Source organism: Pseudomonas sp. P1_C12 (assembly GCF_056406435.1).
Map to the genome: position 1 here is coordinate 56,062 of NZ_JBFUAE010000013.1, position 57,040 is coordinate 113,101.

55 protein-coding genes (2 of these 55 running past the window's edge) are annotated in these 57,040 nt (G+C 60.2%); 35 read left to right on the forward strand and 20 right to left on the reverse strand.

Features of this window, described 5'->3' with window-relative positions; all coding sequences use genetic code 11:
• The 9 genes from ribBA to AC1D19_RS21225 all read left to right on the forward strand — a co-directional run.
• A protein-coding gene (gene ribBA / locus AC1D19_RS21185; protein ID WP_007984459.1) for a bifunctional 3,4-dihydroxy-2-butanone-4-phosphate synthase/GTP cyclohydrolase II crosses the window boundary here: on the forward strand, positions 1-208 show its 3' end. The gene continues 884 nt to the left of window position 1, outside the view; only the last 208 of its 1,092 coding nucleotides appear in the window; the start codon falls outside the window, past its left edge; it ends in the stop codon at positions 206-208.
• Between the two features lie 91 nt (positions 209-299).
• Positions 300-776 carry a 6,7-dimethyl-8-ribityllumazine synthase gene (gene ribH / locus AC1D19_RS21190; RefSeq protein WP_003228649.1) on the forward strand — a complete coding sequence of 159 codons (477 nt, stop codon included), beginning with the start codon at positions 300-302 and terminating at the stop codon, positions 774-776.
• The gene (gene nusB / locus AC1D19_RS21195) at positions 773-1,273 is read left to right on the forward strand and encodes a transcription antitermination factor NusB (protein WP_008053839.1); all 501 of its coding nucleotides are present in this window, start codon (positions 773-775) and stop codon (positions 1,271-1,273) included. Before ribH ends, nusB begins: the two co-directional genes overlap by 4 nt.
• A 17-nt stretch (positions 1,274-1,290) precedes the next feature.
• Positions 1,291-2,256, forward strand: coding sequence for a thiamine-phosphate kinase (gene thiL, locus AC1D19_RS21200; protein WP_477764458.1), 966 nt, complete (start codon positions 1,291-1,293; stop codon positions 2,254-2,256).
• Complete coding sequence (locus AC1D19_RS21205; protein WP_477752871.1) at positions 2,253-2,756, forward strand: phosphatidylglycerophosphatase A family protein; 504 nt, start codon at positions 2,253-2,255, stop codon at positions 2,754-2,756. The genes thiL and AC1D19_RS21205 overlap by 4 nt, the downstream gene beginning before the upstream one ends.
• 53 nt (positions 2,757-2,809) lie before the next feature.
• The gene (locus AC1D19_RS21210; RefSeq protein ID WP_477764520.1) at positions 2,810-3,565 is read left to right on the forward strand and encodes a substrate-binding periplasmic protein; all 756 of its coding nucleotides are present in this window, start codon (positions 2,810-2,812) and stop codon (positions 3,563-3,565) included.
• 235 nt (positions 3,566-3,800) lie between these two features.
• Positions 3,801-4,418 (forward strand): GTP cyclohydrolase II, encoded by a 618-nt coding sequence (ribA, locus tag AC1D19_RS21215; RefSeq protein ID WP_150726901.1) that lies wholly within the window; start codon positions 3,801-3,803, stop codon positions 4,416-4,418.
• Positions 4,415-4,834 (forward strand): MFS transporter, encoded by a 420-nt coding sequence (locus AC1D19_RS21220; protein ID WP_477764459.1) that lies wholly within the window; start codon positions 4,415-4,417, stop codon positions 4,832-4,834. The genes ribA and AC1D19_RS21220 overlap by 4 nt, the downstream gene beginning before the upstream one ends.
• Complete coding sequence (locus AC1D19_RS21225; protein ID WP_477764460.1) at positions 4,834-5,634, forward strand: cobalamin-binding protein; 801 nt, start codon at positions 4,834-4,836, stop codon at positions 5,632-5,634. The genes AC1D19_RS21220 and AC1D19_RS21225 overlap by 1 nt, the downstream gene beginning before the upstream one ends.
• A gap of 137 nt (positions 5,635-5,771) precedes the next feature.
• On the opposite strand, the gene AC1D19_RS21230 is transcribed toward AC1D19_RS21225, so the two are convergent.
• The 4 genes from AC1D19_RS21230 to AC1D19_RS21245 all read right to left on the reverse strand — a co-directional run bounded on the left by AC1D19_RS21230 (position 5,772) and on the right by AC1D19_RS21245 (position 10,926).
• On the reverse strand, positions 5,772-7,658 hold the full coding sequence (locus tag AC1D19_RS21230) for a TonB-dependent receptor domain-containing protein (protein WP_477764461.1): 1,887 nt from the start codon (positions 7,656-7,658) through the stop codon (positions 5,772-5,774).
• A gap of 151 nt (positions 7,659-7,809) precedes the next feature.
• Entirely contained in the window at positions 7,810-9,708 is a 1,899-nt protein-coding gene (dxs, locus tag AC1D19_RS21235) for a 1-deoxy-D-xylulose-5-phosphate synthase (protein WP_477764462.1), read from the reverse strand.
• A 91-nt stretch (positions 9,709-9,799) separates the two neighbouring features.
• Positions 9,800-10,687, reverse strand: a complete 888-nt coding sequence (ispA, locus tag AC1D19_RS21240) for a (2E,6E)-farnesyl diphosphate synthase (RefSeq protein ID WP_218429751.1) — start codon at positions 10,685-10,687, stop codon at positions 9,800-9,802.
• Complete coding sequence (locus AC1D19_RS21245; protein WP_007970180.1) at positions 10,684-10,926, reverse strand: exodeoxyribonuclease VII small subunit; 243 nt, start codon at positions 10,924-10,926, stop codon at positions 10,684-10,686. Before AC1D19_RS21245 ends, ispA begins: the two co-directional genes overlap by 4 nt.
• A gap of 368 nt (positions 10,927-11,294) precedes the next feature.
• Between AC1D19_RS21245 and AC1D19_RS21250 the strand changes: the two genes are divergently transcribed.
• Genes AC1D19_RS21250 through AC1D19_RS21275 form a run of 6 tightly spaced genes read left to right on the forward strand, consistent with a single transcriptional unit; the run spans position 11,295 to position 21,466 of the window.
• The gene (locus AC1D19_RS21250) at positions 11,295-12,086 is read left to right on the forward strand and encodes a YfaP family protein (protein ID WP_477764463.1); all 792 of its coding nucleotides are present in this window, start codon (positions 11,295-11,297) and stop codon (positions 12,084-12,086) included.
• Positions 12,087-12,125: 39 nt separating this feature from the next.
• A complete protein-coding gene (locus AC1D19_RS21255) occupies positions 12,126-13,838 on the forward strand; it encodes a DUF2138 domain-containing protein (RefSeq protein ID WP_477764464.1) in 1,713 nt (570 codons plus the stop codon).
• The gene (locus AC1D19_RS21260) at positions 13,835-14,473 is read left to right on the forward strand and encodes a DUF1175 domain-containing protein (RefSeq protein ID WP_477764465.1); all 639 of its coding nucleotides are present in this window, start codon (positions 13,835-13,837) and stop codon (positions 14,471-14,473) included. Before AC1D19_RS21255 ends, AC1D19_RS21260 begins: the two co-directional genes overlap by 4 nt.
• A complete protein-coding gene (locus AC1D19_RS21265; RefSeq protein WP_477764466.1) occupies positions 14,470-19,029 on the forward strand; it encodes an alpha-2-macroglobulin family protein in 4,560 nt (1,519 codons plus the stop codon). Before AC1D19_RS21260 ends, AC1D19_RS21265 begins: the two co-directional genes overlap by 4 nt.
• Positions 19,007-20,650, forward strand: a complete 1,644-nt coding sequence (locus AC1D19_RS21270) for a DUF2300 domain-containing protein (protein ID WP_477764467.1) — start codon at positions 19,007-19,009, stop codon at positions 20,648-20,650. Before AC1D19_RS21265 ends, AC1D19_RS21270 begins: the two co-directional genes overlap by 23 nt.
• A gap of 3 nt (positions 20,651-20,653) precedes the next feature.
• Positions 20,654-21,466: a YfaP family protein gene (locus tag AC1D19_RS21275; protein ID WP_477764468.1), complete on the forward strand. Its 813-nt coding sequence runs from the start codon at positions 20,654-20,656 to the stop codon at positions 21,464-21,466.
• A 68-nt stretch (positions 21,467-21,534) separates the two neighbouring features.
• Here the strand turns inward: AC1D19_RS21275 and AC1D19_RS21280 are convergent, their stop codons facing one another.
• Positions 21,535-21,777, reverse strand: a complete 243-nt coding sequence (locus AC1D19_RS21280; protein WP_477764469.1) for a hypothetical protein — start codon at positions 21,775-21,777, stop codon at positions 21,535-21,537.
• Positions 21,778-21,967: 190 nt separating this feature from the next.
• Between AC1D19_RS21280 and AC1D19_RS21285 the strand changes: the two genes are divergently transcribed.
• On the forward strand, positions 21,968-22,981 hold the full coding sequence (locus AC1D19_RS21285) for a PDDEXK nuclease domain-containing protein (protein WP_477764470.1): 1,014 nt from the start codon (positions 21,968-21,970) through the stop codon (positions 22,979-22,981).
• Between the two features lie 305 nt (positions 22,982-23,286).
• On the opposite strand, the gene AC1D19_RS21290 is transcribed toward AC1D19_RS21285, so the two are convergent.
• The 9 genes from AC1D19_RS21290 to exaC all read right to left on the reverse strand — a co-directional run bounded on the left by AC1D19_RS21290 (position 23,287) and on the right by exaC (position 32,694).
• Complete coding sequence (locus AC1D19_RS21290) at positions 23,287-24,033, reverse strand: LexA family transcriptional regulator (protein ID WP_477752883.1); 747 nt, start codon at positions 24,031-24,033, stop codon at positions 23,287-23,289.
• Between the two features lie 229 nt (positions 24,034-24,262).
• Positions 24,263-24,790, reverse strand: coding sequence for an inorganic diphosphatase (gene ppa / locus AC1D19_RS21295; RefSeq protein ID WP_007894323.1), 528 nt, complete (start codon positions 24,788-24,790; stop codon positions 24,263-24,265).
• A gap of 113 nt (positions 24,791-24,903) precedes the next feature.
• Complete coding sequence (locus tag AC1D19_RS21300; RefSeq protein ID WP_477764471.1) at positions 24,904-25,716, reverse strand: M90 family metallopeptidase; 813 nt, start codon at positions 25,714-25,716, stop codon at positions 24,904-24,906.
• Positions 25,717-25,720: 4 nt separating this feature from the next.
• Complete coding sequence (locus tag AC1D19_RS21305; protein WP_477752885.1) at positions 25,721-26,377, reverse strand: DedA family protein; 657 nt, start codon at positions 26,375-26,377, stop codon at positions 25,721-25,723.
• Between the two features lie 225 nt (positions 26,378-26,602).
• Positions 26,603-27,064, reverse strand: coding sequence for a GNAT family N-acetyltransferase (locus AC1D19_RS21310; RefSeq protein WP_007990572.1), 462 nt, complete (start codon positions 27,062-27,064; stop codon positions 26,603-26,605).
• 114 nt (positions 27,065-27,178) lie between these two features.
• A complete protein-coding gene (gene eutC, locus AC1D19_RS21315; RefSeq protein WP_477764472.1) occupies positions 27,179-28,003 on the reverse strand; it encodes an ethanolamine ammonia-lyase subunit EutC in 825 nt (274 codons plus the stop codon).
• 8 nt (positions 28,004-28,011) lie between these two features.
• Positions 28,012-29,406 carry an ethanolamine ammonia-lyase subunit EutB gene (locus AC1D19_RS21320; protein WP_477764473.1) on the reverse strand — a complete coding sequence of 465 codons (1,395 nt, stop codon included), beginning with the start codon at positions 29,404-29,406 and terminating at the stop codon, positions 28,012-28,014.
• Between the two features lie 148 nt (positions 29,407-29,554).
• Positions 29,555-30,925 (reverse strand): ethanolamine permease, encoded by a 1,371-nt coding sequence (gene eat / locus AC1D19_RS21325; RefSeq protein ID WP_477764474.1) that lies wholly within the window; start codon positions 30,923-30,925, stop codon positions 29,555-29,557.
• A gap of 248 nt (positions 30,926-31,173) precedes the next feature.
• Positions 31,174-32,694, reverse strand: coding sequence for an acetaldehyde dehydrogenase ExaC (gene exaC, locus AC1D19_RS21330; protein ID WP_477756304.1), 1,521 nt, complete (start codon positions 32,692-32,694; stop codon positions 31,174-31,176).
• A 299-nt stretch (positions 32,695-32,993) separates the two neighbouring features.
• Here exaC and AC1D19_RS21335 point away from each other — a divergent pair, with 299 nt between their 5' ends.
• From AC1D19_RS21335 to AC1D19_RS21350, 4 genes are all read left to right on the forward strand, one after another.
• Positions 32,994-34,910, forward strand: a complete 1,917-nt coding sequence (locus tag AC1D19_RS21335; protein ID WP_477764475.1) for a sigma-54-dependent Fis family transcriptional regulator — start codon at positions 32,994-32,996, stop codon at positions 34,908-34,910.
• A 165-nt stretch (positions 34,911-35,075) separates the two neighbouring features.
• Complete coding sequence (gene mpl, locus AC1D19_RS21340) at positions 35,076-36,425, forward strand: UDP-N-acetylmuramate:L-alanyl-gamma-D-glutamyl-meso-diaminopimelate ligase (protein WP_477764476.1); 1,350 nt, start codon at positions 35,076-35,078, stop codon at positions 36,423-36,425.
• Positions 36,422-37,054 carry a flavin prenyltransferase UbiX gene (gene ubiX / locus AC1D19_RS21345; RefSeq protein WP_477754617.1) on the forward strand — a complete coding sequence of 211 codons (633 nt, stop codon included), beginning with the start codon at positions 36,422-36,424 and terminating at the stop codon, positions 37,052-37,054. The genes mpl and ubiX overlap by 4 nt, the downstream gene beginning before the upstream one ends.
• A complete protein-coding gene (locus tag AC1D19_RS21350) occupies positions 37,047-37,331 on the forward strand; it encodes a YceK/YidQ family lipoprotein (RefSeq protein WP_108216327.1) in 285 nt (94 codons plus the stop codon). The genes ubiX and AC1D19_RS21350 overlap by 8 nt, the downstream gene beginning before the upstream one ends.
• Before the next feature lie 116 nt (positions 37,332-37,447).
• Here AC1D19_RS21350 and AC1D19_RS21355 read toward each other — a convergent pair whose 3' ends face one another.
• From AC1D19_RS21355 to AC1D19_RS21365, 3 genes are all read right to left on the reverse strand, one after another.
• Entirely contained in the window at positions 37,448-38,089 is a 642-nt protein-coding gene (locus AC1D19_RS21355) for an oxidoreductase (protein WP_477754618.1), read from the reverse strand.
• Between the two features lie 27 nt (positions 38,090-38,116).
• Positions 38,117-39,835, reverse strand: coding sequence for a C13 family peptidase (locus AC1D19_RS21360; protein ID WP_477764477.1), 1,719 nt, complete (start codon positions 39,833-39,835; stop codon positions 38,117-38,119).
• A gap of 114 nt (positions 39,836-39,949) precedes the next feature.
• Complete coding sequence (locus tag AC1D19_RS21365; protein ID WP_477754620.1) at positions 39,950-40,405, reverse strand: MaoC family dehydratase; 456 nt, start codon at positions 40,403-40,405, stop codon at positions 39,950-39,952.
• Positions 40,406-40,599: 194 nt separating this feature from the next.
• Between AC1D19_RS21365 and AC1D19_RS21370 the strand changes: the two genes are divergently transcribed.
• From AC1D19_RS21370 to AC1D19_RS21380, 3 genes are read left to right on the forward strand one after another with little or no spacing between them, the layout of a single operon-like run.
• Positions 40,600-40,962, forward strand: a complete 363-nt coding sequence (locus AC1D19_RS21370; RefSeq protein ID WP_223453604.1) for a CidA/LrgA family protein — start codon at positions 40,600-40,602, stop codon at positions 40,960-40,962.
• Entirely contained in the window at positions 40,959-41,675 is a 717-nt protein-coding gene (locus AC1D19_RS21375) for an LrgB family protein (RefSeq protein ID WP_477764478.1), read from the forward strand. Before AC1D19_RS21370 ends, AC1D19_RS21375 begins: the two co-directional genes overlap by 4 nt.
• An 11-nt stretch (positions 41,676-41,686) precedes the next feature.
• Complete coding sequence (locus AC1D19_RS21380) at positions 41,687-42,277, forward strand: LON peptidase substrate-binding domain-containing protein (protein ID WP_223460883.1); 591 nt, start codon at positions 41,687-41,689, stop codon at positions 42,275-42,277.
• Between the two features lie 587 nt (positions 42,278-42,864).
• On the opposite strand, the gene AC1D19_RS21385 is transcribed toward AC1D19_RS21380, so the two are convergent.
• The 3 genes from AC1D19_RS21385 to AC1D19_RS21395 form a co-directional block, all read right to left on the reverse strand.
• Positions 42,865-43,068 (reverse strand): cold-shock protein, encoded by a 204-nt coding sequence (locus AC1D19_RS21385; RefSeq protein ID WP_477754623.1) that lies wholly within the window; start codon positions 43,066-43,068, stop codon positions 42,865-42,867.
• Positions 43,069-43,806: 738 nt separating this feature from the next.
• The gene (locus tag AC1D19_RS21390) at positions 43,807-45,123 is read right to left on the reverse strand and encodes a bifunctional DedA family/phosphatase PAP2 family protein (RefSeq protein WP_477764479.1); all 1,317 of its coding nucleotides are present in this window, start codon (positions 45,121-45,123) and stop codon (positions 43,807-43,809) included.
• Between the two features lie 119 nt (positions 45,124-45,242).
• Entirely contained in the window at positions 45,243-45,938 is a 696-nt protein-coding gene (locus AC1D19_RS21395; RefSeq protein ID WP_477764480.1) for a DNA-3-methyladenine glycosylase, read from the reverse strand.
• 189 nt (positions 45,939-46,127) lie between these two features.
• Between AC1D19_RS21395 and AC1D19_RS21400 the strand changes: the two genes are divergently transcribed.
• The 12 genes from AC1D19_RS21400 to lipA all read left to right on the forward strand — a co-directional run.
• Positions 46,128-47,399: a glutamate-5-semialdehyde dehydrogenase gene (locus tag AC1D19_RS21400; RefSeq protein WP_477754626.1), complete on the forward strand. Its 1,272-nt coding sequence runs from the start codon at positions 46,128-46,130 to the stop codon at positions 47,397-47,399.
• Position 47,400: 1 nt separating this feature from the next.
• Positions 47,401-48,090, forward strand: coding sequence for a nicotinate-nucleotide adenylyltransferase (nadD, locus tag AC1D19_RS21405; RefSeq protein WP_477754627.1), 690 nt, complete (start codon positions 47,401-47,403; stop codon positions 48,088-48,090).
• A gap of 73 nt (positions 48,091-48,163) precedes the next feature.
• Positions 48,164-48,658 (forward strand): ribosome silencing factor, encoded by a 495-nt coding sequence (gene rsfS / locus AC1D19_RS21410; protein ID WP_008022922.1) that lies wholly within the window; start codon positions 48,164-48,166, stop codon positions 48,656-48,658.
• Positions 48,659-48,667: 9 nt separating this feature from the next.
• Entirely contained in the window at positions 48,668-49,135 is a 468-nt protein-coding gene (rlmH, locus tag AC1D19_RS21415; protein ID WP_003185785.1) for a 23S rRNA (pseudouridine(1915)-N(3))-methyltransferase RlmH, read from the forward strand.
• A 10-nt stretch (positions 49,136-49,145) separates the two neighbouring features.
• Positions 49,146-51,041 carry a penicillin-binding protein 2 gene (gene mrdA, locus AC1D19_RS21420; RefSeq protein WP_477764481.1) on the forward strand — a complete coding sequence of 632 codons (1,896 nt, stop codon included), beginning with the start codon at positions 49,146-49,148 and terminating at the stop codon, positions 51,039-51,041.
• Between the two features lie 31 nt (positions 51,042-51,072).
• Entirely contained in the window at positions 51,073-52,176 is a 1,104-nt protein-coding gene (gene rodA, locus AC1D19_RS21425; protein WP_477759730.1) for a rod shape-determining protein RodA, read from the forward strand.
• A 17-nt stretch (positions 52,177-52,193) separates the two neighbouring features.
• Positions 52,194-53,204: a lytic murein transglycosylase B gene (gene mltB, locus AC1D19_RS21430; RefSeq protein WP_477764482.1), complete on the forward strand. Its 1,011-nt coding sequence runs from the start codon at positions 52,194-52,196 to the stop codon at positions 53,202-53,204.
• A complete protein-coding gene (locus AC1D19_RS21435; protein WP_477764483.1) occupies positions 53,204-54,211 on the forward strand; it encodes a septal ring lytic transglycosylase RlpA family protein in 1,008 nt (335 codons plus the stop codon). The genes mltB and AC1D19_RS21435 overlap by 1 nt, the downstream gene beginning before the upstream one ends.
• Positions 54,212-54,394: 183 nt before the next feature.
• Complete coding sequence (locus tag AC1D19_RS21440) at positions 54,395-55,552, forward strand: D-alanyl-D-alanine carboxypeptidase family protein (RefSeq protein ID WP_477753833.1); 1,158 nt, start codon at positions 54,395-54,397, stop codon at positions 55,550-55,552.
• An 87-nt stretch (positions 55,553-55,639) separates the two neighbouring features.
• Entirely contained in the window at positions 55,640-55,915 is a 276-nt protein-coding gene (locus AC1D19_RS21445) for a DUF493 domain-containing protein (protein WP_007990615.1), read from the forward strand.
• Positions 55,915-56,562, forward strand: coding sequence for a lipoyl(octanoyl) transferase LipB (gene lipB / locus AC1D19_RS21450; protein ID WP_477753832.1), 648 nt, complete (start codon positions 55,915-55,917; stop codon positions 56,560-56,562). The genes AC1D19_RS21445 and lipB overlap by 1 nt, the downstream gene beginning before the upstream one ends.
• Positions 56,563-56,587: 25 nt before the next feature.
• Positions 56,588-57,040: the 5' portion of a lipoyl synthase gene (gene lipA / locus AC1D19_RS21455; RefSeq protein WP_162276382.1), read on the forward strand. 546 nt of this gene lie beyond the right edge of the window; 453 of the gene's 999 nt are visible here — the first part of the coding sequence; the start codon lies at positions 56,588-56,590; its stop codon lies beyond the right edge, outside the window.

Below are 57,040 nucleotides of genomic sequence, written 5' to 3' on the forward strand. Positions count from 1 at the left end.
CGATGGCGACGTGTTGCTGGCGCACATCCGCGAAACCGCCGATCACGCCGCGGTGAAAAAACCGACCACCTACAGCACTGTCGGTGCCGGTTCGCAGATCCTGCGCGACCTTGGCGTACGCAAAATGCGCCTGATGTCGGCACCCATGAAATTTAATGCGATATCCGGTTTCGATCTGGAAGTTGTAGAATACGTGCCCTCCGAATAATGACCGGTTGTTTCCGGCCTTGAATTCGCGGTTCAAATATCACCGAGGGACGCGTACGAGACGCGTCCCGGCTCTTTAAGAGATTTATCGAATGACCCTGAAGACCATCGAAGGTACCTTCATCGCCCCTAAAGGCCGCTACGCTCTGGTAGTGGGCCGTTTCAACAGCTTCGTCGTTGAAAGCCTGGTCAGCGGTGCAGTTGATGCCCTGGTTCGCCACGGCGTGAGCGAAAGCGACATCACCATCATCCGCGCACCTGGCGCCTTCGAAATTCCGCTGGTTGCGCAGAAAGTCGCCCAGAAAGGCGAATTCGCGGCAATCATCGCCCTGGGCGCGGTCATTCGTGGCGGCACTCCGCACTTCGAATACGTGGCTGGCGAGTGCACCAAGGGCTTGGCCCAGGTTTCCATGGAGTTCGGCGTTCCGGTCGCTTTCGGCGTCCTGACCGTTGATTCCATCGAGCAAGCCATCGAACGTTCCGGCACCAAGGCCGGTAACAAAGGTGCTGAAGCTGCCCTGTCCGCTCTGGAAATGGTCAGCCTGCTGGCGCAGTTGGAGGCCAAGTGATTAGCGACGAAAGCGATCGTTTCAACCCGCGCGATCCAAAGCCTGCGGATGCCGGCAAACCATCGAAAAGCGTCAAGCGTCGCGAAGCCCGTCAGCTCGCGACCCAGGCGTTGTACCAATGGCACATGGCCAAGCAATCGCTGAACGAAATCGAAGCGCAGTTCCGGGTCGATAACGATTTCACCGATGTCGATGGCGCCTACTTCCGCGAAATCCTGCACGGGGTGCCGCAGTTCAAGACCGAAATCGACACGGCGCTCACGCCTTGCCTGGACTTGACCATCGAAGAGCTGGACCCGGTTGAACTGGCGGTTCTGCGCCTGTCCACCTGGGAACTGCTCAAGCGCGTCGACGTGCCGTACCGCGTTGTGATCAACGAAGGTATCGAACTGGCCAAGGTCTTCGGTTCCACCGACGGCCACAAGTTCGTCAACGGTGTGCTCGACAAGCTGGCCCCGCGTCTGCGTGAAGCTGAAGTCAAGGCGTTCAAGCGCTAACAGCGCTTGGATCTGCGATGGGCGAGTTTGAGCTGATCCGCAATTTCTTCGCCGCCGCGCCTTGTGCGCAGGGCGGCGAAGGCGTTGCCCTCGGGATTGGCGATGACTGCGCCTTGCTGGCTGTTCCCCCCGGGGAACAGTTGGCGATTTCTACCGATACGTTGGTGGCCGGCGTGCATTTTGCCGATCCCTGCGATCCGTTTCTGCTCGGTCAGCGCTCGCTGGCCGTGGCCGTCAGCGACCTGGCCGCCATGGGCGCCACCCCGATTGCCTTTACCCTTGCCCTGACCTTGCCGACGGTGACCGCCGATTGGCTGCAAGCCTATGCCCGTGGTTTGAACCAGATGGCGCAAAGCTGCGGTGTGGCGCTGGTGGGCGGCGACACCACCCGTGGGCCGCTGAGCCTGACCATGACCGTGTTCGGGCGCGTGCCGGGTGGTCTGGCGCTGACCCGCAGCGGTGCGCAACCGGGCGATCTGCTGTGTGTCGGCGGCGACCTGGGCAACGCCGCCGGTGCCTTGCCATTGGTGCTTGGCCAGCGCACGGCCCAAGCGAGCATTGCCGCGCCGTTGCTGGCGCATTACTGGTCGCCGCAACCGCAACTCGGTTTGGGTCAGGCGCTACGTGGCAAGGCCACTTCGGCGATGGATATCTCCGACGGCCTGCTGGCTGATTGCGGGCATATCGCGCTGGCCTCGAAGGTCGGTATCGAAGTCGAGCGGGATCGTTTGCCGCTGTCGCAGAGCCTGGTCGACTTTCTCGGTCAATCGGACGCACAGGCTGCGGCACTGAGCGGTGGCGACGATTACGTATTGGTCTTCACCCTACCGTCCGTCGAGTTGCCGCTATTGCTGGCCGACGGCTGGCCGATCCATTTGATTGGGCGCGTCGTTAATGGGCAAGGTGTGACACTGCTGGATGCCAACGGACACGACATCACCCCGCAAACCCGGGGTTATCAACATTTTCGGGAGTCACCGTGACAGATCATCCCAATCAGGTTCCGGCGGAAAACGTACCGCCGTCGGTCTGGCGTAATCCGTGGCATTTTTTGGCGTTCGGCTTCGGCTCGGGCACCTTGCCAAAGGCGCCTGGCACTTGGGGGTCGTTAGTTGCGCTGCCTTTTATCCCGTTGTGGCAAATGCTTCCCGACTGGGGTTACTGGCTGATGCTGGGCATCACCATGTCGTTCGGCTTCTGGCTGTGCGGCAAAGTGGCCGACGATTTACGGGTACACGACCATGAAGGCATCGTCTGGGACGAAATGGTCGGAATGTGGATCACCCTGTGGCTGGTGCCGGAAGGTTGGCAATGGTTGCTCGTGGGATTCTTGATGTTCCGCTTCTTCGACATCCTCAAACCGTGGCCGATTCGCTGGATTGACCGGCACGTACATGGCGGCGTCGGCATCATGCTCGATGATGTCCTGGCCGGGGTGTTCGCCTGGCTGGCGATGCAAGGACTGGTGTGGTTTTTCGCCTGACCGGGGATTTCCAGGCGTTGATCATGAGTGCTGTTTATCGGGGGGCGCGGGGGATGGCTGTACGCGGATTGATGGTGTTGGCGTTCACGATGTTGTGCGCTTTTTTCCAGGCGCAAGCAGGGGGGGCTACGCCGCCGTCGGTGATTCATCTGGCCAGCGAAGACTGGGAAGACTACACCGCTGCTGACGGTCATGGACTGGGTTGGGACGTGCTACGGCAAGTGTTCGAGCCGGCGGGCGTCAAGGTCGACGTCCGCACCGAGCCGTACGTGCGCTCCCTGGGTCTGGCCGAGCGTGGCGAGGTCGATGCCTGCGTCGGCTCCTATCGTGACGAATCCGAGGGCGTGCTCTATCCCCATTGGAACTTCGACACCGATCACATCTATGCCTTGGGCCTGGCCAGCAGTCCGGTACCCACCCCGCAAACCCTGGGCAATTATCGACTGGCCTGGGTCCGCGGCTACGATTACCAGCATTACCTGCCCAATGTGCGCCACTTCGATGAAGTGATGCGGCGTACCGGCATCGTGTCGATGCTGACCCACAATCGTGCTGACTTCTATATCGACGCTCTGACCGAAGTCGATGACGTTATCAACCGCGCCAAGGATCCGTCCCAGCTACGGCGCACCCATATCGCCGAGTTGCCGCTGTACCTGTGCTTCGCCAAGACCCCGAAGGCGCGCAGCCTGTTGGCCCTGTTCGACCAGCGCATGGAGCAACTGGTGAAAAACGGCGAGCTGAAACCTATCTTCGAGCGCTGGAAACAGCCGTATCCGTTTGATTCGAACACTGCGCCGACCCCATGATTGCCACCTTCCCTTGTAGGAGCGAGCCTGCTCGCGAAGGCGGTGGTTCAGACACAGATGCGTTGGCAGGAAGTCCGTTTTCGCGAGCAGGCTCGCTCCTACAGGGAATGTGGTGCGGCAGATATCAAACTTTTTGATAGTTATCGCCGATAATTCAGCCTAAGCGTCGCCCGGAACCTGCTGTTACAATGCCGGCTCTGCGAATCTTCAGACTCTTTAGATCAGGAGCACACCGGTGCCTGTCGTTTTTGTCGCCGCTTCCAAGCTGCCAACGCCTTTTGCGCAATTCACCATGCACGGCTTTCTCGATGAAGCCACCGGCCGCGAGCACGTTGTGCTGAGTCTGGGTGAATTCGCCGACGGTGCCCCGGTACTCGGCCGGTTGCACTCCGAATGCCTGACGGGCGACGCCTTGTTCAGCCAGCGTTGCGACTGCGGCTCGCAACTGGAGGCCGCCTTGCAGGCCATCGCCCGCGAAGGTCGCGGCGTTTTGCTCTACCTGCGTCAGGAAGGCCGGGGCATTGGCCTGCTGAACAAGATCCGCGCGTATGAGCTGCAGGACGGTGGTGCCGACACCGTCGAAGCCAACGAGCGTCTGGGCTTTGCCGCCGATCAGCGTGACTATGCCATGTGCCTGCCGATGCTGGAGCACCTGGGCGTGAAATCCCTGCGCCTGATGACCAACAACCCGCGCAAGGTCAAAGCCTTGACCGACATGGGTATCGTGGTCGCCGAGCGCGTGCCGCTGCACACCGGCCACAATCCGCATAACCGACTCTACCTGGCGACCAAGGCCAGCAAGCTCGACCACATGATGGGCAATGAGCATCAGGGCGAGGTAGACCGGGCGTGACCCGCGGTCAGGTGCGGCGGCGACTGTCCGTCAACTGGTGGCAGTACCTGGCACTGGCCTTGTTGCCGCTGTTTGTGATCAACGCGGTGTTCGGCCAGGGCGAAGCCATTCTGCCGGTGCTGGCGATGCCGTTGTTCATCGCCGGAGTCGCCTCGATGTTTGTCAGCCTGAGGTTCTTCGGTGCCTACAAACACGCGCTGATCGCCACCCAGAAAGCCCTCGATACCCCTGAAGAACCTGCCGCCTGGATCAGTCTGGCGGCCAAGCGGCGTACGGCATTCCTCGTCGCCGGGCTGCCGGCCTGGATCGGTGCCCTGGCGGTGTTCGTCGGTCTTGAAGCGGTGCCGCTGATGCTGCTGGCACTGTCGACCGCCGTGCTGTTCTACCTCTACCGTATTCCGCGTCAACTCGGTTGATGCGCGCGCTCTGGCTGGCGGTGTTGCTGCTGGCCGCCAGTGGCTCGGCCATCGCGGTCGAGCGGGTTGTCAGCCTCGCACCGTCGCTCTCTGAAATCGTCGTTGAACTGGGCTCCGCCGACCTCATGGTCGGTGTGCTGGACGCCGGTGAACGGCCTGCGCAACTCAAGGACCTGCCCTCCGTTGGCCGCTATGGTCAGTTGGACATGGAGCGCCTGCTCAGCCTGAAACCCGATCTGTTGCTGTTATGGCCCGGTAGCGTCGGCCCGGCCCAGCGTGACCAGCTCAAGCGACTGAATATTCCCACCTACGTCGCCGAACCCCACAGCCTGCACCAGCTCGCCGCACAGATCGAGACCATAGCCACTCAGCTTGGTCGGCCTGAACGCGGAACTTCATTGGCCAGCGATTTACGCCAGCGGCTGGATGAATTGCGCCAACGCTATCGACGGGATAAGCCGTTACGGGTGTTTTGTCAGGTCTGGGATCGGCCGCTGTATACGGTTGGCGGCGAGCAGATCATCAGCGATGCACTGGAGGTCTGCGGTGCCCAAAACGTGTTTGCCGACCTGAAGCTGCCGGCACCGCAAGTCAGTGTGGAAGCCGTGCTGCAGCGTAACCCCGAGGTGATTCTGGCCAGCGAACAGGCGCAGCTCGATGCGTGGAAAGCCTGGCCACAGGTGGCGGCCGTGGCACAGGGACAGTTGCGCTTGGTGACGGACAAGGGCCTGGAGCGGCCGAGTGGGCAGATGATTGAGGCGACTGCAAAGCTGTGTCAACTTATCGACCCTGAGCGCTGAATTACGGCGTACCGACACACTACCTCTGTAGGAGCTGCCGAAGGCTGCGATCTTTTGATTTTACATTTGGATAGATGTTGAGCCACTGAAGAGCAAGATCAAAAGATCGCAGCCTTCGGCAGCTCCTACAACTGATCTCAGTGGATCTCAGGCGTCCAGGTCACCCCGAACATCCACGCCCGACCTTCCTCGCGATACCCATACTGGCTACCTTGATAACTGTACAGCGCCCGGCTGTAACCCTTGTCCAGCAGGTTATCGACCTTCAGCTCCAGCCTGATTTCACGATTGAGCTCCCAACTGCTGCGCAGCCCCAACAAGGCATATCCACCCAGCGGCTGTTGATTGTTCAAGTCGTCATAGCTGCTGCTGACCGCTTGCCAACTGGCGCCGAGGCCCAAGCGATCGAACTGTCGGTCCAGATCCCAGCTCAAGGTGCGCCGCGCGCGACGGGCCAGTGTATGGCCCGTGTCACGGTCACGTGGGTCGATGATCGCCACGCCAAGGTTGCTCTGCCAGCCAAACAGCTCCTGCTTCAGTGCGGCTTCGAAGCCGTTGATTCGCGCCGAAGCAACGTTCTCGGGGCGCAAGTTGCTGCCGAAAATGATCGCGTCTTCAAGGTCGGTGCGATACAGCGACGTCTCCAGGCGACTGCTCTCGGTCAATTGACTGCGCCATTGCAGTTCATAGCTTTTCGACGTTTCAGGCTTGAGGTCCGGATTGCTGAAGCCGGGGTAGTACAGATCGTTGAGCGTCGGCGCGCGGAAGCCTTCGCTGTAGGTCAGCAGCACGTCGTTGTCCGGGTTCAGCGGCAGAGTGAAGGTGCCGCTCCAGGTATTCTGGCTGCCGAACTGCTGGTTGTCGTCGTGACGCAGGCCCAACTCCGTGGAAAAGCTGTCGGCCTGATAGCGGTGCTGGATGTACGCCGCTCGGTTCCAGCGACTGTCCTCATCGAACGCGGTGCTGCTGTTGATGCGGTCTTCATACCAGTCACCTCCGAGCAGCAAACTGTTGCGCTCGTTGAGCGTCAGGTCGTTCTGCCAGTTCACCGAATCGCGGTAGGTGTTGAACACGCTGCGCTCATCGCTGAGCTTGTCCAGGGTCTTCTCGCGGTTTTCGCTGTGGCCGAACTCGACGCGGGTTTTCCACAGATCATTGAAGCGCGCGTCTATGTAGCTGCTGACACTGCTCACATCGAATTCGTTGTAGGGCTGCTGTTGGACCGACTTGAACGTATTCATGTCGAAGCGCCCGAACGGGTTGTCAAACTCGCTTTTGCCGCGGTTATCCAGCAGGTTGGCACCGACTTCGATGTCATCGGTCAGCGCATGGCTGAGGCTCAGACTGACGGATTTGTTGCGGTATTCGTCATGGTCGCCGTCGCTGGGATACGACTCGTGGGTGCGATTGATCCCGGCGGTTTCGTCGAGGCTGGCGCCGAGGTTGAAGCGGGTTTTTTCATCACCACCGGACAAACCGAGGCTGCGTTCCCAGGTCTGGTTGCTGCCAAAACCCATGTGCAGTCGAGGTTGCAGGCCCTGTTCGCCGCCACGACGGGTGAAGATCTGGATCACCCCGCCAATCGCATCGCTGCCATAAATCACCGAGCGGGAGCCGCGCAGCACTTCCACGCGCTCGACCTGTTCGATGTTGATGTGCTGCAGGTTACTGTCCCCGGAGGTCGAACTGCCGATGCGCTGGCCGTCCACCAGCACCAGGCTCTGGGCCGACTGGGTGCCGCGGATGTAGACACCCGGAAGACTGCCGCGCCCGCCGGTCTGCGAGACTTGAACGCCAGGTACCCGGCGCAATAGATCAGTGACGCTATCGGGTTGCAGGCGATCGATGTCTGCGCGGGTGAATACGGTGTTGGCGGCACTGCTGTCATTGCGCGCTTCGACCTGGCGGTTGGCGCTGATCAACACATCGGGCAGCTTCAGGGCCTGATCGCGTTCGAAGGTGTCGGCCAGCAGTTGACCGGCCGACAGCAGTGGCAGCGTCAGGGCGAAGGGAGAGAGCTTCATGGAGGATCCGAGATTTCAGATGCGACGCAACTCCCCGTAGGAGCTGCCGAAGGCTGCGATCTTTTGATTTTGATTTTTTCAGATATGGAGTTGTCGAAGGCCAGGATCAAAAGATCGCAGCCTTCGGCAGCTCCTACACAGGGTTTTGCGTTTAGAGGTTCAGCAGTTGCAGGCGCTCGCGAATGGACGCTTCGATTCCCGCTTCATCCAAACCACACTCGGCCAGCATTTGCGCAGGCTTGGCGTGTTCGACGTAGATGTCGGGCAAGCCCAGGTGCAGCATCGACTTGAGGATGTTTTCGCGGGCGAGGAATTCGCTGACCGCGCCACCGGCACCGCCCATGATCGCGTTTTCTTCGACGGTCACCAGCAGTTCGTGGCTGCCGGCGATTTCGCGAACCAGCGCTTCATCCAGCGGTTTGACGAAGCGCATGTCGACCACGGTCGCGTCCAGCGTCTCGGCGACTTTCAGGGCTTCGGCCAGTTGCACGCCGAACACCAGCAGGGCGACTTTGCTGCCGTGGCGGCGAATCACACCCTTGCCGATCTCGATCGGCTCCAGGTCCTTCTCGATGGTCGCGTTCGGGCCATTACCGCGTGGATAACGCACGGCCGCCGGGCCTTCATACAGGTGACCGGTGGTGAGCATTTTGCGCAGCTCGTTTTCATCGCTCGGGGTCATCACCAGCATGCCGGGGATGCAGCGCAGGTACGAAAGGTCGAAACTGCCAGCGTGGGTCGGACCGTCTTCGCCCACCAGGCCTGCGCGGTCGATGGCGAACAGTACGTCGAGGTTCTGCACGGCGACGTCATGCACCAACTGGTCGTAGCCGCGCTGCAGGAAGGTCGAATAGATGGCCACCACGGGTTTGGCGCCTTCGCAGGCCATGCCGGCCGCGAAGGTGACGGCGTGCTGCTCGGCAATGGCCACGTCGAAGTAGCGCAGCGGGAATCGTTCGCTGAATGCGACCAGATCCGAGCCTTCCTTCATCGCCGGGGTAATCCCGACCAGGCGCGGATCGGCAGCCGCCATGTCGCACAGCCATTCACCGAACACACCGGAATATTTCGGTCCACTGGCCTTTTTCGGCGCAACGGCCGGGGCGTCCAGCGGTTCGAGTTTGGTAATGGCGTGGTAACCGATCGGGTCGACTTCCGCCGGGGCGAAGCCTTTGCCTTTCTTGGTGACGACGTGCAGGAACTGCGGACCTTTCAGATCGCGCATGTTGCGCAGGGTAGCGATCAGGGTCGGCAGGTCGTGGCCATCGATCGGGCCGATGTAGTTCCAGCCCAGTTCTTCGAACAGCGTGCCGGGAACCAGCATGCCTTTGGCATATTCTTCGGTGCGCCGGGCGATTTCCCAGGCACCGGGCAGGCGCGACAGCACTTTTTTGCTGCCCTCGCGCATGCTGGCGTAGGTGCGGCTGGAAAGGATCTTCGCCAGATAGTTCGACAAGCCACCGACGTTGCGCGAGATCGACATGTCGTTGTCGTTGAGGATCACCAGCATGTTGGCATCCACTTCCGGCGCATGGTTCAGCGCCTCGAACGCCATGCCCGCAGTCAACGCGCCGTCGCCGATCACCGCGATCGCCTTGCGCTCGCTGTTTTGCAGGCGGGCGGCAATCGCCATGCCCAGCGCGGCACTGATCGAGGTGCTGGAGTGGCCGACGCCAAAGGTGTCGTATTCGCTCTCGGAGCGGCGCGGGAACGCGGCAACGCCGTCCTTCTGGCGCAGGGTGCCCATGCGCTCGCGACGACCGGTGAGGATCTTGTGCGGATAAGCCTGATGACCCACGTCCCACACCAGCCGGTCGTCCGGGGTGTCGAAGACGTAATGCAGCGCGATGGTCAGCTCGATCACGCCCAGGCCGGCACCGAAATGCCCACCGGTCTGGCCGACCGTGTAGAGCAATTCCAGGCGCAACTCATCGGCCAGGGTTTCCAGCTCGGCTTCGCCTAACCGGCGCAGGCCGTCCGGCGTTTTCGCGCGGTCGAGCAGGGGCGTGGTCGGGCGCTTGCGGGGAATCTCATGAAACGTCGTGGGCATCAGGCGAATCGTTATAGGTATAAAAGATGCGGCAGTTTACCTGATGCATCGGTCCCTGCCCACGCGTTGGTTTTTTTTGGCGGATTCGCCGTCAGCTGCGGCGATCGACGATATACCGGGCCAGATCGCGCAATGGCTCGGCCGCCGCGTCAAACGGTCGCAGTGCGTGCAGGGCCTGGTCGCGCAGCTCCAGGGCGTAGGCCTTGGCGGCGTCGAGGCCGAGCAGGGCCGGGTAGGTCGGTTTGTCCCGGGCAATGTCGGCGCCCTGGCGTTTGCCGAGGGTTTCGGTATCGCTTTCGACGTCGAGAATGTCGTCCTGGACCTGGAAGGCCAGGCCGATGGCCTGTGCATAAGTCTGCAGGGATTTGAGTTCGTCTTTCTCGGCACGGCCGCTGGCCAGGGCACCGAGCTTGACGCTGACCTCGATCAGCGCGCCGGTCTTGTGCCGGTGCATGTACTCCAGGGCTTTCTGGTCAAGTTTCAGGCCGACCGAGCCGAGGTCGATGGCCTGACCGCCGACCATGCCCGCCGGGCCTGCCGCCAGCGCCAGGGCGCTGACCATTTGCAAGCGGATTTCGGCATCCGACGCGCTCAGGCGTGGATCGAGCAGGGCGCTGAAGGCCAGGCTCTGCAAACCGTCGCCGGCGAGGATCGCGCAGGCTTCATCGAATTTCTTGTGGGTAGTGGGCTGGCCGCGGCGCAGATCGTCATCGTCCATCGCCGGCAAATCGTCATGCACCAGCGAATAGGCGTGGATCAGCTCCACGGCACAGGCTGCGCCGTTGGCTTGCTCGGCCTTGCCGCCCAACGCTTCGCACGCAGCGTAGGCCAGCAGTGGACGCACGCGTTTGCCGCCATTCATCACGCTGTAGCGCATGGCCTCATACAACCGCGCCAGTTCAGGGCTCGGCGCGATGAACAGGGTTTCCAGAGCCGCATTGACGCGGGCCTGGCTGGTGGCCGAGTACGCTGCAATCATTCTGGCTGATCCGCGTCGAAGGGTTCCTCGGCCAACTCGCCATCACGCTCGAGCAGCACTTGAACCTTTTGCTCGGCCTGGGCCAGCGCCGCCTGGCAATCGCGGGTCAGACCGATGCCTTGCTCGAAAGCGGCCAGCGAGTCCTCCAGCGACAATTCGCCATTCTCCAGACGCTCCACCAGCGTTTGCAGGTCGGCGAGGGACTGTTCGAAATCCAGTGCAGCTTTTTTGCGGGCCATGGCGGCGATTTCCGGTTGACGTTAAACCGGCGCGACACTAGCAGATAGGGGGTTCATGGGCAAATGAAGGGGGGATTCGAAAGCCTTGATTGTGGTTGCCACAAAGTTCGTGGCAACCAGACGATACGGATTATTCGGCTCACTTTATGAGCCGAATAACATAGCTATTCGGCTCACCGTCCACCCGTTACCGTGATTCCCACCGCAATTTCGGAGCCATTCGATTGTTAAAAAACAACCAACTGGCTAACCTTTGCGCCATCTACGACCCAATAGTCACGGGTCTTTCAGACGAAACGCAGTATTCACATCTGTAACGCGCCCAGGATCAGGCGCAAGGTTTCGTCATGCATGGCAGGAGGCGTCGCATGCGCTCATTTCTTTTGCTGCTGATCGGGTTGGCTATCGCGCCCGTGATTCTGGCCGCGCCGAATGCCGAGTTGTCGGAGCCGGTGGGTGGCTGGCGTTACAACGGTCTGCTGGACCGTAGCGAAAACCCGCAAGTCGCCTATCCCACGCCACCGATTGATAGAGGCGTGCAGCGCAACCGCACGATGATCGAAGGCCGCCTCAAGGCCCTCGGCACTCAGCGCGGGCCGCACACCTTGGCGGTCAATGGCAATCCGCTGAATCTCTATACCGACGAGCAAGGGCGTTTCGCCCGGCCGTACGCGTTTGGTGCCGGTTCCAACAGCGTCGAAATCCGCAGTGCCGAAGGCCAGTCGCTCAAGCGTGTTCAATTCTATGAAGCCAACAACCTGCGCACTCCGGCGAAGATTCGCGTGGTGCTGGGTTGGGACGATCCGAAGGCCGAACTCGACCTGCACATCGTCACGCCCGATGGCCAGCATGCCTTCTGGGCGCACCCGGCCTTGACCAACGGCGGCGGCCTCGACCCTGACGGCGTCGATGGCCCGGGTCCGGAAATGTTCACCATGACCGCACCGCTGCATGGCACCTATCTGGTTTACGTGAACTATTGGGGCAACTTCGGCAGCGGCGGCTATAACTTCGATGAGACAAGCAACCAGAACGAGGTGATTACCTCGCAGATCAACCTGGTGCTCAACGAAAACACCGTCGATGAAAAACGCGAGACGTTCCTCGTGCCCCTGCGCGCAATCGGCGACCTGCTGCTGGTCAAGACTTTCAACTACTAAGCATCCCCGCTCCACGGATGAACATCGGGTTTTGTGAACATGAGTGATAGCGCTGTTACTCCGGCCGCTGGCGCACCAGCGGCCAAACATTCCCTGCATTGGCCGACACTGCTGATCGGGATATGCCTGGTCGTCGTTGTGGCCGGTGGGTTGGGGTGGTTCATGCACAAGCCCAAGGCCCCGGCGCCTGCGTTGGCCAGTGACAAACTGGGCATGAGCCGCCCGGATGGCTTGCTGGAAACCCATTCCCTGAGCCAGTTGCCCAAGGACTTGCTGGCAGTGCCGTTTCTCAAGGAAACCCTGACCGAAGACTTCGTCTTCTATTACGAAAGCCATGCCGACCGCCTGGGGTTGATCGGCAGCTTGCGGCGGATCATCTACGAACATGACCTGAAACTGCAGGACACCTTGATCGAGCGGCTGTTCGATCAGCCTGCCGACGTAGCGTTGTGGCGCGGGGCGGATGGGCGGCTCAAGGATTTCCTGCTGGTGATGGATCGCGGCGGGCTGGCCAAGGTGCTGGAGCCGCTGGCCAAAGTGGCGCTGGACGACTCGCAGTTGAGCAAAGTCGCTGACGTGAAGGTCGGCACCGACGACGTGGCGCTCTATCAACTCAATTACAACGCCAGCAAGGCGCTGCTGTTTGCGTCCCATGGCGACAAACTGGTGGTGCTGTCCAACCCGGCGAAGCTCTACGATCCACAAAGCGGTGCAACGGAAGAATCGGGCAGCGTATCGACCACGGCCATTGCCGCGTTGCTCAATGGCGACAAACTGTTTCCCGAAGCTTTCGGCCTGCCGCCGCGTGCTCCGGAGGTGAAACAACGCCTGTCGGTCAATGCCAGTGTGCTGGCCATGGGGTATCAGCGCTTCATTCCGAATTTCGCTGGCCTGCGTTTCGACATGGACGACAAGGGCTGGCACAGCTTCCTGGCCATGGATGAACTGGAGAATCAGCCGGACTTCGATTTCAAGCCGATCTGGCAAGCCATGCCGATGGGCGCCAGCGCTTGCGTGGCGTTGCCGCTGGCTGCCGAACAACAGAAACCGCTGCTGGTGAAACTCGGTGCCGAGGAGAAGGTGGCTCAGGCGCTGACCGAACACATGGCCGGCGCGGCGGGCCTGTGCTGGTATGCCGATTCGCGGTTGTACACACCCTTACTGGTGGCCAGCCTCAACGATGATGGCGGCGGCAAACTCGATGGAGATTTGGGCAGTCTGTTCGGCTCGATGGTCGGTGCCTACGAGAGCAATGTCGAAGAAGGCGCCTTCCCGGTGGTGGAAAAACAGCAAGGCCAGAGCCATCAGTGGCAACGTCAGGTCAGCTCCAGTTTCGGTCCCTATACGGCCAAGGAAGCTCAAGATCCCGATGCCATCAGCGGCAAGGCGTTCATGCGCGTGAGCCTGGCGCGTCACGGTTCGATGCTGCTGTTTTCCCTCGATGACAAGCTGGTGGACAAGGCTCTTGGCACCCTCGACAAACGTTTCCCGCCAATGGCCGACGTGGTGCCCAAAGACCTGCTGATGCCGGTCTATTTCGGTCCGGAGTCCATGGCGCAACTGATGCAGCAGGAAACCCTCGACAGCCTGCCCCAGGACATGGAACCGGTGTTCTACAACGCCGCGCAAACCTACCTGATTCCGAAACTGCGCAAGCTCGGCGGCTACGGCAAATACGCTCTGACCTTGCCCGAAGGCAGCGAGCCCGACGGCCATTGGCAGTGGCTGCCGCTGGAGTGGAAAGCCCTGTGACGGCATTGATCCGAAGTCTCGGCCTGTTGGCGCTGTTGCTGAGCGCGGGTGCCCGCGCTGTCGAGACACCGCCGCTTGACCCACAGCAATCCCAGGTGTTTCGTGCCTGGTTCGTGCGCATCGCCCAGGAGCAACTGAGCCAGGGCCCGAGCCCCCGTTGGTATCAGCAAGACTGCGCCGGACTGGTGCGCTTCGCCGCTAACGAAGCGCTGAAAGTCCATGACGACAAATGGCTGCGCAGCAATGGCCTGTCCAATCGTTATCTGCCGCCGGAGTTGCAATTGAGCGATGCCCAGCGCGGTCTTGCCCAGCAATGGCAGCAGGGCGGCGGCAAAGTCGGGCCATACGTCAATGCGATCAAATTGATCCAGTTCAACAGCCATCTGGTCAGCCGCGATGTGGCTCAAGCACGCCCCGGCGACCTGATGTTTTTCGATCAGGGCGACGACCAGCACCTGATGATCTGGATGGGCCGCTACATTGCCTATCACACCGGCACCACCACACCCACCGACAACGGCATGCGTTCGGCAAGCCTGCAGCAACTCATGACATGGAAGGACACCCGATGGATACCCGACGCAGCCAACCCCAACTTCATCGGCGTCTATCGACTGAATTTTCTTTCCCAATGACCGGTGCCCGCATGCTGCGTTTTCTGTCTCTGATGTTGGTATTGGTGCTGCCTTTCTCGGCGGTTGATGCGGACGACTCGGTCCCGTCCAGCGGCTATGCACCAGTGGCCGGCGAGAGTTTTTTCCTGCTGGCCGACAGCAGCTTTGCCAGCGATGAACAGGCGATGGTGCGCCTCGAAGCGCCGGGTCGCGACTATCGCCGGTTTCGCATGGAGCCCTACGGTGGTGCCGACATTCGGGTGTATCGCATCGACAAGCCAATGGATTTTCTCAAGCGCCAGAAGAACCTGCATCGGGTGGTCAGCGATGGCCAGTTCAAAGGTGAAGGGCTGTCCAACACTCTCGCTTACCTGTGGGACAACTGGTATCGCAAATCCCGTCGGGTGATGCAGCGGGCGTTTTCCTACGAGTCGCGTAAACAAGTCACCGAGGAAGTGCCGGAGCTGAAAATGGGCGACGCGATGGCCGCGCCAACACCCTACGATGCGCAGCCGCAATTCGCGCTGATACCGGGTTTGCCGGTGGTCAGCCAGTTCCGTTATCCGTTGTGGCAGGCCAAGCCGATCCAGCCACCTGCAGGGGTGAACCTGGCCGGTTCTTCCAGTGAGTTCGTCAGCGTCGCGCCGGGCAACGTGTACATCCCGTTGGGCCATCTCAAACCGGGTCTTTATCTGGTGGAGGCGCTGATCGGCAAGTACCGCGCGACCACCATGGTGTTTGTCTCCAACACCGTGGCGGTGAGCAAGATTGCCGGTGACGAATTGCTGGTGTGGACTGCGCGCAAACACGAAGGCAGCTCGGTGCCGAAGGTCAATGTGCTGTGGACTGACGGCCTCGGCGTGATGAGCAGCGGCGCCACGGATGCCGATGGTTTGCTACGCCTGAAACACGTCAGCCCCGAGCGCTCGTTCGTGATCGGCGAAGACGAAGAGGGTGGGGTGTTCGTCTCCGAGAACTTCTACTACGACAGCGAAATCTATGACACCAAACTCTATGCCTTCACCGACCGGCCGCTGTATCGGCCGGGGGACTGGGTGTCGCTGAAAATCGTCGGGCGGGAGTTCAAGAATGCCCGGGATTCGGTGCAGCCCACCGCGGCCGACGTCAACGTGACCGTGCTCGATGCGACCGGCACGGCGCTGCAATCCCTCGATCTGAAACTCGATTCCAAGGCTGGCACTCAAGGCCGATTCCAGTTGCCCGATAACGCCGTGGCCGGTGGTTATGAACTGCGTTTCAACTACAAGGATCAGGCCTACAGCAGCGCCTTTCGTGTCGCTGAATACATCAAGCCGCACTTCGAGATTTCGCTCAATCTGGCCAAGCAGGATTATCGTACTGGCGAGCCGGTCAAGGGCAATCTGGTGCTGCTGTACCCGGACGGCAAGCCGGTGGCCAATGCGAAGTTGAGCCTGAGCCTACGCGCCCAGCAACTGTCGATGGTCGACAACGAACTGCAATACCTCGGGCAATTTCCGGTGGAGCTGACCAGCACCGAATTGACCACCGATGCCAAGGGCAACGCGTCCCTCGACTTGCCGGCTGCCGACAAACCGAGTCGCTACATGCTCACGGTGTTTGCCAGCGACGGTGCGGCGTATCGGGTCAAGACCACCAAGGAAATCCTCATCGACCGTGGCGCGGCGAATTTCCGCTTGAGCGCGCCTCGGCGTTTCAGCGCGGTGGGTGACAGGGTTGCCTTCAGCTACACCCGCGAAGGTGAGCAGGTCGATGCCGTTACGCCGGGCAGCTACGGCTGGGTACGCCTGGAAGACCAGAGCATCGGCGAAGGCAAACTCGCGGCAATCGACAAGGGGTTCACCCTGGCCTTTGACCGGCCGGGCACCTACAACCTGACGCTCAAGGATGATCATGGCCGGGTGGTCGGTGCCACCGGTCATTCGGTTACCGGCGAAGGTGTCAAAGCCGTACCCGGCACCGTGGAAATCGTCCTCGACAAGCCCGAGTACATAGCAGGTGATGAGGCGCTGGCGCTGATCACTTTCCCCGAGCCAGTGAGCGATGCGCTGCTGTCTCTGGAGCGCGATAAGGTCGAAGCCACTGCGTTACTTTCCAAAGGCGGCGACTGGCTGAAGATGGAAAAACTCAGCGATACCCAATACCGCGCGCGCATCCCGGTGAAGGACGGTTTCGCGCCGAACCTGACCTTCTCGGTGCTGTACACCAAGGGCGGCCAGTACAGTTTCCAGAACGCCGGCATCAAAGTGATTACGCCGCAGATCGACGTGGCCATCGCCACCGATAAAGAGACCTACCAGCCGGGCGAAACCGTCTCGGTGGACCTGACCACCCAATTCGCCGGCAAAGCGATTCCCGCGCACCTGACGGTCAGCGTGGTCGATGAAATGGTCTACGCGCTGCAACCGGAAGTCGCGCCGAGCATCGACCAGTTCTTCTATCACCCACGGCGTAACAACGTGCGCACCAGCGCCAGTTTGTCGTTCATCAGTTATGACGTCGCCCTGCCGGGCAGCCCCGGTGCACCGGGCAAAGCCAATCGCAGTGAGCGCGGCGTGAAAGTGCTGGAGCGACCGCGTCGCGAGGATGTCGACACGGCGGCGTGGCAACCTGAGTTGCTGACCGATGCCCAAGGCAAAACCCGCTTCACCTTCAAAATGCCCGACTCCCTGACCCGCTGGCGCATCACCGCCAGGGCCATCGCCGATGGTGGTCAGGTCGGGCAGAAGAAGCAATTCGTACGCTCGGAAAAACCGCTGTACCTGAAGTGGAGCGGCCCGACTCGATTCCGCGCCGGCGACAAACCGGACCTCGGCGTGTTCGCCTTCAGTCAGGCCGAGAAACCGGTCAAGGCCGAACTGGTGACTCGCTACGTCGGCAACGAACAGCGCGTGCCATTGACCTTGAACAGCGGCATCAATTACATCCCGTTGCCGGCGATTGAACTGGCCAACGGCGAGTGGAGCGCCGAGCTGGTGCAGGACGGCAAAACCGCTGACGCCCTGACGGTGCACCTGAGCGCGACCGGTGAAGGCTGGCAGGTGAGTCAAACCCAGAGCCTTGATGTGGGTGAGGGCGATACGCCGCTGACGTTGCCGACAGACGCCAGTGATATCCGCCTGCGTCTGGATGACAGTCCGCCAGCGTTGTTCCGTTCTGCCCTCGACGACCTGCTGAGCTACCCCTACGGTGGCGTCGAGCAGACCGCCAGTCGCCTGTTGCCGTTGAGCATCGCCTACCCGACGCTGGCGGCGAATCCGCAGATCCGCGATCGCCTGCGCCTGATCATGCAAAACAGTCGCTTGCGCCTGGTGCAAATGGCTGGCCCTTCGGCGTGTTTCACCTGGTGGGGCATGGACGGCGAGCCGGATGCGTTCCTCACCGCTTACGCCTATTACGCCGACTGGCATGCCAGCCAGGTGCTTGAACTGAGCCTGCCGCCGGAGCATTGGCAGCGGGTGCTGGAGGTCTACGCCAAGCAGGCGAAGAGCACGCCGCTGTTGCAGCGGGCGCTGATCCTGTCGTTTGCCCGACAGATGCAGTTACCGGTCAACACCTTGCTCAGTGGCTTGATGGACGACCTGGCGAAAGCGGGCGAGGGCACTGCCGCGAATCTGATGGAAGACGGCGAAGACAGCCTCGTCATGAGCGATCCGGATTCAGCCTTGGGGCTGGCGGCCGCACGGGTGCTGACGGCATCGCTGGCCAGGCAAGCGAAGGTCGCTTTGCCGGATGTGTTCAACCGGCAACTGGCCGACGCGCAGCAACGTCTGGCGGTCAGTTCCCAGCCGTTTGCCGAAGCGCTGAACCTGTCGCTGCAGCCCTTCGATCAGGCTCACGCTCAAGCGTTGTTGCAACGTTTGTTGCCGCAGCAATCGACCCTGGAGCGTGCGTTGGCGTTGACCTGGCTGCAACGCAGCATCGAGCAGGCATCGCCCACCATTGCATTGGCGCCGGGTGAAGGCTGGAAGAAGCAGTACGGGGTTTCTGGTGAGATGTATTGGACGTGGCAGGGGGCTGCGCCCGTGCCGACGGTATTGACGCTAAGCGGCGCGCAAGAGCGTCCGTTACGTGCTGCACTGAGCTACCGCAGCCAACAGCCGGCGGTCGATCCGATGGCCGTGACCATCACCCGTCGCCTGTCGCGACTGGTGCCGGGGGATGAAGCCTTCACCTTCAAACTCGAAGCGGTCGGCAATGCGCCACTGTCGAGCGATAACCTTTATCTCGACGAAGTGATCGTCACCAGCAAAGCCGCCAGACCGTTGCGTTACGGCATGCTGGAAGTGCCGCTGCCGCCGGGCGCCGATGTCGAGCGCACCACCTGGGGCATCAAGCTCATGGGCAAGGCCGACACCGAGCCAACAGCGCTGGAGAAGGCGCGTTTCGAACCGGGGCAAATGGCTTATGCCGTTCCGGTGGATGCCTTGAGTGGCGAGTTGCGCCTGCGGCACTTGGTGCGTTTCTCGCAGAAGGGGCAGTTCAACTTGCCGCCGGTGCGTTTCACTCAGGTTTATGCGCCGCAGCATCAGGCGCTTGAACAAAAGGCAGCCCTTGGCCAGGTTACGGTTCACTGACGTGCACAGGCTGCTGATAGGTGGGTTGCTGTGTTTGATCCCTGTGCTGGCAACGGCGCAGGACGAACCTTTGCGCCTGGCCTTCAAGGGCGACTTGTTTTCGTTGAGCCGAACGCAGGTGATCACCCGCGAACCGTTACCGCAGACCTTGCAGACGCCGCTGGGCAGTGTGTGGAAGTTGTTCGTCTACGCCTGGCTGGTGGACACCGGCGCGCGTGAGCCGGCTTATGAATGTCGCGGCCAGTCGAAGGAAGAGGTTTATTGCTGCACGGCGGGCGGCAGGATCGAGCGTGATCAGGCGTTGGTGAAGTCATGCGGTCTGTATTTCGAACCCGCGCGGCTGGGCATCACCGATGCAGATTGGCGAGCCTATTGGCAGACGCGGCAGGCGCCGCAATGGGTGCTGGATTTGCCTTCGTTGCAACCGGCTACCCGGGTTTCGGTGGCGGAACTGTTGAAGGTGCTGTCGGTACTGCCGGCACAGGATCAAGCCCGACGTGTATTGCTCGATGTGGTGCTCAATGCCGGCGATGGCCATGTCGTCGGCGAACTCGGAAGCCGTCTGCGGGTGAAGACCTGGAGCTGGTTGGCGGATCAGGATGCTGCGTTGCGTCAGGGCGGGTTTGCCGGTTGGACGGCGGATGGCGCATCGGTCTGGGCCGGAGGACGGGGCACCAGTCAGCGGGTACTGCGTGATTTCGCGCAGGCACTGTCTACGGTGATTCCCGCTTCATGGCCTGCGGATACAGGGAAATGCGTAGAGGTCGACCTGTTCTCGCGCTATCCACTTCGGCGCGTGCTGTCGGGGGGCAGTGTGGTGACTTCCGGAGCGTTGCAGGGAGACTACCGTGTTGAATTCGCCAACGGTAATGCGCTGGATATTCACAGCGACGGCGAACTATTCCTGCTCAACGACAAGCTCGTCGCCCGGCTGGATCGCGAAGAATACGTCGCCCGTGTTCTCCAGCGCGAAGCCAGTGCCGAACCGGTCGAAGCCGCCAAAGCCCTGGCCGTGGCCATCCGCACCTACCTGCTGCAAAACGCCACGCGCAGCGGTGACTGCCTGAGCATCGACGACAGCAGCAGCCGTCAGCGGGTCGCACCGCGTCCGGCGTCGTCCGGGTCTCGCGACATCGCCGCGTGGACCAGCGACCTGGTCCTGGCCGGCAGCACCGTCACCTACCATTCCGATCAACCCGGCCCGGACAAACTGTCCTGGCAGCAAGCCGTCGAACAGGCACGGGCCGGCCAGCGTTACGACGCCATCTTGCTGCACGCCTACCCACGCGCCAGTCTGAGCCGCTGGGACAACCCGGTCGCGTCCTGCGAAGCGTTGCCCGTCGCACAAGAATGGCTGCAGAAACAACGGCGCGGCTGGCGCCCAAAGCTTGAAAGCGAAACCGGCTACAACGAAGTCAGCACCTTCGCCGTATGCCGCCTGGCCTTCGGCCGCCCCTATGTCGACCGCGAACGTCAGCGCATCTACGTACGCGGCGCGCAGACGCTGCAAGAACGCCTCGACCTGACCCACGAATACCTGCACCTGGCCTTCGAAGCACACCCCAACGGCCAGGATGAAACCTACATCGAAGGGCTCGCCCGCCACCTCTTGCTGGAATAGGCCATGAAACTCCGTTATCCACAGGTCTTGCTGTTGCTCTGTTCGCTGGTGGCGTTGCCATCGGTGATGGCGGCTGACAGCGTCAAACTCGATACCCCCGCAGGCGGTTGGCGCACCGGCGCGCCTGAGGGCGAAGGGGAAAGCTTCCGGCAGACCGTCAACTACCCGGCCTCGTCGGTGAATACCCCGGCAGGGCAGGGCAACACCGCTCGCATCAGCGGGCAGATCAAAGCCACACCGAAGTCGACAGAGCCCGGCCGGCTGATCGTCAACGGGGTGAGCATGCCGCTGAAAATCGACCCGGCCGGCCGCTTCGATCGCCCGTTCTCATTCCCCAACGGCAGCAACAGCGTCGAAGTACGCAGCCCTGATGGCCAACAACGTCACCGCACGCAATTTCTCAACCGCAGCGGCGGTGCGACCCCGGCCAAGTTGCGCGTTTTGCTGTCGTGGGACAGCGATAACACCGACCTCGACCTGCACCTGATCACCCCTGACGGCGCCCACATCTGGTACGGCGACCGCGTCGCCCCCAACGGCGCAGCGCTCGACGTCGACGTCACCACCGGCTACGGCCCGGAGATCTTCGCCATGCCCGCGCCAATCAAGGGGCAATATCTGGTCTATGTGAACTACTTTGGCGGTGGCTACAGCAGTGATGAAGAGGGGCAGGAAGACGCGGTGCAAGCGCTGACCACGGCGCAGGTGACGGTGATTACCGAGGAAGGCACGCCGAGCGAGAAGATGGAGACGTTCCTGGTGCCGATGCGTGCGGTGGGGGAGTTGACGTTGGTGAAGTCATTCAGCTATCCGTGAGGTTGAGGTACAACTTGCGCAGGGTTTGCACACGATTGCGCCCGTGATCCTTGGCGCCATGTAGGGTTTCATCTGCCTGTGAAAGCAGGCTCGAAAGGTCGTAGCCCGACTCGCGGTTGAAAACGAGCGGGACAATATCGACCCCGCCAACTGATCAGCACCACACCCAGCGCCGCCAGCAGCATCATTGCACCCAGATAAGCCAGAGGAAACTCGCGGGTTTCACGCCACCAGGCATGACAGGTCAACAAACCCATCAGAATGAAAACGAAGACCGAGACTACCAGCAGGGTCGGGATGTGCAGATCCATTGCGTAGGTTCCCGTTGAGCTTGAAAGCGAAGTCCGACCGGCAGAGCATCTTCCGGGGTAAGGGGAGCGGTTTTTGGACGGGATAGAGGCTTGTTAGCGTTGTTTCATGCAGACATACATTGTGAATGTTCCTGCGTCGGTATCAGGAGTAATTGAAAGGGCTCTCCCACTTACATGGAAATGCCCTGACGTGAATGATCTTCCTGGCAATACCTCTCTCGATTCAGCTTTCAGCGAAATTACCCAACTGATTGTGACCGCGCGACAACGCGCCATGCAGGCGGTCAACACAGAGCTGATTGAGCTGCACTGGCAGGTTGGGGCCTACATTAGTCGCAAGATTGAAGCGGCGGAGTGGGGTGACGGGGTGGTGGCTCGATTGGCCACTCATCTCGTTCGTACTCAGCCCGGACTGCGGGGCTTTACCCGGCCTAATTTGTTTCGTATGCGTCAATTTTTCGAAGCGTACAGGCATGACGTAAAAGTCTCAGCACTGCTGAGACAATTGCCCTGGACACACAACATGATCATCCTCAACCAGAGCAAACATCCGGAGGAGCGTGAGTTTTACCTGCGCATGGCAATCCAGGAAAAGTGGTCGAGCCGCGAACTGGAGCGTCAGTTCAAGGCGGCTCTGTTTGAGCGTTCAGTGGTCAGCCCGGCAAAAGTGTCAGCACCGCTGCGACAAATTCATCTCCAGGCCCTGGATGTGTTCAAGGATACCTATGTGGTCGAGTTTCTGGCTCTGGAGCGTGGACATGCAGAGACAGACTTGCATGGAGGCCTGCTGCACAAGCTCAGGGACTTTCTGATCGAACTGGGCAGGGACTTCTGCTTTGTGGGTTCGCAATATCCGTTGCAGGTAGGTGGGCGTGACTTTGCGCTGGATCTGTTGTTTTTCCACCGTGGGCTGAACTGCCTGGTGGCGATCGAACTCAAGGTCGGGCGCTTTGAGCCGGAATACCTGGGGAAGATGGATTTTTATCTTGAAGCGTTGGACCGCAATGTCCGCAAACCACATGAAAACCCGGCGCTCGGCGTATTGCTGTGCGCGAGCAAAGAGGACGAAATCGTCGAGTACGCCCTGAACCGCTCACTGTCGCCTGCCTTGATCGCGGAGTACCACACCCAATTGCCAGACAAGAAACTGTTGCAAGCCAAACTGCAGGAGTTTTATGCGCTGAATGCTGAAGGCGTTGAGTGATTTTTGTCGTTGATCATTTTCTTTCAGGCATTAAAAAGCCGGCTTGTGGCCGGCTTCTCGGGGACTGGCTTGGATCATTTTTGGTAAACCGCGCCAGCCTTCAAAACGTACACCCGGATCTTGCGTCCGGCTGTGGGACCTGGTGAGAAAGTCATCTGTCAGGTCAGTGCATCTGAGCCGCAAGGCGGGTCGATGCGCAAATGTGGGGCGCAGCATACGCAGGTTTGACGCAAATTCCCAGCGGGAAGTGCCGGGCAGAGCCGTTTGGCCGCCCGGGTGGGCGGCCGATGGGCGTTCTGGAGCGCTTAAAGAAACGGCAGCGCCGGCCGCCGTTTGTTCAGGGTCGACCACCAGAACACCCAGCCCAGCACCCTGATGTTCTGCTCTTCGATTTGGGCGGGTCTGAAGATTTCATCCGGGTATTCGGCGCGGTTGTGGCTGCGCAGTCGCAGGGAGTTGCCCGGTAGTCGGTGCAGGTACTTGATGCGCAGCATGCCGTCATGTTCGATGGCGTAGATCTCGCCATCGACAATCTGGGTCAGGCCACGGTCAATCGCCAGGGTCGAACCGTCTTCAATTTTCTCGCCCATGCTATTGCCGCTCATAAGGGCGCAGATGGCGTCGGCGTGGTTGATTTCCAGGGAATCGAGGTGGCTGCGGGGCAGGCGGATGGATTTCTCGGGGTCTTCTATAACGTGGGTTATGTTGGAACCCGGGGCGGTGACAGCTTCTTTGAGGAATGGCAGTTCGACGTCGACAGGCTCGATGACTGTATAGACACCGCGGATGGTCTGGGCATCGAAGATGTTGCCGGAGTCTTCGAGCAGGCGCAGGTGCTGGGCATCTTTCGAGCCTTCGCCGGTTTTCAGCCAGTCGCTGCTGACGGAGAGTTTTCTGGCGACTTCTTCCATGCAATGGGCGGGCACACCGCGGGTGTACCAGTTATGTACATTTTGCGGAGCCGTATCCAGGAATTCGGCAAATCCGGTGGTCGTGATGTTCGCTGCTTCGAGGAGAGCCTTGAAGCGTGGGCCGCTAGTGTTCTTTTTCATGAACGCGAGTCTACTGGCGGCTAACAAGGGTTTGAATAAACGCCTCGTTCAAATTTCGCGGGAAATTTACGACGGGATGTAAGACGCTCTTGGGGAATTTTAAACAAGTAAAAACCAAGATCGAGCAGGGTTAAACGTTATGTTTAGCGCACTTATCAAGCGCCCACAAAAAACCCTGGTTCAACCAGGGTTTTTCTTGAAGCTTGTCGCTTGAAGCTCGCGGCCGCTCTTAACCTTTATAGGCAGCAACCGACTTGGTGATCGCGTCGCGGGCGGCGTCTGCGCCGGCCCAGCCTTCGATCTTCACCCATTTGCCTTTTTCGAGATCTTTGTAGTTCGCGAAGAAGTGCTCGATCTGCTGGATCAGCAGCGCTGGCAGGTCGGTGTATTCCTTCACGTCGACGTACAGCTGGGACAGCTTGTCGTGTGGGACTGCGATGACCTTGGCATCGCCGCCGCCATCGTCGGTCATGTTCAGGATGCCGACCGGACGAGCGCGGATCACCGAACCTGGAGCAACCGGGTAAGGGGTTACAACCAGCACGTCGAGGGGATCACCGTCGTCAGCCAGGGTGTTCGGGATGTAACCGTAGTTGGCCGGGTAGAACATTGGGGTGGCCATGAAACGGTCAACGAACAGGCAATCGCTGTCTTTGTCGATTTCGTATTTGATCGGCGCGTGGTTGGCCGGAATCTCGATCGCGACGTAGATGTCGTTCGGCAGGTCTTTGCCAGCCGGAATCTTGCTGTAGCTCATTGGGCGTTGCCCCCGTTAGTTGACCAAAAACACTTGGCCGGATTGACCAAAAAGTGGCGGCGATTATAGGCATATTCCTGGATCGACGCCACGCACCAGAAGTCGTATGGCGCTCACTGGTGTGCCTGATAGACAGGGTCATGCGCCTTTAGTTGCTTCAACCTCGCCAGAGGGTCCTGGCGATAGAACAACTTCAGCTGCTGGTACACCTGTGGATAAGCCTCGTGCAGCAAATCCGGGGCGCTGAAGAAGTATTCGCTGGTGACGGCGAAGAACTCGGCAGGGTTTTCCGCGGCATACGGGTCGATAGCAGTTTCGGCATCGGGATTGCGTTCCAGTTGCCGGTCGAGGTCGTCGTAGGCCTCTTGCATGACGTTGGCCCAGTCGCTGACGCGCATGTCGGCATGCAACGGCGGCAGGCCGTTGGCGACGCCATTGAGCATGTCGAGTTTGTGCGCCAGTTCGTGGATCACCAGGTTGTAGCCTTCCCAGCCTCCGCTGGCCATTACGCCGGGCCAGGCGAGGATGATCGGGCCTTGTTGCCAGGCTTCACCGCTGTGTTCTCCGTCCCATTCGTGCTCGACGCCGCTGGCATCGCGATGGCGCTGGGGGCTGAGGAAGTCGTCGGGGTAGAGAATGATTTCGTGGAAGCCCTGATACCAGTTCAGGTCGCCGAGGTGCAGCAGCGGCAGTTGCGCCTGGGCTGCGAGCAGCAAGCGTTGTTCCTGATGCAGTTCGACACCGGGCAGGGCGCTCAGGTGCTTGTCTTCGAGGAACAGCACGCAGGCTTCGCGCAGCCATTGGTCTTCGGCGGCGCTGAGGCCATCGAGAAAACTCAGGTGATGGCGCACCCGTTGCCACATGTCATCGGCAATCGGGTGCTTTGCCAAGGTGCGCCGGCGACGCCAGGCGCTCAGGGACCACATCGTGTCAGCGCGATTCGGCTTTGGAGTTCGAACCTGCAAGGCGGTTACGTACCATGCCAATGATCATTGGCACCAACGACAACAGGATGATGCCGACTACCAGCAGCGACAGGTTCTTCTTGATGAACGGTACGTTGCCGAAGAAGTAACCGAGCGTCACCAGCCCGCCGACCCACAGGACAGTGCCAAAGACGCTGAAGGCGAAGAACCGCGGATAAGGCATTTTCCCAACACCGGCGACGAATGGTGCAAAGGTGCGGATGATCGGCATGAAGCGCGCCAGAGTCACGGTTTTGCCGCCATGCTTGTCGTAGAAGTCGTGGGTTTGTTGCAGGTAGTCACGACGGAAGATCTTCGAATTCGGATTGCTGAACAGTTTTTCACCCGCCGTTCGTCCGATGATGTAGTTGGTGCTGTCGCCCAGAATCGCCGCCAGCATCAGCAGGCCGCCGAGCAGTACCGGGTCCATGCCGCCACCGGCCGCCACGGCACCGGCGATGAACAGCAGGGAGTCGCCCGGCAGGAAGGGCATGACCACCAGGCCGGTTTCACAAAAGATCACCATAAACAGGATGGCGTAGATCCATGCCCCGTAGTTGGTTACAAGCATGTCGAGGTAGACGTCGAGATGCAGGACGATGTCGATCGGGTTGAAATCCATGGAAAGCACCTGTGGTAACGGCCCGACTCAGCAGGCCTGTGCGGATGACTTCGCGTAAGACTACGGATAAGGGTAGTTTTTCTTACAAGCCGGGGAGTTCGGGATTATACGAGGCGAGAGGTGAAAATCGCGTCGAGATTGTAGCGGGGAATGTCATGACAAGACCGATGGCTTGATACCGAACCTGTGGGAGCGAGCCTGCTCGCTCCCACAGGTGCAGGTGATTCAGAGTTCGTCGCTGATCGGCAGCACATAGTTCTTGAATTCGGTGTCTTCCTTGAATCCGATGGACTCATAGGTTTTCTGCGCGACTTCGTTGTTGCTGCTGGTGGAAACACGCATGCGCACGGCATTGGTTTCCTTGGCCATTTTTTTTGCGGTGCGGATCAGGTTGTCGGCCACCAACTGGCGGCGGGCGTCCTCGGCGACATAAATATCGTTGAGGATCCACACGCGTTTGAGCGAAAGCGAGGAGAAACTCGGGTAAAGCTGACAGAAACCCATCAGTTTGTTGCTGTCGTCATCGGACAACGCCAGGTAGATCACCGACTCTTTGCGACGCAGGCGTTTTTCGAGGAACGCCCGGGACGAGTCCGGATACGGCAGGGAGCCATAAAACTCGCGATATTTGACGAACAACGGGGTCAGCAGGTCCAGGTGTTCGAGGGTCGCTTGAATAATCCGCATGGTAGGTCTCGTCTTCAAGTGGCTGTCTTACGTCTCTGACGGCGATGGGAAACCCTTGGCGGCCGCGCAACGATCCTGCCTGAAACTGGTACGAATGTGCAATGCAGAAGCGGTTCAGGCATTCGGCGGGCCGAGCAGGAAATTAGCTTTCATGTCGGCCTCCGCGTCCGACGCCAGTGTCTGAACCTGCGCTTCGTCCTTCAGATTGACCCCTGACAACTGCCGCCGGCAGGCTTCACGCATCAAATACAGCAAACGGTGTGCCGCCATGCCGTAACTCAGCCCTTCAAGCCGGACATTGGAGATGCAATTACGGTAGGCATCGGTAAGGCCGACCTTGGGATTGTAGGTGAAATATAAACCCAGGCTGTCCGGGGAGCTGAGGCCAGGGCGTTCGCCGATGAGAATCACGGTCATTTTTGCGCCAAGCAACTCACCGATCTCATCGGCGACGGCCACCCGGCCCTGTTCCACGAGTATGACTGGCGCAACAGTCCAGCTGTCGTCTGCCATTTGCTCTTCGAAACGCGTCAGAAACGGCAGGGTATGGCGATGAACGGCCAGTGCCGACAGGCCGTCGGCGACCACGATCACCAGATCCACGCCTCCCGGATGGGCCGTCGCGTAATCACGCAGGGTCTGCGCCGAGGCATCACTGAGTTTTCGCCCCAGATCGGGGCGTTGCAGGTACGTGTTGCGATCCGTCGCCGCACTGTGCAGCAAAAGACACTGGCGATCACGTTCGGCCAATTGCGCGCCGAGGGAGGCATGGTCAAACGGCAAGTGCACCGCATCCCGCGCCTGAGCGTGGGCGTATTGGAAGTCCAGTTGTGCGCGAGTGGGAATGCTGGTGCCGGTGCGGCCCAGAGCGATTCGCGCCGGTGTCAGGCGCCGCAGCTCCAGCCAGGGGTTGTGTGGATCGAAGGGTAGTTTATCCATGTCAATGCTCATCCCAGTTGCGCCAAGGCCTGCCGGAAGGCTGGCGGCAGGCTGTCGCCGAAGAGAACCCTGCCATCGGCTTGAGTGAAGATGCCCATTTTTGCCAGCCACTGCTCGAACTCCGGTGCGGGCTTCAACCCCAGGGTCTGCCGGGCGTAGAGCGCATCGTGGAACGAGGTGGTCTGGTAGTTGAGCATGATGTCGTCGGAGCCGGGGATGCCCATGATGAAGTTGATCCCGGCGACGCCCAGCAGGGTCAGCAGGGTGTCCATGTCATCCTGGTCGGCTTCGGCGTGGTTGGTGTAGCAAATGTCGCAACCCATGGGCACACCGAGCAATTTGCCGCAGAAGTGGTCTTCCAGGCCGGCGCGGATGATCTGTTTGCCGTTGTACAGGTATTCCGGGCCGATGAAGCCGACGACGGTATTCACCAGGAACGGTTTGAAATGCCGCGCGACGGCGTAGGCGCGGGTTTCGCAGGTTTGTTGATCGACGCCGTGATGGGCGTTGGCCGACAGGGCACTGCCCTGGCCGGTTTCGAAGTACATCAGGTTCTTACCCAGTGTGCCGCGATTGAGGCTCAGTCCTGCGTCGTAACCTTCCTGCAATAAGTTGAGGTTGATGCCGAAACTGGCGTTGGCCGCCTCGGTGCCGGCGATCGACTGGAACACCAGGTCTAACGGGACACCGCGATTGACCGCTTCGATCGATGTGGTGACATGGGTCAGCACACAAGCCTGGGTGGGGATTTCGTAGCGCTGGATGATCGCGTCGAGCATCTCCAGCATGGCGCAAATCGAAGCGATGCTGTCGGTGGCGGGGTTGATGCCGATCATTGCGTCGCCATTACCGTGCAGCAGACCGTCGAGAATGCTTGCGGCGATACCGGCCGGTTCGTCGGTGGGGTGGTTCGGTTGCAGGCGTGTGGACAGTCGACCGCGCAGGCCCAGGGTGCCGCGAAACTGTGTGACCACACGGATTTTTTGCGCCACCAGCACCAGATCCTGCACACGCATGATCTTCGATACCGCGGCAACCATTTCCGGAGTCAGGCCGGGGGCCAGGGCGCGCAGGACCTGTTCGTCGGCGGCATCACTGAGCAGCCAGTCGCGAAAGCCGCCGACGGTGAGGTGGCTGACGACCGCAAAGGCTTGTTTGTCGTGGGTGTCGATGATCAGACGGGTGACTTCATCGGATTCGTAGGGGATCAGCGCTTCCTGCAGGAAGTGGCTTAGCGGCGTGTCGGCCAAAGCCATCTGTGCCGCGACACGCTCGCCGTCATTAAGGGCTGCGACGCCGGCCAGAAAATCTCCGGAGCGCGCGGGGCTGGCCTTGGCCATCACTTCCTTGAGGCTGTCGAAGCGGTAAGTCTGGGCGCCGACGGTATGGGCATATACGGCCATGGGGCGGGGCCTCCTGTTATGTACAAGTCTTCAGTTCACGACCGACCCTTGTGGGAGCGAGCTGTGGCGAGGGGGCTTGCTCCCACAGGGAATCGGTGTGCACTTCATTAATGCAGGCGCCAGGCAGTGGGCCCGGCGCCGGTGCATCTCATATACCTTCGAGCATAGCGTCTGCCGGTGCCTCGGAACGTTGCTTGGCGGTCAGCTGGAAGTACAGGTAACCGGCAGCCATGAAACCGAGGAAAATCAGGCCGATCAAGGTGTTGAACCACGCCATCGCCACGAGGCATACCACCGCCAGAAACAGTGCGATCCCCGGCACGATCGGATAGCCCGGGGCGCGGAAGGTGCGTTCCAGGTTCGGTTCGGTTTTACGCAGCTTGAACAGGCTCAGCATACTGATGATGTACATCACGATGGCGCCGAATACCGACATGGTGATCATCGCCGCCGTCAGGGTCATGCCTTGCAGGTTGACCAGGCCATCGCTGTAGATCGCCGCAATGCCGATCACGCCGCCGGCCAGAATCGCCCGATGCGGCGTCTGGAAGCGCGAGAGTTTGGCCAGCCCTTTAGGCAGGTAACCGGCGCGAGCCAGGGCGAAGAACTGCCGTGAATAGCCAAGAATGATTCCGTGGAAACTTGCCACCAGGCCGAACAGGCCGATCCATACCAGCATGTGCATCCAGGTCGAATTGTTGCCGACCACGGCTTTCATCGCCTGGGGCAGCGGATCGTTGATGTTCGACAGTTGACGCCAGTCGCCGACGCCGCCGGCCATCACCATCACGCCGATGGCCAGGAACACCAGGGTCAGAATGCCGCTGACGTAGGCCTTGGGGATGGTGCGTTTCGGGTCCTTGGCTTCTTCGGCGGCCATGGCTGCACCTTCGATCGCGAGAAAGAACCAGATCGCGAAGGGAATGGCGGCGAAAATACCGGGAATCGAGCCCATCGTGAATTCATTGGCGCCCGACCAGCCATTGAGCACAAAGTTGCTGAAGCTGAAGCCCGGGGTGACCACGCCCATGAACACCAGCAATTCGGCGACCGCCAGCACAGTGACCACCAACTCGAAGGTGGCTGCGATGCTGACGCCGAGGATGTTCAGGCCCATGAACACGAAATAGGCGCCAACGGCGGCGATCTTCGGGTCCAGTTCCGGGTATTGCACGTTGAGGTAGGCGCCGATGGCCATGGCGATGGCCGGTGGTGCAAAGACGAATTCGATCAGGGTGGCGATGCCGGCAATCAACCCGCCTTTTTCGCCAAAGGCCCGGCGGCTATAGGCAAATGGCCCGCCAGCGTGGGGAATCGCAGTCGTCAGTTCGGTGAAGCTGAAGATGAAGCAGGTGTACATCGTCGCCACCATCAGTGCGGTGACGAGAAAACCCAGTGTGCCTGCGGTGCCCCAGCCGTAACTCCAGCCGAAGTACTCGCCGGAAATCACCAGGCCGACGGCAATGCCCCATAGATGCAGGGTGCCGAGTGTGGGTTTGAGCTGTGTGGAAGAAGTCATAAGTCCTCTCTGTCTTTTTTATTGTTTGATCTGTTGGACTTTCGGGTATGGCATTTATCTGTGATGCGGGCACGCAAAGCCCGTGCCAGAGCAGCAGGGCTATGTTTGGTATGTGAGTTGGAGCGCTTTACCTGTAGGAGCTGGCGAAGCCTGCGATCTTTTCAATCAGACGACTGGAGCCACCGACAAGCGAAGATCAAAAGATCGCAGCCTGCGGCAGCTCCTACGCCCGATTCAGATTCGTCGGCTTAGAAGAAGCCCAGCGGATTGATGTCGTAGCTCACCAGCAGGTTTTTGGTCTGTTGGTAGTGGTCGAGCATCATCTTGTGGGTTTCACGGCCGACGCCGGACTTCTTGTAACCACCGAACGCGGCGTGTGCCGGGTACAGGTGGTAGCAGTTGGTCCACACACGACCGGCCTTGATGGCGCGGCCCATGCGGTAGGCGCGGTTGATGTCGCGGGTCCAGAGGCCGGCACCCAGGCCGAACTCGGTGTCGTTGGCGATGGCCAGGGCTTCGGCTTCGTCCTTGAAGGTGGTGATGCTCACCACCGGGCCGAAGATTTCTTCCTGGAACACACGCATTTTGTTGGTGCCCTTGAGCAGCGTCGGCTGGATGTAGTACCCGCTCGCCAGGTTGCCCTCGAGTTTTTCCACCTTGCCGCCGGTCAGCAACTCGGCGCCTTCGCCCTTGGCGATTTCCAGGTACGAAAGGATTTTGTCGAATTGCTGCTCTGACGCCTGGGCGCCGACCATGGTGTCGGTGTCCAGCGGGTCGCCACGTTTGATTTGCAGGACTTTGTTCATGACCACTTTCATGAACTCGTCGTAGATCGACTCTTGCACCAGGGCGCGGGAAGGGCAGGTGCAGACTTCGCCCTGGTTGAAGAACGCCAGCACCAGGCCTTCGGCGGCCTTCTCGATGAAGGACGGTTCGGCCTGCATGATGTCTTCGAAAAAGATGTTCGGCGATTTGCCGCCCAGTTCCACGGTGGACGGAATAATGTTTTCGGCCGCGCATTTCATGATGTGCGAGCCAACCGGGGTCGAGCCGGTGAAGGCAATCTTGGCAATGCGCTTGCTGGTGGCCAGCGCTTCGCCAGCTTCTTTGCCGAAACCTTGCACAATGTTCAGCACGCCCGGTGGCAGCAGGTCGCCGATCAGTTCGACCAGCACGGTGATACCCAGCGGGGTTTGCTCGGCAGGCTTGAGCACCACGCAGTTACCGGCGGCGAGGGCCGGGGCGAGTTTCCAGGCGGCCATCAGGATCGGGAAGTTCCAAGGGATGATCTGCCCGACCACACCCAGCGGTTCATGGATGTGATAGGCCACGGTGTTGCCGTCGATTTCGGCAGCGCTGCCTTCCTGGGCGCGCAGGCAACCGGCGAAGTAGCGGAAGTGGTCTGCGGCCAGCGGGATGTCGGCGTTGAGGGTTTCGCGCACGGCTTTGCCGTTGTCCCAGGATTCGGTGATTGCCAGGGTTTCCAGATTCTGCTCGATGCGGTCGGCGATTTTCAGCAGCACCAGCGAGCGCGCCTGGGCGGACGTGGCACCCCATGCGTCGGCAGCGGCGTGGGCAGCGTCCAGGGCCTTGTCGATATCTTCGGCCGTGGAACGGGGGAATTCGGCAATCGGTTGGCCATTTACTGGCGAGGTATTGGTGAAGTACTGACCTTTGACAGGCGCGACGAACTCGCCGCCGATGTAGTTACCGTATTTGGCTTTGAACGAAACGATAGCGCCTTCAGTACCGGGGTGAGCGTAACGCATGGTGGTCTCTCCTTGCTTTTGTGCTTATAGGGAGTCGCGCATGTGCGCTTGCTTTAAGCGTAGAGCAAGGGACGGGCCAGTGCGCTGCAGCTCAGGCAAATCAAGGCCTTGCGCATTTTTTGTCGGACGGATGGAACATGCCTGTGACGCTTTCGGTACAGCCGGCGTGACACTTTGTACCGCTTCTGGCACAACCTGTGACTGGGTAGACTTGCAAGCATTGCAATGCAGGCCAGGCTGGAGGATGCTCGGCATCACCTCATGCACGGGACGCCGAGCCCCGGGGAGAATAATAAGAAATGCACGACAACCATTTGAGTCGCCATGCCCAGCAAGTATTGACCGTGACCCAGGGCAAGGCCCACCTGCACGGCCCTGGCAGCGATCCGTCCATCGCCCGTTCCTGGCTGCGTTGCCTTGAGGACTATCACCTCGATCCGGCCCTGAGCATCGCGCCGACGGTGCTGGAACATGGTCGCGTCCTCGAAAGCCGCGAACGCTTGCAGCAAGTGCTGCACATCGCCGGCAATGAAATGACCAGCCTGCACCAGCAGCTCTCCGGTGCCGGCCATGCGGTATTGCTGACCGACGCCCGCGGCGTGATCCTCAATTGCGTCACCGCGCCCGCAGAGCGGCAGATTTTCGAGCGTGCCGGGCTCTGGCTCGGCGCCGACTGGAGCGAGGCCTGCGAAGGCACCAACGGCATCGGCACCTGCCTGGTGGAGCGTCAGTCGCTGACCATCCATCAGGACGAACACTTTCGCGGCCGCCACACCGGCCTGACCTGTTCGGCGAGCCCGGTCTTCGATCCCCATGGCGAACTGCTGGCGGTGCTCGACGTGTCGTCGGCGCGGCGCGATGTGTCGCGGCAAAGCCAGTTCCACACCATGGCGCTGGTCAATCTGTCGGCGAAGATGATCGAGAGCTGCTACTTCCTGCGCTGCTTCGACAACCAATGGTTGTTGCGTTTTCACTTGCAGGCCGAGTCTGTCGGTTTGTTCAGCGAAGGGTTGCTGGCGTTCGACGGAGAAGGGCGAATTTGCGCGGTCAACCAGAGTGCGCTGAACCTGCTGGGACATATTCGCGGCGGCTTGCTGGGTAAGCCGGTGGAGGCGTTTTTCGATTGCTCGCTCGATGAGTTGCTCGGTCGCGCGAGCACCAATGCCGCCGCCAGTTGGCCGTTGCGCACCCGCGATGGTCGCAAGCTGTTCGCGGTATTGCGCGGTGAGGCACGGCGGCCGCTGCCGATTCCGATGGTGCCAACTGCCAAGGTTGCACAAGTACCGCGGCTGTCGGGCATTTGCCTGGATGACGCGACGTTGCAGGCGGACTTCCGTAAGGCTTTGCGCGTCTACGAACGCGACGTGCCGCTGCTGATCAACGGCGAAACCGGGTCCGGCAAGGAGGCCTTTGCCAAAGCGGTGCACCACGCCAGCCAGCGGGCGGAAAAAGCCTTCGTCGCCCTCAATTGCGCGGCCATTCCTGAAAGCCTGATCGAAAGCGAGCTGTTCGGTTATCGCGGTGGCAGTTTCACCGGCGCGCGCAAGGAAGGCATGCGCGGCAAGTTGCAACAGGCCGATGGCGGCACGTTGTTCCTCGATGAAATCGGTGACATGCCACTGGCCCTGCAGACGCGATTGCTGAGGGTGCTGGAAGACCGGCAAGTGGTGCCGATCGGCGGCGAGCCGGAAGCGGTGAATGTGCGGATCATCAGTGCCACTCACCGCAACTTGCTGGGTCGCGTGGAGGACGGCAGCTTCCGTGAGGATTTGTATTACCGGCTCAACGGGCTGGAAGTCGCGTTGCCGGCCTTGCGTGATCGTAGCGACAAATCCCGGTTGCTCGACTTTTTGCTGGCCGAGGAGGCAGGCGCAGAAACTGTGTTGATCGACGGGCCGGCGCGGGAGGCCTTATTGGGATTCGCCTGGCCGGGCAACGTGCGGCAGTTGCGTAATGTGCTGCGTACGTTGGCGGCACTGTGTGAGGACGGGCGGATCGGTCTGGAAGATTTGCCGGCGATGATTCGCCAGGCGCGGCCGGTGGCGGCGCAGGCTATCGAGGAGCCATCAGAGCATCCGCTGGATGATGCCGAGCGGCTGGCGTTACTCAATGCGCTGGAGCAGACGCGGTGGCACATGACGCATACGGCTGAGCAGTTGGGGGTCAGTCGAAATACCCTCTATCGGAAGCTGCGTAAACACGGCATCGCTCGGTAATTGCTGCGTCGACCTGTAGGAGCCGGCTTGCCGGCGAAGGCGGTCTGGAGACTGTCTTCGCCGGCAAGCCGGCTCCTACAGGTTTTGCGCTGAGCGCCATTGAAACATCAGGTGCGATTTTCCCCTCCCTAAGCTAACCTGCGGCCATGTTTTACGAGGTCGACTATGCACATTCATATTCTTGGTATCTGCGGCACTTTCATGGGGTCAATGGCGGTTCTGGCCAAAGAGCTGGGCCATCACGTGACGGGCTCCGATGCCAACGTCTATCCGCCGATGAGCACTCAGCTGGAAGCCCAGGGCATCGAATTGACCCAAGGCTACGACCCGGCGCAACTTGATCCGGCCCCTGATCTGGTAGTGATCGGCAACGCCATGTCCCGGGGCAACCCGGCTGTGGAGTATGTGCTGAACAAAGGTCTGCCTTACGTCTCCGGCCCGCAATGGCTGGCGGATCACGTGCTGCAAGGTCGTTGGGTACTGGCCGTTGCCGGTACGCATGGCAAGACCACCACCAGCAGCATGCTGGCCTGGGTACTGGAGCACGCGGGCATGGCCCCGGGCTTCCTGATCGGCGGCGTGCCGCAAAATTTCTCGGTGTCGGCGCGCCTGGGCGATACGCCGTTCTTCGTCATCGAAGCCGATGAGTACGACAGTGCGTTCTTCGACAAGCGCTCGAAGTTCGTGCACTACCGTCCGCGCACGGCAATCCTGAACAACCTCGAATTCGATCACGCGGACATCTTCCCGGATCTGCCGGCCATCGAGCGACAGTTCCATCATTTGGTGCGGACCATCCCGAGCGAAGGCCTGGTGATTCATCCGACCACTGAGCCGGCCTTGTTGCGCGTTATCGAGATGGGCTGCTGGACGCCGGTGCAAACCACCGGTGCCGGCGGTCAGTGGCAGGTCAAGCTGCTCAGTGAAGATGGCTCGAAGTTCGAAGTGATGTTCGATGGCGTCGCCCAGGGTGTGGTCGAGTGGGACATGACTGGCCAGCACAACGTCGCCAACGCCCTGGCGACCCTGGCTGCCGCACGCCACGTCGGTGTGGTGCCGTCCATGGGCATCGCCGCGTTGAGCGCCTTCAAAAGCGTGAAGCGGCGGATGGAGAAAGTTGCGGAAGTCCGTGGCATCACCATCTATGACGACTTCGCTCACCACCCGACCGCCATCGCTACCACCCTCGACGGGCTGCGCAAACGCATCGGCGATGCACCGTTGATCGCGATCATCGAGCCGCGCTCCAACTCCATGAAGCTTGGCGCGCACCGTGACGGATTACCGGAAAGCGTGGTCGATGCCGATCAGGTGATCTGGTATGCACCGGCCAACCTCGGCTGGGACCTGGCCGGCACTGCGGTGCGGTGTACGGTGCCGTCGATTGTCAGCGATTCGCTGGAAGGCATCATCGAGCGCGTGAAGAGCCAGGCGCAACCGGGCACCCACGTGGTGATCATGAGCAATGGCGGCTTTGGCGGCCTGCACGGCAAGCTGGCCGAGGCGCTCAAATGAGCAACGGCCCGGACCGCATCACCCTGGCGATGACCGGCGCTTCCGGCGCCCAGTACGGTTTGCGCCTGCTCGACTGCCTGGTGCGGGAAGATCGTGAAGTGCACTTCCTGATTTCCAAAGCCGCGCAGTTGGTGATGGCCACCGAAACTGACGTCACGCTGCCGAACAAACCGCAGATGATGCAGGCGTTCCTCACCGAATACACGGGCGCTGCCGCCGGGCAGATTCGGGTGTACGGCAAGGAAGACTGGATGTCGCCAGTGGCTTCGGGCTCTGGCGCACCAGCGGCGATGGTGGTGGTGCCGTGTTCGACGGGTACTTTGTCGGCGATCGCCACGGGTGCCTGCAACAACCTGATCGAGCGTGCCGCCGACGTGACGCTGAAAGAGCGTCGCCAGTTGATTCTGGTGCCTCGCGAGGCGCCGTATTCGAGCATTCACCTTGAGCACATGCTCAAGTTGTCGAACATGGGCGTGACAATCCTGCCGGCATCACCGGGCTTTTATCATCAGCCGCAAACTATCGACGACCTGATCGATTTCGTCGTGGCACGGATTCTCAACCTGCTGAATATTCCTCAGGACATGTTGCCGCGCTGGGGCGAGCATCATATGACCAGTGATGAATAAGCTGCTGGTGATGGTACTGGCGCTGCAATTGGTCGGGTGCGCCACGGCGCGCACCCTCGATGCGGCGAAGCCGGGCGCGCCGGTGGTGTACTCGGGGACTCGTCTGGATTTGTACGCGATGAACGGTGGGTGCTGCGCCAAGGACCGTTTTGGCGCGGAAGCACCGAGCTATCCAGGCGTCGACCTGCCGGCCAGTGCGTTGCTCGACACGCTGCTGCTGCCGCTGTCATTGCTGACGGTGATCGGGGTCAGCTTTCAGGCGACAGGTGGGTTGTAAGAGAGCGCTTCGCGCTCTATCGCGAGCAGGCTCGCTCCCACATTGGATTTGTGAACGACGCAGATCAATTGTAGGAGTGAGCCTGCTCGCGATGAGACCCACTCAGGCACCACAGGCTACTTGCCCAACTTCCTCAGCTCATCCGACTCGACAATCCTGACCCCGTCCTGCTCTTCCAGCGCCAGGCGCCACATTGCCCGGGCCAGTTGGCAGGCCTCGATACCATGGTATTTGCCAGGGATCAGCCGTGACAACGGGCCGGCGACTTTCTCGCCCAGTCGCGGTTCGGTGCGTTCGCCCAGCAACAGCGAAGGGCGGCAAATAGTCAGCTGCGGCCAGTCCTGCGCGCGCAGTGCGTACTCCATCTCGCCTTTGACCCGGTTGTAGAAAATCGAGGATCTGCGATCGGCTCCGAGAGCACTGATCACGATCAAATGCCTTGCGCCCAACTCCCGTGCGCGTTTGGCAAAGGCCACGACCATGTCCAGGTCCACCGCGCGGAACGCCTGTTCCGAGCCTGCCTGTTTGATGGTGGTGCCCAGGCAGCAGTAGGCGATGTCGACACGACCGTTCAACTCTTGCAGAAACTCCGCCGGGTCGCCGACCGGGTTTTCAAGGTGGGGGTGCTTGGCCAAGGGCCGGCGTGAGGGGGCCAATACCCGGGTAATCGTTGGCTCGTTAAGCAGGCGATCAAGCAGGTGTTCACCCGTCAAACCGGTGGCTCCGGCAAGCAACACGTGCTGAGGCGTCAAGTACATAGTGTTTCTCCCTTGATACTGTTCAGCTTAGTTGCTGTTTGCATCCTTGCTTTCCATAGACGCACTTTGCAGGGCTTTTCGTGCCTGCTGTTTGCGCAGTAGTTGCCAATGCGAGAGGACGGTTTTCGGTGCCCAGATCTGTGGTTCGGAGGCTTCGAAACCGTCCGCCAGTTCACGTTCGGCGACAGTGGCCTTGGCCAGTTTGAAGGCTTGTTCCAGATCATCGGTCTGGTTCAGGGCCTGGGCGAACAGGGCATCGCCGAAGTAGGTGAAGTTGGCTTCCTCCGAGCAACCGAAGGACACTCGGTCGGCCCGCGAGGCCGTCATGATCAGGGTCCGTTCATCTTTGAGGGCGGGGATGAAACCGCCGGAGTAGCAGGACGAGATCACGATGATCTTGTCGCGGTTTTTCAACGGGGCGAGAACAGCCGCCATTTCGTCGGCTGGCAGGTCGGCCAACTCCATGCGTGGCTGGTCAAGCACCAGTTCGTGTTCGCTGGTGCCATGGCTGGTCAGGTAGATGAAAATCAGGTCTTCCGGCCCGCTGCGTTCGGCCAGCGTCAGGGCGGCACGGCGCAGGTTTTCCCGAGTCGCCATCGGGCGGTCGGCGAGGTGATCGCGATGGTTCACCAGGCGGATCTGGCCGAAAGCGCCAAAACGGCTGGTGAGCATATTGGCGACGTAGTCGGATTCGCGCAGAAACACGCTTTGCTTGCCATCACCGCCCAGGGTCAACGAATACAGTTCCACCGCCGGGGTCGAGGGCGGAATGTTGGCCAGCGCTGCGTCGAGCAGGCGCCCCTGGGCCAGCAGGCCGAGCTCCAGGGTGTCGGGCAACAATTTGCCCTCGGCGTCGCGTACGCGCTGGCCGTTGATCCAGGTGCCGCTGAGCACGGTGCCATCGGTCAACACCAATGTGCCGCGCCCCTGGTAACTGTCGTTGTCGAACTGGCCGGTGTAAAAACTGCCGTCAGACAGGTTCAGTCGGCCCTGGCCGGAAAAGCGCCAGTCATTGAACTGGCCGATGTAGTGGCTGCCGTCAGTGCCGATCAACTCGCCCTTGCCGTTCAGCGAGCCTTCCTTGAACTGGCCCAGCCAGACATCGCCGTCGGCGTTTTCGTAGCGGCCCTTGCCGTGCAGTTGATTGTTCTTGAAGCTGCCGACATAGATGTCGCCGTCGGCGCTGTTGAACGTGCCGTTGCCTTCCAGCTGGCCGTCGACGAAGTGCCCGGTGAACTGATTGCCGTTGCCGTCGCCGCGCTGGCCTTCGCCATTGGGTTTGCCGTGGGCGAACTGGCCCTGATAGGCGCTGCCGTCTTCGAGTTCGAGGCGACCCAGGCCGGCGTATTGATCGGCCTTGAACTCGCCGCGATAGCTCATGCCGTTTTCTTTGAGGGTGCCTTCGCCGTTGCGCCGGCCGGCCTTGAAGCCGCCGCTGTAGCTGCTGGCGTTGGTGGTCAGTGCCCCCTGACCATCGAACAGTCCCTGATTGAACTGCCCGCGATAGACCTCGCCGTTGCTGCCGTGCCATTCGCCCTGGCCATGCCACTGGCCTTTGTCGAATTCGCCGGCGTACCAGCTGCCGTTCGGGTAGTCGATGCGCCCCTTGCCTTGCAGCAAGCCATTGACCAGGTCACCGCGATAGCGTCCGCCATCCGGCAGGCGGGCGTCGGGGGCCAAAAGCGATTCGCCGTCGCCGCAAGCGGTGAGCATCAGGGTCAAGGCAAGGAGTGCAAGTGGGCGCATAGCGGATTCCGGGCAATTAGGCGAGGGAGTATGCCGCAGCTATGTGTCCTTATATAGGGTGAGGTACCGCGAGAAGGCGCGAAACAGCATGAGCTGCTTCGCATCCGGGAAGGTTTATACGAAGCACAGGGACAGGGGTTCGGCGATGTATGCCGGCTTGTCCGAACCTTCGATTTCCAGGGTGGTGGTGGCCTTGAGCAGCCATTGGCCGGGTTTTTTCTCGGTGACTTCGGTCAGGTCGACCTTGAGTCGCACTTTCGAATTGACCTTGACCGGCTGAATGAAGCGCACGCTGTCGAGGCCGTAGTTGACCACCATCTTCAAGCCTTCGGGCATGACGAGGATGTCTTCCATCAGTTTCGGGATTAGCGACAACGACAGAAAGCCGTGAGCGATGGTGCTGCCAAATGGCGTTTGCGCGGCTTTGACCGGGTCGACGTGGATGAACTGAAAATCCCCTGTGGCTTCGGCGAACAGGTTGATGCGCTCCTGATCGATAGTGAGCCATTCGGAACGTCCAAGTTCCTTGCCGACATAATCTTTGAGCTCTGCAACTGGAACATAGGGCATTGAGACTCTCCTTGGGTTCATCGGTTTTATAGATTTGGCTTGCGGGGGATTTAACCTCCCGGCTTACCACTTTAGATCAACATGGCCAAACGCTCCGGTCAACCGAACATGCTTTTGGCGAATGCCGGTCTATAGCGCGGGCATGCTTATAATGCCCGGCCAATGCGGGTGACGGATTTTGCGGGGGATCAACAATGTTGCTACGAGGTCTGACGTGGCTGGTGCTGTTCCAATTGCTCGGCACGGCGATCAATCATTTGTTTTTGCCCGTGCTGCCGGGGCCGATTGTGGGGTTGCTACTGTTGTTGGTGTACCTCATCTGTCGCGGACAGGTCGGCGAGCCACTGAACCTGGCGGCCAGCAGCCTGTTGCGCTACCTGCCGCTGTTGCTGGTGCCGCCAGCCGTGGGCGTGATGGTCTATGCCGCTGACATTGCGGCGGATTTCTGGGCCATTGTCGGTGCGCTGGTGTTGTCGCTGCTGCTTTCGATGGCCTTCGCCGGGGTGCTGATGCAGCGCATGGTCAAGCGTCACGCTCACTCCGAGGACAGCCAATGATCTTCGACTGGCACGGCGCCTGGACGTCGGTGATTCACCATCCATTGTTCGGCATAGGCATTACCCTTGGCGCCTATCAGCTCGTCCTGGCGGCATTCGAGAAAACCCGCTGGATCTTTTTGCAACCGGTGCTGGTCTCCATGTTACTGGTGATCGGCGTGCTGGTGGGCTGCGGTCTGACCTACGCCGAGTACCGCAAGAGCACCGAGATCCTGAGTATCCTGCTCGGCCCGGCCACTGTCGCGCTGGCGGTGCCGCTTTACCTCAACCTGCGACGGATTCGGCAGTTGTTCTGGCCGATATTTACTACGCTGGTGATAGGTGGTGTCGTGGCCACGGGCATGGGCGTGCTGCTGGGCTGGTGGTTCGGTGCCGAGCACATGATCCTGATGACCATGGCGCCGAAGTCGGTAACTTCGCCGATTGCCATGTTGGTGGCTGAGCAGATCGGTGGTGTCGCGGCGCTGGCAGCGGTGTTCGTCTTGATTACTGGTGTGATCGGGGCGATTTTCGGCCCGACCCTGTTGACCCGGCTCGGCGTGCACAGCCCGGAAGCCAGGGGGATGGCGCTGGGCATGACGGCCCACGCTGTCGGCACGGCGGTGGCGATGCAGGAAAGTGAAGAGTGTGGCGCCTTCGCGGCGCTGGCGATGAGTCTGATGGGTGTGGCCACGGCGGTGTTGCTGCCGTTGGCGGTGTCGATGGTGGTGTAAAGGAAATGTCTATGAGTCTGCCGCTTTTCCCACTGAACACAGTGCTGTTTCCCGGTTGCATCCTCGACTTGCAGATTTTCGAGGCGCGTTACCTGGACATGATCGGCCGCTGCATGAAACAGGGCGGTGGTTTCGGCGTGGTGTGCATCCTCGAGGGTGAAGAGGTCGGGATCGCCCCGGCCGGCTACGCGCTGGTGGGTTGCGAAGCGCTGATCACCGATTTCAATCAACAGGACAACGGCCTGTTGGGGATTCGGGTTCGAGGCGGACGGCGTTTCCATGTATTACGATCGGAGATCCAGCGCGATCAGTTGACCGTCGCCGAGGTCGAGTGGCTGGAAGACGAACCGGAGCAGCCACTGCAGGACGAGGACGCCGACCTGGTGGCATTGCTCAAGGCCCTGGCGGAACACCCGATGGTTGAAGCCTTGAACATGGGCACTGAAGCGACCGGGCAACAGTCACTGGCCAATCAGTTGGCGTACCTGTTGCCCTTCGCTGAACTGGACAAAATCGACCTGCTGCAACTCGATGATCCGCAGCAACGACTGGATGCGATTCAGGCGTTGCTGGATGAATTGCAGGGCGAGTTGTTTGCCTGAAAGCATTCTTCAGAACTCAATGCGGTAAATTACCATAATTACTATGGGGCTAGCGGCAGCGGACAACCACCACGTATGCGCCCGACCTGGTTTCTGGTGGTGTTGTTTGGCTTTTTCATTTTACGGCATCTGTGGGATGCGAAATCAAGGTTTTTTGCCATTAAACCAGTTTGGGGTCAATGGCAAAATTCCGATACTCTGCCTTCCCTGTCTTCCCTCGGGGTTATCAAAAATGGTGCGACCATCCTGCATCCAGGAACTACAGTAACAAGGCCACAGCATGCGCACCTCTGCTAACTTTCTTCTTCATCAACGACTTCAAGATTGATTGCGTAGTACCGACCATTATCCCCCCGGCATAAATCGTAGCTCACCATTTGGCCAGCCTTGATTTTTAGAGCTTCGAGTTCAGCTGGGTCGAGGGAAAAAAAAAGACATTCTGCTCATTGAGCTCCTCCGAGGGGGTATTAATGTCAGCAGAATTATTTTGACTCCATTCTTTCATGTCTCCTCCAAAGGCAAGCCAGCTCCCACAAAAAAACGGCGCAGGGCTTGCCCGAAAATCAGTTATTATTAACAGGTTGTGTCTATATAAGACTTACGTCTTCTGCCTGCATTCCTTTTGGTCCGGGAACGGGCTTGAAGGTCACTTTTTGTCCCTCTTTAAGGCTTTTAAAGCCCTCGGCCTTTATTGCTTTGAAGTGAACAAAGAGGTCCGCGCTACCATCATCAGGTGTGATAAACCCAAAACCCTTCTCATCATTGAACCACTTGACTGTTCCTGCTTTCATTTTATTTTCCGCTTACTAATTAACATGAAACAAAGTCACACCATTTCGCATATGGACCTTGTTGACTGACGACAGAGAAACACCCTTGGTGGGAGCAACGTTTGAGGAGCTCAGGATGATTTTCAGATCTCGCATCACGGAACGTGATGCGATGTTCAAAAAACTAATACAAACAGCCCAGCGCCGCAATGAATGCACTACTGCAAAACTGCGACTGAATGCGACTGAATGTTTTAGCTTTTTTCAAAGACACAAAATGTTTACCTGATCAGGGAACCTACGTTATTTGCACCACTTATAACGACCCGGCCGGATGTTCGAGCCGATACCGCCGGCCGCCATCAATCACAACAATAGCGCCTCTTGCAAGAGTCAGAATAAGGCTGGTGGTAGTTGTGATAAATTGGCTGGCTTGTGTGTTAGTTTATATTTGTAATGCTGGTATCGTTTTTAAATAAATTGAAAGATCTCTAATATGTTTGTTTTAAGTTAAATGGCTATATTTTGCGTGTCTGCAGGAGTAGGCATGAAGGCGATATAAGGAGTTGTTGGTTGGAAGTTTTAATGGCGCAGGGCGTTCGTTGTGGGTTGGGTAATAAAGAATGCCGATACTGCTGTCTTTCAGTATCGCATGCGTGAGCGTTCGGACTTGCCATTGCCTAGCTTTAATGGAGTCTGATAAAAAACCGCTTCACTCTTAATGGTGAAGCGGTTTTTTGCTACTGGGTTCCCAGCCAACTAATAGGCATAACGCAACATTGTATGTGGCAAGTGGCGCAATACGAAGAGCGCGAACAACGCCATCATCGCCGGCAGTATCAGCCACCAGACCTTGGGTGACAGTGCCTTGAGCGGCTCCCTTCGCTGGACCAGGTACAGGCTGGCCGCGCAGATGCACGCTGCCAACATCGTGCCGGCCATTACGTCCGTTGGCCAGTGCGCGCCGAGGTACACTCGGGAAAGGGCAATCGCCATCGCCGGCAAACAGGCCACCAGTAACCAGGTCAGGCGCATGCGTGGTGGCTGTCCGCGGCCAGCCAGAACCGCGAGGGTCAGGAACAGTGCGAACGAGCCCGATGCATGGCCGCTGGGCATGCTGTAGCTGGACAGAGGGTCGCTCAGCACTTCCGGCCGTAGGCGGGCGAAAAAAAGTTTGGTCGCGGTGTTGGCCAGTGCCGTGAACAATAATGTGCTGATGGCGAAGATCGCCTGCCGCCACTGTCGGGTAATTAGCAGCAGTCCTGCCAGCAAAGCACTGAACAGCAGCATGTTGCGGAATTCGCCAATCAGCGTGAAGACCACCGCGACCTCATCGAGCATCGGGCTGCGATGTTCCTGCACCAGGGTCATCAGCCCTTGATCGAGGGCGTTCAGGTACGGATAGCCGATGAACAGCCCTGCCAGAATGAGAAAACTCATGCCGGCGATTAACCCTGTAGCCCTGCGATGCTGGCGCAAGCTACTGGTGGCGCTCAGCCCGACCATCATTGCAATGCTGCCGGCAACGATTCCTGTCTGAGGCCAGAAACCTTCAGGCAACGGCAAGCGAATCGCCGCACCGGTGGCCCAGCCAGGCAGCAAATAAGCCACCGACCACCCCGCACCGGCCAGCAGGCTGACGGCGATGAAGCGTGGGAAGGGCATGTCGCACATGCCGGCGACCATGGGCAGCATCGGCCGCAACGGCCCGATAAAACGCCCGACCAGCAGGCTGGCGATGCCATAGCGCTGAAAATAGGTCTCGGCCCCGGCAATCCATTCCGGGTGATGGCGCAAGCCGGGCAGGCGCCGGATGTTCTGATGAAAATGCCGTCCGAGGAAATACGAAACCACGTCACCCAACACACCGGCGAGGAAGCCCAGCAGCAAGGTTTCACTCAACGGCAACGCACCGCTGCCGGCCAACACCGCAACGGTGAACAGTAAAACCGTGCCGGGGACGATCAGCCCGGCAATCGCCAGGCATTCCACAAAAGCCACCAGAAATATTGCCGCCGCCAGCCATTGCGGGTTGACCGTCAACCAACCGGTCACGCTATCGAGCCATTGGCCCATAAATCCAACTCCGTTTTCATTGGTTGCCCCTGTAGGAGCTGCCGCAGGCTGCGATCTTTTGCCTTTCAAAGATCAAGATCAATAGATCGCCGCCTGCGGCAGCTCCTACAGGATTGTGTTCATAGCAGGATGTAATCGCGCCCTTCGGTTTGCCCCCGTCGCAGCGGATTTCGCGTGCAGTACGGCGCATAAGCCGCATCGACAAAGCGGTACATCAGATGCTCATCGCGCCCGTGGGGGATGCCCAGGCGTGTAGTCTGGATGATGTGGGCGGGCGTCTGGCCGACGTGCTCCACCAGCAGCACTTCATGGTCAAAGCGTTTGGCGTCCCACACCGGCACTTTCAGGCCCAGTGCCTTGCAGAGCAGGGTTTGCCCGGCGCAGAGTTTTTGTGACGGGCGAGGGTGGCCCTGGGCGTCGGGATTGTTCAATAGCATCTGTGCCAGGCTGGCCGGCCCGCTCAATTCATCGACCCACGGGTAGGCGGACTTGATCAGCACGGCGTTACCGGGCCCTTGGGCGCTGAAATTAAGGGAATCGCCGCCCCGGGCGTAATACATATAGATGTGGCCGCCATCCAGAAACAAAGCCTTACGCTTTTCTGTGTAGCCGAGGGACGCGTGGCTGCCTTTTTCCGCGCGGTAATAGGCTTCGGTCTCGATGATTCGGGCGCTGAGCCACAGGTCGCCGACCCGATGGCGTATGACTTTACCCAGTAAATCCCGAGCCAGAATTTGCGCGTCGCGGTCGAAAAACGCGTCCGGCAGGCCCGTGGGCAGGCTCGTAGCGGATGCTCGAACAGTCAGGTTGGACATGATGAACGACGTTTATCAGGGCTGATTGAGTCGTGATGATAACAATTTGCAGCTTAATCCCGGCTGAACGTCAGCAAATTGCCCTCCATTTCGACCATCCGCCCGTCACCGCTGTTAGTCCCGGGACGCGACAGCTATAATCTGCCGCTTTACTCTTTACCAAGACCTTATCAAAGACCACGCCAGACCATGACTGAGTCCGTTCTTGACTACATGACCCGCCTGGGTTGCGCTGCCCGCGAAGCTTCCCGCGTGATCGGCCGCGCCAGCACCGCGCAGAAAAACCGCGCCCTGCAGGCTGCCGCCAATGCGCTGGACGCTGCCCGCGCCGAGCTGACGGCGGCCAATGAGCTGGATTTGGCCGCCGGCCGCGCCAATGGTCTTGAGCCGGCTCTGCTGGAACGTCTGGCGCTGACCCCGGAGCGCATCGACGGCATGATCGTCGGCCTGCGTCAGGTTGCGGCGCTGCCGGACCCGGTCGGCGCGATCCGTGACATGAGCTACCGCCCGTCCGGTATTCAGGTCGGCAAGATGCGCGTGCCACTGGGCGTGATCGGAATCATCTACGAGTCGCGGCCAAACGTGACCATCGATGCCGCCAGCCTGTGCCTGAAGTCCGGTAACGCGACCATCCTGCGTGGCGGTTCCGAGGCCATTCATTCCAATCGAGCCATCGCCGCCTGCATTCAGCGCGGCCTGGCCGAGGCCGGCCTGCCGGCCGCAGTGGTGCAAGTGGTCGAAACCACGGATCGCGCTGCCGTCGGCGCGCTGATCACCATGCCTGAATACGTCGATGTCATCGTGCCGCGCGGCGGCCGTGGTCTGATCGAACGCGTCAGCCGTGATGCCCGCGTACCGGTGATCAAGCACCTGGACGGCATCTGCCACGTTTACGTGAGTGAACACGCCGATCTGGCCAAGGCCCAGCGCATCGCGTTCAACGCCAAGACGTACCGTTATGGCATCTGTGGTGCCATGGAAACGCTGCTGGTGGATCACACCGTTGCCAAGGATTTCCTGCCGGCGATGGCGGCACAGTTCCGCGAAAAAGGCGTCGAACTGCGCGGTTGCGAGCGTACCCGGGCAATCATCGATGCCGTGGTCGCTACCGAAGAAGACTGGAGCACTGAGTACCTGGCGGCGATTCTGTCGATCCGCGTAGTCGACGGACTGGGCCAGGCCATCGAGCACATCAATCATTACGGTTCCCATCACACCGATTCGATTGTCAGCGAACACCAGGGCGACACCCGGCGTTTCGTGGCTGAAGTCGACTCCTCGTCGGTGATGATCAATACCCCGACATGCTTCGCCGATGGCTTCGAATACGGATTGGGTGCCGAGATCGGCATTTCTACTGATAAGCTGCACGCCCGCGGCCCGGTGGGCCTCGAAGGGTTGACCTGCGAGAAGTACATCGTGGTCGGCGACGGGCAGTTGCGCGGACAGGAGCCGGCCTGACTTGGGCGACTTAGACCCGCCAGCCCCGGCCACCGTCAGCGAGCCAGTCCCTTGCCGCATTGGCGTGCTGGGCGGAACGTTCGACCCGGTGCACATCGGCCATTTGCGCAGTGCGCTGGAAGTCGCCGAAACACTGGCGCTCGATGAACTGCGACTGACACCGAGTGCCAGGCCACCCCATCGGAATACGCCGCAGGTGTCAGCCAAAGACCGGCTGGCGATGGTCGAGTGCGCGGTGGCCGGTGTGGCGCCGTTGGTGGTGGACGCCCGCGAATTGCAGCGGGACAAACCGTCCTACACCATTGATACCCTGGAGCTGATGCGCGCCGAACTGGCCGCAGAAGACCAGGTTTTTCTGCTTTTGGGCTGGGACGCTTTTTGCGGCCTGCCCACTTGGCACCGCTGGGAAGAGTTGCTCCAGCATTGCCATATCCTGGTGTTGCAACGCCCGGATGCCGACAGCGAACCGCCGGATGCCTTGCGCAACCTGCTGGCCGCGCGCTCGGTGAGCGACCCGCTGGCCCTCAAGGGGCCGAGCGGACAGATTGCATTCGTCTGGCAGACACCGCTCGCGGTATCCGCCACCCAGATCCGTCAACTGCTGGCCAGCGGTAAGTCGGTACGTTTCCTGGTGCCCGACGCGGTCCTGGCCTACATCGATGCGCACGGACTCTACCGTGCGTCGAACTGAATAGGAGTGCCTCAAGGCACGTAGCAACAACGTGTATTGAAGCGCCCGAACATACGAGCAAAACGAGTTTTATATGACGAACAACGACGTAAACAAAGTTAAGCGCAAAGGCACGTTCAAGAGTGCCCCGCTGCCGGAAAAGGTACTCGCTGCCGAGCCGCCTAAAGGCGACGAACTGGTCAAGATCGCCGTAGCCGCCCTGGAAGACGTCAAGGCCCAGGACGTGCTGGTCATCGATGTTCGCGACAAGCAGAGCATCACTGACTACATGATCATCGCCACCGGTACGTCCAACCGCCAGATCGGCGCGATGCTGGACAAGGTCCGAGAGGCCGTCAAAGCCCTGGGCATCAAGCCGCTGGGTGAAGAAGGCAAGGGCGACAGCGACTGGGTTCTGCTGGACATGGACGACGTGATCGTCCACATGATGACTTCCAATGCACGCCAGTTCTACGACCTGGAGCGCCTGTGGAAGGGGGCCGAGCAGAGCCGTGCAGCCGATGGCAAACACCACAGCCCTGAAGTTGGTCACGAGCACTTCAACAAGCTCAACAAAGACCAGGAATAAGGGACTGCTGTGCGACTGCGACTGATCGCCGTCGGTTCACGCATGCCCAAATGGGTGGAAGAAGGCTGGCATGAATATGCCAAGCGTCTTCCGTCCGAGCTGGCGCTGGAACTGGTGGAAATACCGCTCAATACCCGTGGCAAGAACGCCGACGTGGCCCGCTTCATCCGTCAGGAAGGCGAAGCCATGCTGGCCAAGGTCGGGCCGAACGAGCGGATTGTCACTCTCGAAGTCCACGGCAAGCCCTGGAGCACCGAGCAACTGGCGGTCGAGCTTGATCGCTGGCGGCTGGACTCGCGTACGGTCAACTTCATGGTCGGCGGCCCCGAAGGGCTGGCGCCGGAAGTCTGTGCCCGGGCTGACCAGCGCTGGTCGTTGTCGCCGCTGACCTTGCCGCACCCGCTGGTGCGGATCCTGATCGGCGAACAGTTGTACCGTGCCTGGACCGTGCTGTCCGGTCACCCTTACCACAAGTAGCTCTGCCCTCATGTCCCAGCCGATCCGCATCAAGGACCACGAAAAAGACGCCCGTCTGGTGCGTGGCCGCGTCGTGTTCGGGGCCATTGCAGTGGTGGCGCTGATTGGCGTGCTGATCGCGCGCCTGTATTTCCTGCAGGTGATCCAGTACGAGTACCACTCGACCCTGTCGGAAAACAACCGCGTCCATGTGCAGCCGATTCCGCCGCCCCGTGGCTTGATTTTCGACCGCAATGGCGTGGTGATTGCCGATAACCGGCCGAGTTTCAGCCTGAGCATGACCCGCGAGCGTTCCGGCGACTGGCAGCAGGTGCTCGATGTGATCGTCGAAGTGCTGGAACTGACGCCCGAGGACCGGCTGATCTTCGAGAAGCGCATGCGTCAGGGCCGCCGGCCGTTCGAGCCGGTGCCGATCCTGTTTGAACTGACCGAAGAGCAGATTGCGCGCATCGCCGTGAACCAGTTCCGCCTGCCGGGTGTGGAAGTGGTCGCGCAATTGGTCCGTCACTACCCGCAGGGCGCGCACTTTGCGCACTCGGTGGGCTACATGGGGCGGATCAACGAGAAAGAGCTGAAGACCCTGGATCCGGTGAGTTACAGCGGCACCCATCAAATTGGCAAAACCGGCATCGAGCGTTTCTACGAGCCTGAATTGCACGGCCAGGTGGGTTACGAGGAAGTCGAGACCAACGCCCGGGGCCGCGTATTGCGCGTGCTCAAGCGTACCGATCCGATTCCCGGCAAGGACATCGTCCTGAGCCTGGACATCAAATTGCAGGAAGCCGCCGAAGCTGCGCTCGGTGGTCGTCGTGGTGCGGTGGTAGCGCTGGACCCGAAAACCGGTGAAGTGCTGGCGATGGTCAGCCAGCCGAGTTTCGACCCGAACCTGTTCGTCACCGGCATCAGCTCCAGGGCCTATTCCGAGCTGCGCGATTCCATCGACCGGCCGTTGTTCAACCGCGTGCTGCGTGGCCTGTACCCGCCGGGCTCGACCATCAAGCCGGCGGTGGCGATTGCCGGCCTGGATTCCGGCGTGGTGACCGCTTCGACCCGAGTGTTCGACCCCGGTTACTACATGCTGCCCAACTACGACCACAAATACCGTAACTGGAACCGTACCGGCGACGGTTTTGTCGACCTCGATACGGCGATCATGCGCTCCAACGACACCTACTTCTATGACCTGGCCCACAAGCTGGGGATCGATCGGTTGTCGTCGTACCTGTCCAAGTTCGGCATCGGTCAGAAGGTTTCCCTGGACATGTTCGAAGAGTCGCCGGGTCTGATGCCGACCCGCGAATGGAAGCGCGCGACCCGCCGCCAGGCATGGTTCCCGGGTGAAACGCTGATTCTGGGGATCGGTCAGGGCTACATGCAATCGACTCCGTTGCAACTGGCTCAGGCCACCGCATTGGTGGCCAATAAAGGCATCTGGAATCGTCCGCACCTGGCCAGGACCATCGAAGGCGAGAAGCCGGTGGACCCTAACCCGATGCCGGACATTATCCTGCGCGACCCATCGGACTGGACCAAGGTCAACCACGGCATGCAGCAGGTTATGCATGGTGCCCGGGGTACGGCGCGCAAAGCCTCGATCGGCGCGCAATACCGAATCGCCGGCAAGTCGGGTACGGCCCAGGTGGTCGCGATCAAGCAGGGTGAAAAGTACGACCGCTCCAAGGTCCAGGAGCGTCACCGTGACCACGCCTTGTTCGTCGGCTTCGCGCCGGCCGACGACCCGAAAATCGTGGTGTCGGTGATGGTCGAGAACGGCGAGTCCGGCTCCGGCGTCGCCGCGCCAGTGGTGCGTCAAGTCATGGATGCCTGGCTCCTGGACCAGGACGGTCGGTTGAAGCCCGAATACGCCAGCCCTATCAGTGCAGAGGCTACCGCCCGTGATGAATAACTTCGATCGCATGCTCTCCAGCGAGGATGTGATGCGTCGCCGTGCAACGCTGCTGCAACGCCTGCACATCGACGGCCCATTGTTGATCCTGCTGCTGACTCTCGCCGCCGGCAGCCTGTTCGTGCTGTATTCGGCCAGTGGCAAAAGCTGGGATCTGCTGGGCAAGCAAGCCACTTCGTTCGGCATCGGCCTGGTGTCGATGGTCATCATCGCCCAGTTCGAGCCGCGCTTCATGGCGCGCTGGGTGCCGCTGGGCTACGTGGTCGGGGTAATGCTGTTGCTGGTGGTGGACATCATGGGCCACAACGCCATGGGCGCCACCCGCTGGATCAACATTCCCGGGGTGATCCGTTTCCAGCCCTCGGAATTCATGAAAATTCTGATGCCGGCGACGATCGCCTGGTACTTGTCCAAACGCACCTTGCCGCCCCAGCTCAAGCATGTGGGCGTCAGCCTGATGCTGATCGGCGTGCCGTTCATTCTGATCGTGCGTCAACCGGACCTCGGCACTTCGCTGCTGATCCTGGCCGGCGGCGCTTTCGTGTTGTTCATGGGTGGCTTGCGCTGGCGCTGGATCCTCAGCGTACTGGCCGCCGCCGTGCCCGTGGCGGTTGCCATGTGGTTCTTCATCATGCACGACTATCAGAAGCAGCGAATTCTGACGTTCCTCGACCCGGAGAGCGACCCGCTCGGTACGGGCTGGAACATCATCCAGTCCAAGGCCGCCATCGGTTCCGGCGGTGTGTTCGGCAAGGGCTGGTTGCTGGGGACCCAGTCGCACCTGGACTTCCTGCCGGAAAGCCACACCGACTTCATCATTGCAGTAATGGGTGAAGAATTCGGCCTGGTGGGGATCTGCGCGCTGTTGCTGATCTACCTGCTGTTGATCGGCCGCGGACTGGTGATTACCGCCCAGGCGCAGACATTGTTCGGCAAGTTGCTCGCGGGCAGCCTGACCATGACGTTTTTTGTTTATGTTTTCGTCAACATCGGTATGGTCAGTGGCCTGTTGCCGGTGGTGGGGGTGCCGTTGCCGTTCATTAGCTACGGAGGAACTTCGCTGGTGACGCTGCTGTCAGCGTTTGGGGTTTTGATGTCAATCCATACCCATCGCAAGTGGATCGCGCAGGTTTGAATAAGGTGAAACTTTCAATGCAAGTAATGCGTGGCTGGGCGACTCGGTATGCGCCATGGGTCGGCCTGGTAAGCATCCTTGGCACCGTGCAGGAAGCGTTGGCCGGCGACTACGAAGGCTCACCCCAGGTGGCCGAATTCGTCGGTGAAATGACCCGCGACTATGGTTTCGCCGGTGAACAATTGATGGGTGTGTTCCGCGAAGCCGAGCGCAAGCAGTCGATTCTGGACGCCATCTCGAAACCCGCCGAACGGGTCAAACAGTGGAGCGAATATCGCCCGATGTTCATCACCGATGCGCGCATAGCCCGGGGTGTGGATTTCTGGCGTCAGCACGAAGCAGTGTTGGCCCGTGCCGAGCAGGAATACGGCGTGCCGGCCCAGGTGATAGTCTCGATCATCGGCGTTGAAACCTTTTTCGGCCGTAATACCGGAAATTTCCGGGTGATCGATGCCTTGTCGACCCTGGGTTTCGACTATCCTCCCCGTGCCGAGTTTTTCCGCAAGGAATTGCGTGAGTTCCTGCTGCTGGCCCGCGAAGAGCAGGTCGATCCATTGACGCTCAAAGGCTCCTACGCCGGCGCAATGGGATTGCCGCAATTCATGCCGAGCAGTTTCCGCGCCTATGCGGTGGATTTCGACGGTGATGGCCATATCAACATCTGGACCAACCCGGACGATGCCATTGGCAGTGTCGCCAGTTACTTCAAGCGTCATGGCTGGGTCGCCGGCGAACCGGTAGTCAGTCGCGCCGATGTCCGTGGCGATCACGCCGACGAGGGTTTGACCACAGGAATCGAACCGACAAAAACCGTCGGGGAGTTGCGAGCCCTGGGGTGGTCAAGTCATGATGCGCTGCGCGATGATATGCCGGTTACCGCTTTCCGCCTGGAAGGCGACAATGGCCCCGAGTACTGGATGGGCCTGAAGAATTTTTACGCGATCACGCGTTATAACCGCAGCGTGATGTACGCCATGGCCGTACATCAACTGTCTGAACAGCTGGTCCAAGCACGGGGCGTCAAGTAATGCGGGCATTGCCTATCGATAAACCCCTGAAGCTGATGGCATTCGCCGCGTTGGCCGTGTTGGTCGCCAGTTGTTCGACCAGCCGCGTGCCGGCCCAGAAGTCCACCACCGCCGTGCGCTCGACGCCGGGGCTGGACATCAACCGCGCCCACAAGGATGGCGCGCCATGGTGGGATGTCGATGTTTCGCGCATCCCGGACGCCACGCCGACCCTGCACACCGGCCCGTACAAGGCTAACCCGTACACTGTGCTGGGCAAGACTTACTTTCCGCTGCAAGAGTCCAAGACCTACGTGCAGTCGGGTACGGCGTCCTGGTACGGCACCAAGTTCCACGGTCAGAACACCGCCAACGGCGAAGTGTATGACCTGTACGGCATGAGTGCTGCGCACAAGACATTGCCACTGCCGAGTTACGTTCGGGTGACCAACCTGGACAACAACAAGAGCGTGATTCTGCGGGTCAACGATCGCGGGCCATTCTATTCGGACCGGATCATCGACTTGTCCTACGCGGCGGCCAAAAAGCTCGGTTATGCCGAAACCGGCACCGCGCGGGTAAAGGTCGAAGGCATCGACCCGCAAACGTGGTGGGCAGCCAAAGGTCGTCCGGCGCCTTTGATGCTCAACGAACCGCAAGTCGCGCAGAATAGCGCCCCGGTGATCACGGCTTCGGCCGGCACCGTCGAGCAATGGACACCGCCGCCGCAGCAACACGCCGCCGCAGCGGTGCCTGTGCAGCTCGATGCTAAAAAAAACGCTTCTGTACCAGCCTCTGGCCAGTATCTGCAGGTGGGCGCGTTCGCCAACCCGGACGCTGCAGAACTCCTGAGATCGAAGCTCAGCGGGATGGTGAGCGCTCCGGTGTTCATCAGCTCGATCGTGCGCAATCAGCAGACCCTGCACAGGGTTCGCCTGGGGCCGATCGGTTCGCCGGGTGAGATTGCCCAGGTACAGAACAGCGTGCGCCTGGCCAACCTTGGTTCGCCAAGTGTGGTCACCGAGTAATACGTAGGACTTGATTGACGATTCACCAGCGATTGGGGGGTGAATCAGGTTGTTGGCTCGTCGAAGAACAAAAGCCCGGCAAGGGTGACTGGAGTGAGCAACTGAACACGCGATGACTCGTTAGAAAGTCATCTGATTTAATTTTGCCTTCGGGCAGTTTCCATTAGCGATTTCGAGAGACGGATGAACATCACCACCTTTGCCAAACGCCTGTGTCTGCTAGTCCCGCTGCTCCTCTCGCCAGCCGCCTTCGCGGCCGAGATGATGCCGTCGCCACCACAACTGGCTGCCAAAGCCTACGTTCTGATGGATGCCAGCAGCGGCAACGTGCTGGTCGAGAACAACGGTGACCAGCGTCTGCCGCCGGCCAGCCTGACCAAGCTGATGACTGCGTACATCGCGACCCTGGAAATCCGTCGTGGCCAGATCGGCGAAAACGATCCGGTGACCGTCAGCGAAAACGCCTGGCGTACCGGTGGTTCGAGGATGTTCATCAAGGTCGGCTCGCAGGTCACCGTCAGCGACCTGCTGCACGGCATCATCATCCAGTCGGGCAACGACGCCAGCGTCGCGCTCTCCGAGCACATCGCCGGCAGCGAAGACGCCTTCGCCGACCTGATGAACAAGACTGTTGCCGACCTGGGCATGACCAACACCCACTTCATGAACCCGACCGGCCTGCCGAACCCTGAGCACTACTCGTCGGCTCACGACATGGCTGTGCTGGCCCGCGCGATCATCCACGAAGACCCGGCTCACTACGCGATCTACTCGCAGAAAGAGTTCTTCTGGAATGGCATCAAGCAACCGAACCGTAACCTGCTGCTGTGGCGCGACAAGACCGTCGACGGCCTCAAAACCGGCCACACCGACGAAGCCGGCTACTGCATGGTGTCTTCGGCCGTACGTGATGGCATGCGTCTGATCGCCGTGGTGTTCGGCACCAACAGCGAAGTGGCCCGTGCCGCCGAAACCCAGAAGCTGCTGACCTACGGTTTCCGCTTCTTCGAAACCCAGACCTTCTATCAGAAGGGCGCCGAACTGGCCCAGGCACCTGTCTGGAAAGGCTCCACCAATCAAGTCAAGGCCGGCCTGGCTGAAGACCTGACCATGACCCTGCCGAAAGGCCAGCTGAAAAAGCTCGCTGCCAGCATGACAATGAACCCGCAGCTGGTCGCGCCAATCGCCAAGGGCGACGTGATCGGTAAAGTCGAAGTGAAGCTGGACGACAAGGTGGTGCACAGCGCTGATCTGATCGCTCTGGACGCTGTCGAGGAAGGTGGTATCTTCCGCCGCATGTGGGATAGCATCCGTCTATTCTTCTACGGCTTGTTCAACTGAATTTAGTGTGCACCTGCATGGCTCCGCGCTGAACTGGCGCGCAGCCATGCCCGTCGCCACGGCTTACGCTTACGAGGCCGTTACGCCATGACCGATACCGAAGTAAAGGCGCCAAAGATCGAATTCCCGGTCACTGACTATCCCGTTAAGGTAATCAGCGATACCGGTGTGGGCAACAAGGACAAGATCATCAAGATCGTCGAGAAACACGCCAAGATCAACGATGAGCGTGTTGACGAGCGCCAGAGCAGCAACGGCAAATACACCACCATCCAGTTGCACATCGTCGCGACCGACCAGGACCAGCTGTACAACATCAACAGCGAACTGCGGGCCACCGGTTTCGTGCACATGGTGCTGTGATGTCCGGTGTGCTGGGCTTTCGCGAGCTCGGCCAGATGGCTTACGAGCCGGTCTGGCATGCCATGCAACGCTTCACCAACGAACGCGGCAGCGATGCCGCCGACGAGATCTGGCTGGTAGAGCATCCACCGGTGTTCACCCAGGGCCAGGCGGGCAAGGCCGAGCATTTGCTGCTCCCCGGTGATATTCCGGTGGTGCAGGTCGATCGTGGTGGTCAGGTGACTTACCACGGGCCTGGCCAGTTGGTGGCTTATCTGCTGCTGGACGTGCGCAAGCTCGGGTTTGGTGTGCGCGATCTGGTCACCCGGATGGAGCAGTGCCTGATCGAGCTGCTGGCCAGTTACGGCGTCACCGCCGTGGCCAAACCCGATGCACCGGGTGTCTACGTCGACGGGGCGAAAATCGCCTCGCTGGGTCTGCGGATCCGCCATGGCTGCTCCTTTCATGGCCTGGCCCTGAACGTGGACATGAACCTGGAACCGTTTCGACGGATTAATCCCTGCGGCTATGCCGGGCTGGCGATGACCCAGCTTAGCGATCACGCAGGATCGATTGAATTTGCCGAGGTAAGTGCCCGGCTGCGCGCGCAGCTCGTCAAACACCTCGACTATGCTGAGCAGACGACCCTGACGGGCGGAATCGACTGATATGACTACTGATGCAGTGCAAACCATGATCCCGACGCTCGATGTCACCGAGCGCCCGGCCCCGCGTCCCAAGGTAGAAGCCGGCGTCAAGCTGCGCGGCGCCGAAAAGGTTGCACGCATCCCGGTGAAGATCATTCCGACTACGGAATTGCCGAAAAAACCGGACTGGATTCGTGTCCGCATCCCGGTTTCACCGGAAGTCGACCGCATCAAGGCCCTGCTGCGCAAACACAAGCTGCACAGCGTGTGCGAAGAGGCTTCCTGCCCTAACCTGGGCGAGTGCTTCTCCGGCGGCACCGCGACCTTCATGATCATGGGTGACATCTGCACCCGTCGTTGCCCGTTCTGCGACGTCGGCCACGGCCGTCCGAAGCCGCTGGACGTCAACGAGCCGGAAAGCCTGGCCATCGCCATCGCCGACCTGAAACTCAAGTACGTGGTAATCACCTCGGTGGACCGTGATGATCTGCGTGACGGC

Excerpts from the sequence above, each read along its gene's own strand:
- AC1D19_RS21225 (WP_477764460.1), top strand. The coding sequence starts at position 4,834 with ATGCGCGCGCTCTGGCTGGCGGTGTTGCTGCTGGCCGCCAGTGGCTCG.
- AC1D19_RS21370 (WP_223453604.1), top strand. The coding sequence starts at position 40,600 with ATGTTGCTACGAGGTCTGACGTGGCTGGTGCTGTTCCAATTGCTCGGC.
- AC1D19_RS21440 (WP_477753833.1), top strand. The coding sequence starts at position 54,395 with ATGAACATCACCACCTTTGCCAAACGCCTGTGTCTGCTAGTCCCGCTG.
- AC1D19_RS21310 (WP_007990572.1), bottom strand. The coding sequence starts at position 27,064 with ATGCGGATTATTCAAGCGACCCTCGAACACCTGGACCTGCTGACCCCG.
- AC1D19_RS21445 (WP_007990615.1), top strand. The coding sequence starts at position 55,640 with ATGACCGATACCGAAGTAAAGGCGCCAAAGATCGAATTCCCGGTCACT.
- AC1D19_RS21265 (WP_477764466.1), top strand. The coding sequence starts at position 14,470 with ATGACCGGTGCCCGCATGCTGCGTTTTCTGTCTCTGATGTTGGTATTG.
- AC1D19_RS21305 (WP_477752885.1), bottom strand. The coding sequence starts at position 26,377 with ATGGATTTCAACCCGATCGACATCGTCCTGCATCTCGACGTCTACCTC.
- AC1D19_RS21255 (WP_477764464.1), top strand. The coding sequence starts at position 12,126 with ATGAGTGATAGCGCTGTTACTCCGGCCGCTGGCGCACCAGCGGCCAAA.
- ubiX (WP_477754617.1), top strand. The coding sequence starts at position 36,422 with ATGAGCAACGGCCCGGACCGCATCACCCTGGCGATGACCGGCGCTTCC.
- AC1D19_RS21335 (WP_477764475.1), top strand. The coding sequence starts at position 32,994 with ATGCACGACAACCATTTGAGTCGCCATGCCCAGCAAGTATTGACCGTG.
- AC1D19_RS21210 (WP_477764520.1), top strand. The coding sequence starts at position 2,810 with ATGGCTGTACGCGGATTGATGGTGTTGGCGTTCACGATGTTGTGCGCT.
- AC1D19_RS21435 (WP_477764483.1), top strand. The coding sequence starts at position 53,204 with ATGCGGGCATTGCCTATCGATAAACCCCTGAAGCTGATGGCATTCGCC.
- AC1D19_RS21230 (WP_477764461.1), bottom strand. The coding sequence starts at position 7,658 with ATGAAGCTCTCTCCCTTCGCCCTGACGCTGCCACTGCTGTCGGCCGGT.
- exaC (WP_477756304.1), bottom strand. The coding sequence starts at position 32,694 with ATGCGTTACGCTCACCCCGGTACTGAAGGCGCTATCGTTTCGTTCAAA.
- AC1D19_RS21385 (WP_477754623.1), bottom strand. The coding sequence starts at position 43,068 with ATGAAAGCAGGAACAGTCAAGTGGTTCAATGATGAGAAGGGTTTTGGG.
- AC1D19_RS21360 (WP_477764477.1), bottom strand. The coding sequence starts at position 39,835 with ATGCGCCCACTTGCACTCCTTGCCTTGACCCTGATGCTCACCGCTTGC.
- AC1D19_RS21245 (WP_007970180.1), bottom strand. The coding sequence starts at position 10,926 with ATGGCCCGCAAAAAAGCTGCACTGGATTTCGAACAGTCCCTCGCCGAC.
- AC1D19_RS21250 (WP_477764463.1), top strand. The coding sequence starts at position 11,295 with ATGCGCTCATTTCTTTTGCTGCTGATCGGGTTGGCTATCGCGCCCGTG.
- rodA (WP_477759730.1), top strand. The coding sequence starts at position 51,073 with ATGCGTCGCCGTGCAACGCTGCTGCAACGCCTGCACATCGACGGCCCA.
- mltB (WP_477764482.1), top strand. The coding sequence starts at position 52,194 with ATGCAAGTAATGCGTGGCTGGGCGACTCGGTATGCGCCATGGGTCGGC.
- AC1D19_RS21300 (WP_477764471.1), bottom strand. The coding sequence starts at position 25,716 with ATGTGGTCCCTGAGCGCCTGGCGTCGCCGGCGCACCTTGGCAAAGCAC.
- AC1D19_RS21380 (WP_223460883.1), top strand. The coding sequence starts at position 41,687 with ATGAGTCTGCCGCTTTTCCCACTGAACACAGTGCTGTTTCCCGGTTGC.
- AC1D19_RS21275 (WP_477764468.1), top strand. The coding sequence starts at position 20,654 with ATGAAACTCCGTTATCCACAGGTCTTGCTGTTGCTCTGTTCGCTGGTG.
- AC1D19_RS21375 (WP_477764478.1), top strand. The coding sequence starts at position 40,959 with ATGATCTTCGACTGGCACGGCGCCTGGACGTCGGTGATTCACCATCCA.
- eutC (WP_477764472.1), bottom strand. The coding sequence starts at position 28,003 with ATGGATAAACTACCCTTCGATCCACACAACCCCTGGCTGGAGCTGCGG.
- AC1D19_RS21355 (WP_477754618.1), bottom strand. The coding sequence starts at position 38,089 with ATGTACTTGACGCCTCAGCACGTGTTGCTTGCCGGAGCCACCGGTTTG.
- eat (WP_477764474.1), bottom strand. The coding sequence starts at position 30,925 with ATGACTTCTTCCACACAGCTCAAACCCACACTCGGCACCCTGCATCTA.
- lipB (WP_477753832.1), top strand. The coding sequence starts at position 55,915 with ATGTCCGGTGTGCTGGGCTTTCGCGAGCTCGGCCAGATGGCTTACGAG.
- mrdA (WP_477764481.1), top strand. The coding sequence starts at position 49,146 with ATGTCCCAGCCGATCCGCATCAAGGACCACGAAAAAGACGCCCGTCTG.
- ribH (WP_003228649.1), top strand. The coding sequence starts at position 300 with ATGACCCTGAAGACCATCGAAGGTACCTTCATCGCCCCTAAAGGCCGC.
- ispA (WP_218429751.1), bottom strand. The coding sequence starts at position 10,687 with ATGATTGCAGCGTACTCGGCCACCAGCCAGGCCCGCGTCAATGCGGCT.
- AC1D19_RS21400 (WP_477754626.1), top strand. The coding sequence starts at position 46,128 with ATGACTGAGTCCGTTCTTGACTACATGACCCGCCTGGGTTGCGCTGCC.
- ppa (WP_007894323.1), bottom strand. The coding sequence starts at position 24,790 with ATGAGCTACAGCAAGATTCCGGCTGGCAAAGACCTGCCGAACGACATC.
- AC1D19_RS21290 (WP_477752883.1), bottom strand. The coding sequence starts at position 24,033 with ATGAAAAAGAACACTAGCGGCCCACGCTTCAAGGCTCTCCTCGAAGCA.
- AC1D19_RS21390 (WP_477764479.1), bottom strand. The coding sequence starts at position 45,123 with ATGGGCCAATGGCTCGATAGCGTGACCGGTTGGTTGACGGTCAACCCG.
- mpl (WP_477764476.1), top strand. The coding sequence starts at position 35,076 with ATGCACATTCATATTCTTGGTATCTGCGGCACTTTCATGGGGTCAATG.
- AC1D19_RS21350 (WP_108216327.1), top strand. The coding sequence starts at position 37,047 with ATGAATAAGCTGCTGGTGATGGTACTGGCGCTGCAATTGGTCGGGTGC.
- thiL (WP_477764458.1), top strand. The coding sequence starts at position 1,291 with ATGGGCGAGTTTGAGCTGATCCGCAATTTCTTCGCCGCCGCGCCTTGT.
- rsfS (WP_008022922.1), top strand. The coding sequence starts at position 48,164 with ATGACGAACAACGACGTAAACAAAGTTAAGCGCAAAGGCACGTTCAAG.
- AC1D19_RS21320 (WP_477764473.1), bottom strand. The coding sequence starts at position 29,406 with ATGGCCGTATATGCCCATACCGTCGGCGCCCAGACTTACCGCTTCGAC.
- dxs (WP_477764462.1), bottom strand. The coding sequence starts at position 9,708 with ATGCCCACGACGTTTCATGAGATTCCCCGCAAGCGCCCGACCACGCCC.
- AC1D19_RS21365 (WP_477754620.1), bottom strand. The coding sequence starts at position 40,405 with ATGCCCTATGTTCCAGTTGCAGAGCTCAAAGATTATGTCGGCAAGGAA.
- AC1D19_RS21280 (WP_477764469.1), bottom strand. The coding sequence starts at position 21,777 with ATGGATCTGCACATCCCGACCCTGCTGGTAGTCTCGGTCTTCGTTTTC.
- AC1D19_RS21395 (WP_477764480.1), bottom strand. The coding sequence starts at position 45,938 with ATGTCCAACCTGACTGTTCGAGCATCCGCTACGAGCCTGCCCACGGGC.